The 49,930-nt window shown below is 47.2% G+C and carries 52 protein-coding genes and 2 riboswitches; of the genes, 22 read left to right on the plus strand and 30 right to left on the minus strand.

What is annotated here, in order from left to right:
• Positions 1-648, plus strand: a 648-nt coding sequence (locus FC47_RS08070) for a phosphoenolpyruvate--protein phosphotransferase (protein ID WP_162258420.1), incomplete at its 5' end; no start/stop codon positions are given.
• Between the two features lie 88 nt (positions 649-736).
• Here FC47_RS08070 and FC47_RS08075 read toward each other — a convergent pair.
• Positions 737-1,195 (minus strand): universal stress protein, encoded by a 459-nt coding sequence (locus FC47_RS08075; RefSeq protein ID WP_006500793.1) that lies wholly within the window; start codon positions 1,193-1,195, stop codon positions 737-739.
• Positions 1,196-1,330: 135 nt separating this feature from the next.
• On the opposite strand from FC47_RS08075, the gene FC47_RS08080 reads away from it, so the two are divergent.
• Together FC47_RS08080 and FC47_RS08085 are read left to right on the plus strand one after the other, a co-directional pair.
• Entirely contained in the window at positions 1,331-1,738 is a 408-nt protein-coding gene (locus tag FC47_RS08080) for a hypothetical protein (protein ID WP_052133617.1), read from the plus strand.
• A gap of 3 nt (positions 1,739-1,741) precedes the next feature.
• A complete protein-coding gene (locus FC47_RS08085; RefSeq protein ID WP_006500791.1) occupies positions 1,742-2,209 on the plus strand; it encodes a hypothetical protein in 468 nt (155 codons plus the stop codon).
• 236 nt (positions 2,210-2,445) lie between these two features.
• Here FC47_RS08085 and FC47_RS08090 read toward each other — a convergent pair whose 3' ends face one another.
• Both FC47_RS08090 and FC47_RS08095 read right to left on the minus strand, forming a co-directional pair.
• Entirely contained in the window at positions 2,446-3,303 is an 858-nt protein-coding gene (locus FC47_RS08090) for a hypothetical protein (RefSeq protein ID WP_006500790.1), read from the minus strand.
• A gap of 3 nt (positions 3,304-3,306) precedes the next feature.
• Positions 3,307-3,723, minus strand: a complete 417-nt coding sequence (locus tag FC47_RS08095) for a helix-turn-helix domain-containing protein (protein ID WP_033934985.1) — start codon at positions 3,721-3,723, stop codon at positions 3,307-3,309.
• A gap of 139 nt (positions 3,724-3,862) precedes the next feature.
• On the opposite strand from FC47_RS08095, the gene FC47_RS08100 reads away from it, so the two are divergent.
• Positions 3,863-4,822: an alpha/beta hydrolase gene (locus FC47_RS08100; protein ID WP_081036760.1), complete on the plus strand. Its 960-nt coding sequence runs from the start codon at positions 3,863-3,865 to the stop codon at positions 4,820-4,822.
• 77 nt (positions 4,823-4,899) lie between these two features.
• On the opposite strand, the gene hxlB is transcribed toward FC47_RS08100, so the two are convergent.
• The 6 genes from hxlB to FC47_RS08130 are packed head-to-tail and all read right to left on the minus strand — an operon-like array spanning position 4,900 to position 9,402.
• Positions 4,900-5,442: a 6-phospho-3-hexuloisomerase gene (hxlB, locus tag FC47_RS08105; protein WP_056968582.1), complete on the minus strand. Its 543-nt coding sequence runs from the start codon at positions 5,440-5,442 to the stop codon at positions 4,900-4,902.
• A 1-nt stretch (position 5,443) separates the two neighbouring features.
• Positions 5,444-6,067 carry an orotidine 5'-phosphate decarboxylase / HUMPS family protein gene (locus FC47_RS08110; RefSeq protein WP_056968583.1) on the minus strand — a complete coding sequence of 208 codons (624 nt, stop codon included), beginning with the start codon at positions 6,065-6,067 and terminating at the stop codon, positions 5,444-5,446.
• A complete protein-coding gene (locus FC47_RS08115) occupies positions 6,067-7,026 on the minus strand; it encodes a sugar kinase (RefSeq protein ID WP_056968584.1) in 960 nt (319 codons plus the stop codon). The genes FC47_RS08110 and FC47_RS08115 overlap by 1 nt, the downstream gene beginning before the upstream one ends.
• A 27-nt stretch (positions 7,027-7,053) precedes the next feature.
• Positions 7,054-8,343, minus strand: a complete 1,290-nt coding sequence (locus FC47_RS08120; RefSeq protein ID WP_006500783.1) for a transporter permease — start codon at positions 8,341-8,343, stop codon at positions 7,054-7,056.
• Positions 8,344-8,371: 28 nt separating this feature from the next.
• Positions 8,372-9,118, minus strand: a complete 747-nt coding sequence (locus tag FC47_RS08125; RefSeq protein ID WP_056968585.1) for a sugar phosphate isomerase/epimerase family protein — start codon at positions 9,116-9,118, stop codon at positions 8,372-8,374.
• Positions 9,119-9,144: 26 nt separating this feature from the next.
• Positions 9,145-9,402, minus strand: a complete 258-nt coding sequence (locus FC47_RS08130; protein WP_006500781.1) for a hypothetical protein — start codon at positions 9,400-9,402, stop codon at positions 9,145-9,147.
• 281 nt (positions 9,403-9,683) lie between these two features.
• Between FC47_RS08130 and FC47_RS08135 the strand changes: the two genes are divergently transcribed.
• Complete coding sequence (locus FC47_RS08135) at positions 9,684-10,679, plus strand: LacI family DNA-binding transcriptional regulator (protein ID WP_006500780.1); 996 nt, start codon at positions 9,684-9,686, stop codon at positions 10,677-10,679.
• A gap of 170 nt (positions 10,680-10,849) precedes the next feature.
• Here FC47_RS08135 and FC47_RS08140 read toward each other — a convergent pair whose 3' ends face one another.
• From FC47_RS08140 to FC47_RS08155, 4 genes are read right to left on the minus strand one after another with little or no spacing between them, the layout of a single operon-like run.
• Positions 10,850-11,209: a magnetosome magnetite crystal formation protein family gene (locus FC47_RS08140; RefSeq protein WP_006500779.1), complete on the minus strand. Its 360-nt coding sequence runs from the start codon at positions 11,207-11,209 to the stop codon at positions 10,850-10,852.
• 44 nt (positions 11,210-11,253) lie between these two features.
• Positions 11,254-11,907, minus strand: a complete 654-nt coding sequence (locus FC47_RS08145) for an energy-coupling factor transporter transmembrane component T family protein (protein WP_056968586.1) — start codon at positions 11,905-11,907, stop codon at positions 11,254-11,256.
• The gene (locus tag FC47_RS08150; protein WP_056968587.1) at positions 11,908-13,293 is read right to left on the minus strand and encodes an ABC transporter ATP-binding protein; all 1,386 of its coding nucleotides are present in this window, start codon (positions 13,291-13,293) and stop codon (positions 11,908-11,910) included.
• Positions 13,293-13,871 carry an ECF transporter S component gene (locus tag FC47_RS08155; RefSeq protein WP_006293525.1) on the minus strand — a complete coding sequence of 193 codons (579 nt, stop codon included), beginning with the start codon at positions 13,869-13,871 and terminating at the stop codon, positions 13,293-13,295. Before FC47_RS08155 ends, FC47_RS08150 begins: the two co-directional genes overlap by 1 nt.
• An 89-nt stretch (positions 13,872-13,960) precedes the next feature.
• Positions 13,961-14,050, minus strand: a riboswitch (TPP riboswitch).
• Positions 14,051-14,305: 255 nt separating this feature from the next.
• On the opposite strand from FC47_RS08155, the gene hemH reads away from it, so the two are divergent.
• Positions 14,306-15,322, plus strand: a complete 1,017-nt coding sequence (gene hemH, locus FC47_RS08160) for a ferrochelatase (protein ID WP_056968588.1) — start codon at positions 14,306-14,308, stop codon at positions 15,320-15,322.
• Between the two features lie 48 nt (positions 15,323-15,370).
• Here hemH and FC47_RS08165 read toward each other — a convergent pair whose 3' ends face one another.
• Complete coding sequence (locus FC47_RS08165; RefSeq protein WP_006500774.1) at positions 15,371-16,330, minus strand: nucleoside hydrolase; 960 nt, start codon at positions 16,328-16,330, stop codon at positions 15,371-15,373.
• 180 nt (positions 16,331-16,510) lie between these two features.
• Between FC47_RS08165 and FC47_RS08170 the strand changes: the two genes are divergently transcribed.
• Complete coding sequence (locus tag FC47_RS08170) at positions 16,511-17,518, plus strand: NAD(P)/FAD-dependent oxidoreductase (protein ID WP_006500773.1); 1,008 nt, start codon at positions 16,511-16,513, stop codon at positions 17,516-17,518.
• A gap of 41 nt (positions 17,519-17,559) precedes the next feature.
• On the opposite strand, the gene FC47_RS08175 is transcribed toward FC47_RS08170, so the two are convergent.
• The 4 genes from FC47_RS08175 to FC47_RS08190 form a co-directional block, all read right to left on the minus strand.
• A complete protein-coding gene (locus tag FC47_RS08175; protein ID WP_006500772.1) occupies positions 17,560-17,886 on the minus strand; it encodes a heavy metal-binding domain-containing protein in 327 nt (108 codons plus the stop codon).
• 15 nt (positions 17,887-17,901) lie between these two features.
• On the minus strand, positions 17,902-18,570 hold the full coding sequence (locus tag FC47_RS08180) for an NAD(P)H-dependent oxidoreductase (RefSeq protein ID WP_006500771.1): 669 nt from the start codon (positions 18,568-18,570) through the stop codon (positions 17,902-17,904).
• A gap of 142 nt (positions 18,571-18,712) precedes the next feature.
• Positions 18,713-20,845, minus strand: a complete 2,133-nt coding sequence (locus tag FC47_RS08185; protein ID WP_039946140.1) for an LTA synthase family protein — start codon at positions 20,843-20,845, stop codon at positions 18,713-18,715.
• 129 nt (positions 20,846-20,974) lie between these two features.
• Positions 20,975-21,235: a hypothetical protein gene (locus tag FC47_RS08190; RefSeq protein WP_033934994.1), complete on the minus strand. Its 261-nt coding sequence runs from the start codon at positions 21,233-21,235 to the stop codon at positions 20,975-20,977.
• Positions 21,236-21,364: 129 nt separating this feature from the next.
• Here FC47_RS08190 and FC47_RS08195 point away from each other — a divergent pair, with 129 nt between their 5' ends.
• Complete coding sequence (locus tag FC47_RS08195) at positions 21,365-22,021, plus strand: histidine phosphatase family protein (RefSeq protein ID WP_056968589.1); 657 nt, start codon at positions 21,365-21,367, stop codon at positions 22,019-22,021.
• Between the two features lie 75 nt (positions 22,022-22,096).
• Here FC47_RS08195 and FC47_RS08200 read toward each other — a convergent pair whose 3' ends face one another.
• From FC47_RS08200 to FC47_RS08210, 3 genes are all read right to left on the minus strand, one after another.
• A complete protein-coding gene (locus FC47_RS08200; RefSeq protein ID WP_056968590.1) occupies positions 22,097-23,542 on the minus strand; it encodes a C69 family dipeptidase in 1,446 nt (481 codons plus the stop codon).
• Between the two features lie 85 nt (positions 23,543-23,627).
• The gene (locus tag FC47_RS08205) at positions 23,628-24,983 is read right to left on the minus strand and encodes a nucleobase:cation symporter-2 family protein (RefSeq protein WP_056968591.1); all 1,356 of its coding nucleotides are present in this window, start codon (positions 24,981-24,983) and stop codon (positions 23,628-23,630) included.
• A gap of 61 nt (positions 24,984-25,044) precedes the next feature.
• Positions 25,045-25,142, minus strand: a riboswitch (purine riboswitch).
• A gap of 71 nt (positions 25,143-25,213) precedes the next feature.
• The gene (locus FC47_RS08210; protein ID WP_034541178.1) at positions 25,214-26,134 is read right to left on the minus strand and encodes a magnesium transporter CorA family protein; all 921 of its coding nucleotides are present in this window, start codon (positions 26,132-26,134) and stop codon (positions 25,214-25,216) included.
• 124 nt (positions 26,135-26,258) lie between these two features.
• Here FC47_RS08210 and FC47_RS08215 point away from each other — a divergent pair, with 124 nt between their 5' ends.
• From FC47_RS08215 to fucP, 6 genes are all read left to right on the plus strand, one after another.
• On the plus strand, positions 26,259-27,161 hold the full coding sequence (locus tag FC47_RS08215; RefSeq protein WP_174435165.1) for an RluA family pseudouridine synthase: 903 nt from the start codon (positions 26,259-26,261) through the stop codon (positions 27,159-27,161).
• 30 nt (positions 27,162-27,191) lie between these two features.
• Positions 27,192-27,971: a TerC family protein gene (locus FC47_RS08220; protein WP_033934998.1), complete on the plus strand. Its 780-nt coding sequence runs from the start codon at positions 27,192-27,194 to the stop codon at positions 27,969-27,971.
• Positions 27,972-27,975: 4 nt separating this feature from the next.
• Positions 27,976-28,293, plus strand: coding sequence for a thioredoxin (gene trxA / locus FC47_RS08225; RefSeq protein ID WP_006500762.1), 318 nt, complete (start codon positions 27,976-27,978; stop codon positions 28,291-28,293).
• 244 nt (positions 28,294-28,537) lie between these two features.
• Positions 28,538-29,458, plus strand: coding sequence for a ribokinase (gene rbsK, locus FC47_RS08230; RefSeq protein WP_034541182.1), 921 nt, complete (start codon positions 28,538-28,540; stop codon positions 29,456-29,458).
• Between the two features lie 51 nt (positions 29,459-29,509).
• Positions 29,510-29,905 (plus strand): D-ribose pyranase, encoded by a 396-nt coding sequence (gene rbsD / locus FC47_RS08235; RefSeq protein WP_006500760.1) that lies wholly within the window; start codon positions 29,510-29,512, stop codon positions 29,903-29,905.
• Between the two features lie 145 nt (positions 29,906-30,050).
• Positions 30,051-31,277, plus strand: a complete 1,227-nt coding sequence (gene fucP / locus FC47_RS08240; RefSeq protein WP_235804009.1) for an L-fucose:H+ symporter permease — start codon at positions 30,051-30,053, stop codon at positions 31,275-31,277.
• A gap of 106 nt (positions 31,278-31,383) precedes the next feature.
• Here the strand turns inward: fucP and FC47_RS08245 are convergent, their stop codons facing one another.
• The gene (locus tag FC47_RS08245; RefSeq protein ID WP_048345741.1) at positions 31,384-32,613 is read right to left on the minus strand and encodes an ammonium transporter; all 1,230 of its coding nucleotides are present in this window, start codon (positions 32,611-32,613) and stop codon (positions 31,384-31,386) included.
• Between the two features lie 268 nt (positions 32,614-32,881).
• Here FC47_RS08245 and FC47_RS08250 point away from each other — a divergent pair, with 268 nt between their 5' ends.
• Positions 32,882-34,210: an MATE family efflux transporter gene (locus tag FC47_RS08250; protein ID WP_048345742.1), complete on the plus strand. Its 1,329-nt coding sequence runs from the start codon at positions 32,882-32,884 to the stop codon at positions 34,208-34,210.
• Between the two features lie 60 nt (positions 34,211-34,270).
• On the opposite strand, the gene FC47_RS08255 is transcribed toward FC47_RS08250, so the two are convergent.
• Positions 34,271-34,657, minus strand: coding sequence for a winged helix-turn-helix transcriptional regulator (locus tag FC47_RS08255; protein ID WP_006500756.1), 387 nt, complete (start codon positions 34,655-34,657; stop codon positions 34,271-34,273).
• Between the two features lie 109 nt (positions 34,658-34,766).
• On the opposite strand from FC47_RS08255, the gene FC47_RS08260 reads away from it, so the two are divergent.
• The gene (locus FC47_RS08260; RefSeq protein ID WP_048345743.1) at positions 34,767-35,636 is read left to right on the plus strand and encodes an aldo/keto reductase; all 870 of its coding nucleotides are present in this window, start codon (positions 34,767-34,769) and stop codon (positions 35,634-35,636) included.
• A 60-nt stretch (positions 35,637-35,696) separates the two neighbouring features.
• Here FC47_RS08260 and FC47_RS08265 read toward each other — a convergent pair whose 3' ends face one another.
• The 3 genes from FC47_RS08265 to trpX are packed head-to-tail and all read right to left on the minus strand — an operon-like array spanning position 35,697 to position 38,342.
• Positions 35,697-36,461 carry an ABC transporter ATP-binding protein gene (locus tag FC47_RS08265; protein WP_048345744.1) on the minus strand — a complete coding sequence of 255 codons (765 nt, stop codon included), beginning with the start codon at positions 36,459-36,461 and terminating at the stop codon, positions 35,697-35,699.
• Positions 36,454-37,353, minus strand: coding sequence for an ABC transporter permease (locus tag FC47_RS08270; protein WP_048345745.1), 900 nt, complete (start codon positions 37,351-37,353; stop codon positions 36,454-36,456). Before FC47_RS08270 ends, FC47_RS08265 begins: the two co-directional genes overlap by 8 nt.
• Complete coding sequence (trpX, locus tag FC47_RS08275; protein WP_056968592.1) at positions 37,350-38,342, minus strand: tryptophan ABC transporter substrate-binding protein; 993 nt, start codon at positions 38,340-38,342, stop codon at positions 37,350-37,352. The genes FC47_RS08270 and trpX overlap by 4 nt, the downstream gene beginning before the upstream one ends.
• 350 nt (positions 38,343-38,692) lie before the next feature.
• Between trpX and FC47_RS08280 the strand changes: the two genes are divergently transcribed.
• Together FC47_RS08280 and sufU are read left to right on the plus strand one after the other, a co-directional pair.
• Entirely contained in the window at positions 38,693-39,922 is a 1,230-nt protein-coding gene (locus FC47_RS08280) for an aminotransferase class V-fold PLP-dependent enzyme (RefSeq protein ID WP_048345746.1), read from the plus strand.
• On the plus strand, positions 39,903-40,340 hold the full coding sequence (gene sufU, locus FC47_RS08285) for a Fe-S cluster assembly sulfur transfer protein SufU (RefSeq protein ID WP_056968593.1): 438 nt from the start codon (positions 39,903-39,905) through the stop codon (positions 40,338-40,340). Before FC47_RS08280 ends, sufU begins: the two co-directional genes overlap by 20 nt.
• A gap of 94 nt (positions 40,341-40,434) precedes the next feature.
• Here sufU and FC47_RS11045 read toward each other — a convergent pair whose 3' ends face one another.
• Together FC47_RS11045 and FC47_RS08295 are read right to left on the minus strand one after the other, a co-directional pair.
• A complete protein-coding gene (locus tag FC47_RS11045) occupies positions 40,435-41,523 on the minus strand; it encodes a C40 family peptidase (RefSeq protein WP_056968594.1) in 1,089 nt (362 codons plus the stop codon).
• Positions 41,524-41,717: 194 nt separating this feature from the next.
• Entirely contained in the window at positions 41,718-42,227 is a 510-nt protein-coding gene (locus FC47_RS08295; protein WP_006500748.1) for a flavodoxin family protein, read from the minus strand.
• Between the two features lie 168 nt (positions 42,228-42,395).
• On the opposite strand from FC47_RS08295, the gene FC47_RS08300 reads away from it, so the two are divergent.
• Together FC47_RS08300 and FC47_RS08305 are read left to right on the plus strand one after the other, a co-directional pair.
• On the plus strand, positions 42,396-43,943 hold the full coding sequence (locus tag FC47_RS08300; RefSeq protein ID WP_056968595.1) for an ABC-F family ATP-binding cassette domain-containing protein: 1,548 nt from the start codon (positions 42,396-42,398) through the stop codon (positions 43,941-43,943).
• Between the two features lie 197 nt (positions 43,944-44,140).
• The gene (locus FC47_RS08305; protein ID WP_056968596.1) at positions 44,141-45,085 is read left to right on the plus strand and encodes an L-lactate dehydrogenase; all 945 of its coding nucleotides are present in this window, start codon (positions 44,141-44,143) and stop codon (positions 45,083-45,085) included.
• Positions 45,086-45,160: 75 nt separating this feature from the next.
• Here the strand turns inward: FC47_RS08305 and FC47_RS08310 are convergent, their stop codons facing one another.
• The gene (locus FC47_RS08310; protein ID WP_056968597.1) at positions 45,161-46,492 is read right to left on the minus strand and encodes a DUF2325 domain-containing protein; all 1,332 of its coding nucleotides are present in this window, start codon (positions 46,490-46,492) and stop codon (positions 45,161-45,163) included.
• A 234-nt stretch (positions 46,493-46,726) separates the two neighbouring features.
• Between FC47_RS08310 and FC47_RS08315 the strand changes: the two genes are divergently transcribed.
• On the plus strand, positions 46,727-47,812 hold the full coding sequence (locus FC47_RS08315; RefSeq protein ID WP_056968598.1) for a DHHA1 domain-containing protein: 1,086 nt from the start codon (positions 46,727-46,729) through the stop codon (positions 47,810-47,812).
• Between the two features lie 32 nt (positions 47,813-47,844).
• Here the strand turns inward: FC47_RS08315 and FC47_RS08320 are convergent, their stop codons facing one another.
• Positions 47,845-48,837, minus strand: a complete 993-nt coding sequence (locus FC47_RS08320) for a LacI family DNA-binding transcriptional regulator (RefSeq protein ID WP_056968599.1) — start codon at positions 48,835-48,837, stop codon at positions 47,845-47,847.
• Between the two features lie 410 nt (positions 48,838-49,247).
• Between FC47_RS08320 and FC47_RS08325 the strand changes: the two genes are divergently transcribed.
• Positions 49,248-49,930: L-ribulose-5-phosphate 3-epimerase (locus FC47_RS08325; protein WP_056968600.1), on the plus strand; the 683-nt coding region annotated here is incomplete at its 3' end.

Raw genomic sequence — 49,930 nt, forward strand, 5'->3', positions numbered from 1 at the left:
GCAATTCGAATCTGCCTGCACCGGCCTGACATCTTCAAGACGCAGCTGCGCGCCTTGATTCGGGCCTCTGAATTTGGTCCCGTTGAGATCATGTTCCCAATGATCGCGACTCTGGCTGAGCTGCGTCAGGCTAAGGCAATCTACCAGGAATGCAAGGATGAGCTGCAAAAGGATCACCCGGGTCTAGGCGACAACGTCAAGATCGGAATGATGATCGAAGTGCCATTGGCTGCATTGTATGCCGATCAATTGGCTAAGGAGGTCGACTTCTTCAGTATCGGGACCAATGACCTGATTCAGTACTGCTTTGCGGCCGACCGGGGCAATGACGCGGTTTCCTACCTGTATCAGCCGCTCAACCCAGCCTTTTTGCGGCTGATCAAGCACGTGATTGACGCCGCTCATGCCAACAACACCAAGGCGGCCATGTGTGGCGAAATGGCTGGTGATCAGCTGGCTATGCCATTATTGCTGGGCATGGGACTGGACGAGTATTCCATGAGTGCCAGCTCGATTCTGCGGACGCGGAGCATGATGAAGGATCTGGACACCAAGGAATGCGCCAAGTGGGCCAGCGATGCCATCAACCTGTGCTACACGGCTGATGAAGTGGAAAAGATGGTTAAGACACGGCTGGGCTTAGACTAAGCGCCTGTTTTCCGCTAAAATGCAAAAAAGAAGGACATGCATCCAATTCCAAATGGGGCATGTCCTTTTATGATTTATTGAATAATTGCTATTTTTGCGTCCGAGCAACCATGACGTCGGGTTTGGCAACACGAATTACATAGCCGGTTACTGAGCCTAAGACGATGCGTTCAAAAGCTGATAAGCCCGTTGAGCCGATTACGATCAAATCGTTGTTGTGGTCTTTGGGAAAGTCGCGGCCGATAACCTGCTTAGGATTGCCAAACCGCACGTGAATGTCGACTTTGGCAACGCCAGCATCGATTGCCCTTTGCTTAAGGTCTTCCAGGCGTTCTTGAGTCGTCTTAACCAAGTCATAGGTTTGGTCGGGTGAAAGCGAGCTGGCAGGCGCGTAACCATCGGAAAGCTGCGTAACCTGAACGACATTTAAAATATCCAGGTGAGCATCGCAAGCCTTAGCCATCGCAATGCCTTTTTCCAAAACCTGAGCCGTGACCTTTGAGCCATCGACTGGTACTAAAATGTTGTGATATTGTCCATCTGCCATTGTTGATCCCTCCTGATTTCTATAAATTTAGTATACAATATTTTTGGCCAGCAATCGGCAGAGTAATTGAGGTTTACAGCGCTTTCTAGTAGAATGGTGATGTTGCCAAGCAAATTATGAGGAGATTTTTTTAAAATGAAGAAAGTGTCGAACAACGTCATCAAAGTGATTGCCATTTCCACGGTTACGATGCTGATTGCACTGACTTTGGAACTGCTGATGTATCATCAACACGGCACGTCACTGGTCAGCAGCACGGTTTTATGGCGTGCCGGACTGATCGTTGCGCTTTCAGTAGTCGTTGATTTTTTGGCGGCACTGGACTGGCGTTTTGATGGTTATGTAACGGTATTGGTAATGCTGTATTATGCTGCCGCAGATTGGGGAGCTTTTGAGGTGGTGCGGCCTAAAGCTTCCGTCTACGGGATGTTCGTACAGGTGCTGGCAATCCTGGGGATCATTCTTTGTATTGCCGGAATCTGGTATGGCATAAAACAGCGTCACTATTACTCAATCCAGGAAATCAACAAAATGGGGCGATAAGCGATGGAATTAACGGTTAATGATTATCTGACCCAGCTGGATAAGGCAAAAACGCAGACGGATACTGCCGATGCAGCTCAGATTCAACAAGCTGCGACTTTGACAAAAGGGCTGCAGTTCGTAATCGATCAGCTGGATGCCGGCTATCTGGCTCGTTATGTGTGGCAAGTCGCTATGCCAAGCGGTGATTCGCTTGAAGTAGCTCTGGAAACCAACTTGATCAATATTCCAATGCAGGAGGCCATGCGTCTTGACCCTAAGCTATTAGAAGGTGCCGATGCCAAACCAGTTAATCTGTATCTGGTGGCTACAGGAACCGATTTGAATGCTTCAGGCTTACGAATTGATGAGTTGGCTGCTGCTGACGAGCTAAACGGCTCAACCACGGCCCTGACTGAAAAAATGCAGGCCTGGGTGACGAAGCAGCTGGCACAGACTAATGAGAATCGCGCGGCCAAGGCGGCTGAATAGTTTGCATGAAAGCTTTAAGTGTGCTATTCTAGCCATTGCGATGAGTCGAGAGGTCAGGCAGCCGACCCTTGTTTGGCTGCCCCGCGCGAGCGGAAATGACATTTCGAGCGGGGCCCGTTAACTTGCCGGATTGCAAGGGGCCTGGCAATGGCGAAAGTGGACGTTCGTCACTAGCCTGAGATAATATCAATACGCAGAAAGACCACCGGAGGATTTTTCCTTCGGTGGTCTTTTGTTTACTGAGCCAAATAGATCTGTTCGTCAATCAAGTCAAATGAGTGGAGCTGTTCATTAACTTTTTTCAGCTCGTCATCCTGGGTTAGATGAGCATTTTGCCAGAATTTAGCTGAATCAGTAGCACCGTTTTTCTCACCAATGACCAATAATTTGACTTCTGGATAGTCTTTACGCAGCAGCTGCAAGACTTCCCAATCAATTTCCAGCTTGTCGGGCGACCATGACATGATGACATAATCGACTTGACTGCCATACTTTTTAATTGCGGCCAAGGCATCCAGAGGCTCAATCGTGGTGACGGGATGCTTGCCGGTCTCGTTTTCCTTGGTCCAATCGGTACTGTCGGTGGCAAAGATCGTCTGTGCTGGCCGCAGATTCCGCAAGCCGCTGGAAATATAGCCATTACCAGCCATGATCTCAAGCGTTGGCCGTCCATGCAGGTATTCTGAAAGGGCCTTGATGTAAGGCGCGTTGACGTAGGACCACATACCATAGGTCGCTTCCAGATAGTCGCGATAATTACGCAGAAGCCGGTCCAGTTTTGGCAAGGCATCCACGTAGCGATTCCAGAGCCGGTCGCCTTCTGGGTTGCCTTGTGGGTACTGCTCGTTGACTTTTTTAAAGATGATGTCTTGAATATTGTCGGGCAGCAGCAGTTTAGGTAATGGCTGCGGTAAAAGACCATTTTTGATCAGCCGATCGCTTTCCAAGACGTTATTGATCAGAAATTTAATCTGCGGAAAATCGTCGAATAGATCACGATAGGTCATCAATTGCTCGATATATGGCTGCTTTTTAACGACTTGATGGGCTTTTTTAACTTGTTTTTTGAGTTTCTTTAACTGCTTGGGGTTCATCGTTTACTCCTTAAAATCAAGATTCAGTTCTTCCTGCTTGCCATAAAAGGTGTCAGTTTCACTGCGCTGGCTGCGTCCCTTTAAGTAGCCATTGATTAATTGAAAAATTTCATAGCGATCCTGGCTGGTTAGGACGGTACCTTCAAACAGCAAGTCTTGATTTGAGAAGAAAAGTTTTGCCAAGTCGTGACCATCACGTTCGGTTCGGCCGCATAGATAATCCATGCTGACGTCAAAAAATTCGGCTACTTTACGAACCTCAACGAATGAGGGATTGCGGATGCCACGTTCCCAGTTGCCGATCTGAGTTGGCGTGTTGGGTCTTTCGCCAGGTCCCAGATGCTCGTTCAACGCTTGGGCAAGTTCATTTAGGGTGAGGTTTTGGCCTTTTCTTAAAGCACGCAGACGTTCTGGAAACATATGCTCACTTCCTTAATTAGTTTGTTACGATTATTTTATCATTATTTGAGCAACAGAGCGTGTAAAAAGAATTTCGACAATCAAAATAAAATCTGCTAAACTGGTAGTCATTGTGAATTTGAGAAAAAGAGGGATAATTTTGCATAATCAATCTAGGAAGCATCGGTGGTTGCGCTGGCTGATCGGTGTGGCGGCAACGCTTTTGATCATGATTTTTGCTGCTGGCGGCTACTTTTTTCACGTGGCAATGGTACCGGGGCACAAAGACTTTATCAATAACAATACGAAAATCGTTAAGAGCGATCCCTTGTATCAGCAGAAAAAGTGGTATCAAGACGTTCATAAAACGCGCTGGACGATCAAATCCGCAACCGGCAACTATCGGCTGGATGCCTGGTACGTCCCAGCCGCAAAAAAGACTAATAAGAGCGTCTTGATCGCGCATGGCTTTATGGGCAATAAGGATCAGATGGGAGCCTATGGAGCGCTGTTTCATCAGTTGGGCTATAACGTTCTGGTTCCCGATGCCCGCGCGCAGGGACAAAGCGAGGGTAAATATATTGGCTACGGCTGGCCGGAACGCTATGACGAGCGCAAATGGATCAACAAGCTGATCAAGCATAATGGTCAAGACAGCCAGATCGTGATGTTTGGCGTCAGTATGGGTGGAGCAACGACCATGATGACCAGCGGCATTCAGCTTCCGCGCCAGGTTAAGGCTTTTGTTGAAGACTGCGGCTATTCCAGTCTGGCTGCTGAGATCGATTATGAAGCGCAGAATCTCTATCATCTGCCATGGCTGGTCCGTAAGCCGCTGGAAGGATCATTGAGCATCATCAACCGCATTGCCAATGGTTTTTATCTGCATGATGCCAGCTCAACGGCAATGCTGAAGCAAAATCATCGCCCAATGCTGTTTATTCATGGAGCTGATGATGATTTCGTGCCAACGCGGATGGTATATCAAAACTATCAAGCAACTCGTGGTCCCAAGCAGCTTTGGGTCGTTAAAGGCGCAGCCCATGCCAAGTCGTTTGCTACGAATCCTAAAGCCTATCAAAAACACGTCCAGAAATTCTTGGACCAATACGTAAAATAGGAAAACCCCAATGATCATCAACGATCATTGGGGTTTTTGGGAGTTTGAGGATAGGGAGTTGGTTGCAAGTTGAACGATTATTCCATGTTGCTGTGTTCTTTGGCTGCCTGATCATTAGAGGTATGGTCGCGGCGGCTTAGTTTCAGGCACAAAACATCTAAAACGATATGGACGGTCTGGTCAAAAAGAGTGCTTAAGAGTTGGATGGATTTAACCCCATCGCCAGCTTTGGTAGCACCTGGAACGACGATGACGCCATCGCCAAGTTCACTTAGTTTTGAGTTGGCGTTGCTGGTAACGGCGATGATTTCAGCACCGTTTTGCTTGGCTTTTTCTGCCAGTTCAACGATGCTCTTGGTATTGCCAGAGCCTGATACGGCAACTAAGACATCTCCAGCCTGCACAGAAGGAGTGATGGTTTCACCGATGACATAGGGCGTATAGCCGATGTGCATCAGCCGCATGGCAAAGGCACGCGCCATTAAACCAGACCGGCCAGCACCCAGGACAAAGATGCGCTTTTCTTTGGTCAGCAAAGGTGCAACGGCATCCAGCTGAGTTTCGTCAACTAAATCTAAAACGGTATCGATTTCTTGTTTGACTTGTGCAATTAAGCTCATGTTATTTAACCTCTTTCATAAATTCCTTAGCAGCGGCCACCGGATCAGCAGCCTTGACGATCTTAGAGCCAACGATTACGGTTTCCGCGATTCCCTGTGCCTTGAGTTTTCGTGCCTGATTCAGGTCAATGCCGCCAGCCACGTTGATGCGCTTGATCTGCGGATATTTTTGATGGAAGCTGGCAACCGAGTCAGCGGCATTAAAGGTACCGGTATCATCTTTGGCATGATGCAGGCCATAGATTGCATTTTCAAATTGATCAATGGCTGCCAGTTTTTGATCATTGACTTCCATTAGGTCGATAAACATTTGCCGACCGTACCGTTCGGCAACCTTATAAGTAGTTTCCAGCGTTCCTTGCGAAGCCGCGCCCATAACGGTTAGAATGTCGGCTCCGGTTTCAAAGCCCTTTTCAAACTCGTACTGTCCTTCATCAATCGTTTTGGCGTCCAACAGCAGCTCGGCATGCTGCAGTCCTAATGCTTCTTTATTCAATGCGTAAAAGCCGTAATCCTTGATCAATGATGTTCCCATTTCAATGATGTCAACGATTGGATCAAGCTGACGCGCTAAATCCTTAGCCTGTTCTAAGGTAACGCGGTCAATTGCTGCCTGCAGTTTCATTAGTCTTCGACAACTCCTTCCTTGACATAAAATTCTTTCAGACCATCAGGAGTTGGGTAGCCATCGTTGTCGCCGGGCGTTTGAATCTGGAGTGCGCCAACGGCATTGCCCCGCATTACTGCAGAGCGGAGCGATTTGCCTTCAAGCAGGGCAGTAATGACGCCCAGGGCGAAACCATCGCCCGCGCCGACCGTGTCGACGATATGGTCAACGTGGAAGCCTTTGACCGTGTACTTGTCGCCATTGCTGGTTTTTACGAACGCGCCTTCTGCACCGATCTTAACGATCACCGTATTGGTTCGTTCTCCCTTGAGGTAGAAGTCGGCAATTGCTTCTGGATCATCAGAGCCCATCAAGATCTTGCCTTCCTCGACGCCAGGCAGCACGATATCAGCGTAGCCGGCCAGTTCATTGATCGTCTTGACCATATAGTCGTGACTCTTCCAAAGCGGCCGCAGATTAGGATCAAAGGTAGTAAGAATATTGTTTTCATTCAGTCGTTTAAACAGCGCGCGGAACGTTTCTTCTGCGGTGTCAGAGATGCCGGGGAAAATTCCTGACATGTGGGCGATTTTGACGTCGCTTAAGTCAACTTTTTCAATGACTTCCTTGCTGAGATGGCAGGCTGCGGAGTTCTTCCGGTAGTTGAAGGTTTTAGGGTCGCCCTTGGTAACGAGCTCTTTTAGCTGATGACCGGTCCAGTAGTCGGGGTCAGAAGAAACGTAGCGGGTACCGACCTGATGACTGGCAATCGTCTTTTTGGTGTATTCGCCAAATGGATCCTCGCCGACACGCGAGATGTATTCAACCGAATGGCCAAGACGCTTGACGCCAATTGCTACGTTAAGCTCAGCACCGCCAAGGATTTTGTGCCATTCTAAGGCATCAGCCATTGAAACATCGGGTTCTTTGGAACAAAAAGTGACGATTGGTTCACCGATAGTAATTACTTCACTCATGATTCATATACCTCTTTTTAAATTAGTTTAGCCGAAGAAATGGAATACCAGCAGCTCATTAATGATACTTACAATCCACATAACGGGTACGCCATTCTTCAAGAATTTCTTAGAATCAACCTTCATGTAGTCCAGGCCCCAGACGTTCCATGACTGAGTAATATCAGTTGAAACGGCTAATAACGTTGGCACGTACATTAAAGGCAGCAGCAATGCATCCGAGAACAGACCGATTCCTGAAAGAACGGCTGCGGTTGCGGCGCCGGCACCCCAGACATGGAGCGGACCACGGAACAATGCCAAAGGTGCCAGGATTCCCATTGCCAGACACAGAATTAAGGTGTTGTGCGGCAGAATGGCAGCAAAGATTGGACGGAAACGAACGGCATTCATTGAAGCGGCACCGCTAAACATGGTCAGTGCCATCAAGAACATAATCAATCCGGCAATATCGCTGATAGCAGTTTTGATCGTGTCATTCATAAATTGAATCGAGTGCTTGTAATCTTTAAACTGTCCCGTCAGCAGCATTGCAATTAAAGTACCAAGCGTTAGGGCCGGAACCGCATCCCATTTGAAAAGCATGTTCATGACAACTGGGATGATCGGCACAAGATATGAAATCACCGGTACCGACTTGACTTCATCAGCGTTGTCAGCCGCGCCGATAATTGCCAGATTTTCATCTGCTTTGGCAGGGTCAATCTGTTTGCGATGAACGAATAAAAAGATCAATACAGCAACCATCTGAACGATCATGGCAGCAATGCCGAATTCAAGGTATTTGCCACCGTAGACCGCCTTTGGGAAGAATGCTTTCATTTGGTTGTACAAGACAACGTTCAGATACATCGGAGCACCGATCGACAAAACGAATACCGAGAGGGCCAGATCACGGGGTAAACCGACCGACAGCAGGATTGGCAACAGGATAACGCCGATTGCGATTACCGAGCCAACCCCATAGGCACTGACAAAAATCAGGCATGTGACCAAGGCAACCAACACCGCGGCCAAAAGCGGCTTTTTCTTACCGACTTTATTGGTAGCGGCTGAGATGGCTGGTGCGATGCCACTGTCAACCAAGACGCGTCCGAACCAAGAACCAAAAACAATGTAGATGATCGTTGGGCCGTAGTTTAGGGCTGGCTCAGCGAAGATTTTTTTAATGGCAACATTGAATGGCACTAATCCAATCACGGCCCATAAAATAGCCATGATGAAAAAACCAATCATCAAATTGCCGCCTTTAAGAATATAGACAATAAAACCAATAAATGTGATCAAAAGCAAGATCGCAATGATAGTAGAAGACATAATTGCTCACCCTAGACTTTCTGATGAATTAAATATTTTCTTGAAACAGTTTGATTTGTGCGGCAACGTCTTGGTCGGAAGCCATTGGGAATTCCAAAGCAAATTGAACGTCATGTGGCAGATAGCTGCAGATGATCTTCCAATTGAACATTCCCTTATCCAAATCATCGGTGGTGATCATATGACCTTCGCTGTCCAGCATGGAGTTTTTAAGATGGATGTAGTCGCAATAAGGTGCAAGCTGCTTGGCGGCCAAAACGGCATCGAAGCCGGTAAAGGCCCAGTTGCCAAGATCGTAAACGTAGCCGATGCTGTTGAGGCCAGCGTTTCTTGCTGCAGTCAGGAATTTAATGATTGCATCAGGAGTTCCTGAGACTGGTGTTTGGTCATTTTCAACATTCATTTTGATTTCAGCCAATGGCAGTTTGCTTAAATCTTTTGCCAGGTCGCCATGGTAGCTTGAGAAGTTGCCAGTGTTGAACTTGATTTTGGCGATGCCCATCTGCTTGCCTTCCGCAAAGTATTGTGGCAGCTTAGGATTGATCGTGCCATCAGCTTCAAAGATCACATCCGGCACACTATAGTTGACGATCAAATCATTTTCGCGGGCGGCTTTGGCAACGGCGGCTAATTCAACATCAAAGTCTTTGAAGTATTCGCGATGAACTTCGATGCCATCTGCACCCAAAGCGGCAACCCGCTTAACCAGGTCAACTTGACTGACACCTTTCTTAACATCATTTTCAAAAATCCAAGTGTTTAAGATTAAAGTCATTTTTTTCGTCCCCTTTTTAAAATGTCTCAGTACTTGTTTAATGATTTGACTCGATTCAGCAATTCTTCAAAAGTCAGATCTTGAAATTTTTTCTCATCAACCCGCTTGAAATTGGTTCTTTCAATGGCGTTAAAATCGTCAACCAGATAATAGGCGGTTAGATAGCTCAGTAGAAACTTCTTAGCGGCAATGGCCAGGTCTTTGTCTGCGATTGCTTCCGTTTGGGCGGTTTGGGCAAACTTCAAGGCAAAGGCTTCTGGATCGATTAGTGTTCTTTCGTTCAAGATCGCACCTCCAAAAATGATTTCGCTTTCAACGTTTTATAGTGTAACCTGTTAACCTAAAATATTCAATACTATTTTTAGTTTGCAAATTCCTTTTGTTTCATGTGGTTAACCTGTTACCTGTTGATATTAAAGGGTTTATAAAGGTTAACCCGTTACCTTAAATTTATCAAAAAAATTTAAGGGCTTACAAAAAGAGAGATGAATTAGGGCTAAATTGTCATCAACAGTCGCCATTGTTATAATTAAGTGTTTAGAGGATTAGCGAAAGAGTGAATTTTATGTCGATAAAAGATGCAAGTAAAAAACGCCCTACGATTAGAGATGTTGCTAAAGTTGCTGATGTTTCAGTGGCAACGGTTTCGCGATTTTTAAATGGCAAAACGCAAAAAATGTCAGACCAGACTGCTGAGCGAATTCGGGTTGCCATTAAAAAAATGAATTACGTTCCCAACTCAGCAGCACGAGAGATGGCGCGCAATAGCAGTCGAATTATTGCGGTTCTGGCGGCTAATATTGCAGATTATTTTTCAGTTGAAATCTATCGTGGCATATCAAGTCGGGTTGAAGAGGCAGGATACATATCGGTCCTTTTAAATTCCGGCTCAAGTCTGACTCATGAACGTCAGCTGCTGCATTCAATCAACCAGCATGGCTTTGATGGCTTGGTTTTTCAGCCATTAACCAGCGATACGGAGCAGGTCGCTGGTGAGCTAACGCGTGATTTTCCAGTCGTAGTTGTGGATCGTGACTTACCACGCTCAACATGGCCCAAAGTAGTAACTGACAACTATGAGGCTGCGCGCAGTACGACGGAATATTTCGCTGATCAAGGCTTTCAAAGGGTTGTAGTTTTGACTTCGACGATTGAGTTGGCTTCAACGCGAATCCAGCGTTTTCAAGGAATCAGTCAAGCAGCGTCGACCATTGAGACGATTGAAATTGATGAGAACAACTTTCAGCCGGATGCAGTCTATGGTGCACTCAAAAAAGCCTTGAGTCGACCAGGTAAATGTCTTTTGTTTGCCCTCAAAGAACGCTGGTTGCTGGAATTTTTGCCGCGATTGATGAAAGAGCATGTCATTGACGAAGCAAGAACTGCGGTAACTGGCTTTGCCGATACTGCGTTGATTGGCAGTATCTGTCCCTATGCTAAGGTAGTTTCGCAAAATCCTTTTTTGATGGGGCAGCGTGCCGGCGAGATTTTGCTGCAGATGCTGAAGGGTAAAAAGAACATTCCAGAAGAATCAGTCATTAAAGCTCAATTCAAGCACTAAATAAACGTAATCAAAAAAACAGCACTATGCTAAGCACGACAAAGCTTGGCATAGCGCTGTTTTTGCTTAATTAGTATGCTAATAATCTGTTTTTACACAATCTGATTTTTAATATGCCAAAATAAAAAATCCCTGCCTCAGTGCTGAGACAAGGATTACTGACTTGTAAACTAGAATTCCTGGTGATGATCTTGTGGCTTGCGTCCCAACAAAACCGCGATTCCCATCGCAACGTTGTAGATCAAAAGTACTAAGGCCAGCAGCAATGCAAAAGCTGCCAGAATGCTGAACAAGCCGCCTAAATGAGCCAGATTCTGCATGTTGGCTGCTCCAATGATTACAAAAATCGCAATCATGTACAGCAAGGGGAAAATCTGGCTCCAGAAGGCCTTAACAGCGTTTTTACGCACCTCGTTGAAGCCTTGGTATTTTGCGATAATCCAGACGATCAATGGGAAGATGACCGGTAAAAAGAAAATGCTGAAGTAGGCTAGCGCGCTAACGATTCGCTGACCGAATTTGTTATCCATGAATTGGAATCCTCCAAATATTTTCTTTAATTATATCGAATCTGCTATGGTAGGGCAAATGTGATAATCTGTATTAAAATAATACTTATTATCAATATTGACCAATCACGAGCCGTTAATGCAATCTGATGAACGCTGGTCCGCGCGCGATCCTCAACGTAGCCGTGTGATTCCATAGCCTGCGCCAGTTGGTCCGACCAGGTGATGGCATGCAGGATTGCCTTGAAATAAAGCATTGGTGACCACCAAGACAGATTGATGCCCCGCATTTGACCAGCCGCGCGAATCGTTTTAACCGCCATTTTAATCCGTGGAATCAGATTGACGGCTGCCAGCGTTCCATAAGCAAACTTGCTGGGCAGATGCAGATTTTGTTCCAAAGAGCGGGTGAGCTCCAGTGGACTGGTGGTCTGCGTAATAGCCGCGCCGGTAAAAACGTAGACATAGATTCGTGAAAATAGCACCCAGGCATAAAAATAGTCATGGCCGGGACTGAACCAGGCAATCGTGATAAATACCGCGATTGCTGGAAATAACGGCATTAAAAACAGCCAGCCAAACAAGCGGGGCCGAATGCGCTTAGTCAAAAGATAGATTATGGCAACGGCAACCAAGACCAGATTGATCGTTAAATGGCGCGTAAACGAGACTTCTAAGGCAATGATCAGCACCAACAACAGTTTAAAACTTGGATTCATTTAAAATTCCTCCCGATAGCTGAGCTGACAGTCTGCCAGTTTTACGTGCCGATCAATCAGCTTTTCCAGGCCCTCCAACTGATGGCTGATAATGATCATTGTTTGCGGGTAGACTTTTTGGCTGGCCTTGATCAGATCAACGACATTGTGCAGCGAATGAAGGTCAAGGCCGCTAAAAGGCTCATCCAACAGCAGAACCGGCTGCCCCATCATCAGCATTAAAAGCAGCTGCAGCTTTTTTTGCTGACCGCCAGAAAGCGAGTAGACTACGCGATCCTGCAATTTATTCAAATCAAGCAGCTTAAGTGCCGCGGCTAGGTGATCCTCGTCAAAGTAGGGATTACGGCCCTTTTTAAGACTCAGCGCCAACTCCTCTTTAACCGTTACGCTAAGAAACTGGTCGACGGCATGCTGGAAGACGTAGCCGACCTGTTGAGCATAACGGCGCGGTTTGATTTTTTGGCTGTCCTGGTCATTATAGACGATTGTTCCCTGGTAGGCCGCCAAGTGTGTAATAGCCTTAAACAATGAGGATTTCCCGGTTCCCGTGGCGCCAGTCAGCAGCGTCGTTTGATTTTTGAAAAATGAAAAGTCATTTGCCATGATCAGCTTTTGATCTCCATGTTCAATCACTACTTTTTTGAGCGTTAGAATCGGCTGGTCGCTGGCAGTCGGTAGTTTGACATGGTGTACCGTGGCGGCCAGCTGATCGGCAGACTGAAGCAGTGCATCACTGGCAGCGGCATCAAGCAATTGGGCCCGCTGATTTTCAAAGTGAATGATCTGTTTTGCCAAACCGCGATAGCCATGCAGATCATGATCAGCAACGATAATCGTTTTGTGATACTTTTGCTGCAGTAAGGTCAGCTGCTGAATCAGCAAAGTCCGATTATGGTTGTCGATGCTGGCAAATGGTTCGTCCAACAGCAGAATATCAGTATCCATCGCGACTAAAACGGCCAAGGCGGCCCGCTGCTGCTCACCGCCTGACATCGTGGCCAGCTGACGATCGCGCAGGTGCTCAATGCCGCAGAATTTTAAGGCATGCTCAATGCGGGCAGGCATCTTGTTGGCAGGCAGCTGCAGGTTTTCCAAGGCAAATTCCAATTCATGCTGCGGCGTATCAAGCGCGAACTGCATCCCGGGATCCTGAAACATCATCGCAACGGTTAAACCATTCGGCAGCTCGATGTTTCCCTGCAGAATCCGGCCGCCGTATTTAGGCAGCAGACCGGCTAAAAGGCGCATCAGCGTGGACTTGCCACTGCCGGAAGCACCATAAAAGAGCGTCCACGAATCAACCGGAATTTTCAGCGCAACGTCTTTTAACGTCGGGTGCTTTGGCGTATATGCAAAAGTCAGATTGTCAATTGCCAAATGATTCATTAGTCGTTAAATTCCTCGCGTTTCATGACATGCGAGCGTTCCAGAAGCCGTTCGATCAGCATTACCAAAACGCCGCAGAAGAAGAACATTGAAAGCAGCCGGCCGCTAAAGTAGTAAACGTTTTTGAAGCCAAACTTGTTATAGCCATTGCGGAACCAATCCCAGGCAAACGTTACGATTGTCGTGGTAATGGTTGTTGAAACGGCCCCTAGCCAGTCGTAGTGCTTGTAGCCGGTAAACGTAAAACCCAGTTCGCTGGCAACCCCTTGGACGGCACCAGAAATCAGATTGGCCGCGCCCCATTGATCACCAATCAAGGCTTCACCAGCGGCGCCTAAAAACTCGCCAAGAAAAGGCGCACCAGGTTTTTTCAGCATAAATCCTGCCATCGGACCGGCCATGCACCAAAGTCCCATGGTTAGATCGTTACCCATCATTGGCAGTTTGAGCGGTGTAAAGACAATGGTCAGCGCGTTGTACATAAAGGCAGCTGCCCAGTAGATCACCCCAAAGATAATGCCGACCAGTGCCAGCAGGATGATGTCGCGCAGATGAAACTTGTTATTTTTTTTGGCCATGAAAGACCCTCCTAATGATTGAAATTTTCAATCACCTGTCCAAAAGAAAACCCACTATGGAAAAGATCCACAGTGGGGCTGATTACAACAGATTATTTACCGTATCTCCCTTCGCTGGAATTATCCAGAGCAGGTTCAATGGGTATTATCTCAGCCGTATGGCACCCCAGACATGAATGATTGATCGTTTTCATCTTACAAAATAACTTGGCATAGTGCAAGCCAGCAGAAATTTTATCGAAGTTTAATTTGAAATAAAAAAGAATTTAAGCGGAGAAATTGATTTGAATCAAGCTGGGTTTAAATTCATTGAGATTCACTGATAATCATTTGATCAGCCTGGACACAATATATGGCGTTTGAATATAAAATGGCTACTAGATGTCGTGGTAGAATGGTCCTATTGAATTTCAATAAGAGTAAGAGGCAAAACTATGAAGAAAAATCAAAAAGGCATCCTGCTGGTTAATCTTGGAACGCCAAGTGATCCCAGCGTTCTAGCGGTTACCAGATTTCTACGGCGGTTCTTAAGCGATCGGCGGGTCATTCATATGCCGCCATTGATCTGGCAGCCAATTCTAAACATGATGGTGCTGCCCAAACATGCTCCTAAGTCGGCCGTTAATTATGAGCAGCTGTGGTCATCAGAGATTGGCTCGCCGTTGCTGCATTATACCCAGCGCCAAGCCCAGCTGCTGCAAAAGCGACTGCCGGATTATACGGTTCGCTATGCCATGAGCTACAGTCAGCCGCTGATTGGTGCGGCCTTAAAAGAATTTGAGTTTCAAGGAATCACCGATTTAACGATCATTCCAATGTATCCGCAGTATTCAACTACAACCACGGCTTCGGTTCAAGATGACGTCGCTCGGTTTTACCAGGATCGCAAAACGGTTCCAGAAATTAGATTCGTCAGTGACTACAGCAGTTTTTGGCCGTATGTCAAAGCATTATCGAATAAACTGCAAAAAGCGGTTGCTAAAATGAATCCAGATGCAATCGTCTTTTCATATCATGGCATTCCGCTCAGTTATCAAAAGGCCGGTGATCCTTACGCCCAGCGCTGCCGGCAAACGACCATGGCGGTAATTGAGCGTTTGTGGCTGCAGATTCCCTGTTTTCAAGCCTATCAGTCGCGCTTTGGACCGGCAAAGTGGCTGACGCCGGCCACCAAAGATCTTTTGACCGCGCTGCCTAAGCAAGGCTATCGCAAGGTACTGGTCATCGCGCCTAGTTTTACCGCTGACTGTCTGGAGACGATTCAGGAATTGGGCGAGGAGAACCGAGATGCCTTTTTAGCCGCTGGCGGAAGTGAATATCAATTGCTGCCAGCTTTAAATGATGATGCCGAGTGGGTTGAGGCCTTAGCGCAATTAACGCTTCTAAACGCTGTTATGCCAGCTCAGAACGCAGCCATGGATCTGCCATCAGCTGATCTGCAGACTGAATAGAATCAAAAAACCTCATCGGCAAGCACCGATGAGGTTTTTGATTAGTAATTAGTGTTCTTTCAAGACGCTGTTCAAACGTTCCATGAATACCTTCAAGTAACGTTCTTTGTCAACGTTAACGGCAACCTTAACGTTTGGATTAGGATCGTTCAAGCGTGAGTTGTCGCCAATCGTCCGGCCGTAGTTGTGTTCTTCGTAGTTAACCTTCATAAACAGGCTGATCGTTTGAACAAAGGTAGGGTCGATGGAGACACCGACTGCCAGTGGGTCATGCAGGGCACAGCCGTTCTTGTCGATGTCCAGGTTGTAGTAGGCATCGATGTAGAAGTCGGTAATGTCAGCGTAGGCCTTACCAGCTTTCGTACCCAGGTCGCGCCATTGCTGCGTTTCCTTCTTAGTCAAAAGCGTGCGCAGCGTAACGTCCAGGCCAACCATCGTCAATGGCAGGTCGCTTTGCAGAACCGTGTTGGCAGCCTTGGCGTCTTGGTTGATGTTGGCTTCAGCAACGTCGGTAACGTTACCTTCAACCGTCAATGCACCACCCATGAACGTAACGTTGCCGATCAGGTGAGCAATTTCAGGATCCTTTTCCAGGGCAGCGGCCAGGTTGGTCATTGGGCCAGTAGGAATGATGATCAGATCCTTGCCATACTTGTGGGCTGCTTCGATGTAGAAGTCGACACCGGATTCGGCTTCTACGGCACGCTTAGGGGTTGGTAGCTCAACATCGCCGATCCCGTTGTTACCGTGAATGTCTTTAGAAACCTGCATAACTTCAAAGCTGTCGGTCGTGCTGGAGTGTGGCAGACCTTTGTAGACAGGCACATCGGTTTGGCCGAGCAGTTCCAAAAGCTTCAGACTGTTTTCAGCACAAACGTCCAGCAGGTTGTTGCCGTATGAAGCCACGATCCCGATCAGATCAACTTCTGGATCAGCAACCGCGTAAGCCAGAGCCAAAGCGTCGTCAACACCAGTGTCCAAGTCTAAAATCATTTTCTTTTTAGCCATTGATTGATTTCCTCCGAATGAATATTGTTAGATAACGTTTACAATTACATAATAACCAAAAACCAATCAAAACTCAAACATTGTTTTGACAACAATTAAACCGTTTTATCAAAATTAAGGCGCCAAGCCGTGGTACAATGGCTTTTGTCGTAGAAAAGATTTTTTTAAAACGAGGTAAAGATGATGGAACAGACATATGACGTAACGATTGTTGGTGGCGGTCCCGCCGGAATGTTTGCTGCTTTTTACGCTGGTCTGCATGAATTAAAGGCGCAGCTGATTGAAAGCCTGCCTCAGCTGGGAGGACAGGTTGCCGCGCTCTATCCGGAAAAACAAATCTGGGACGTAGCTGGTGAAGCTGGCGTGCAGGGGCGCGAGTTGATTGCTGATCTAAAAAAACAGATGGCTATTGCGCCGGTCGATCAATTTTTAGGCGAGCAGGTTACCAACGTCGTCAAGCTGGCTGACGGGACCTTTAAGATTGAATCAGCACAGCGAACGTCCTATTCCAAAGCCGTAGTGATTGCATTGGGCAACGGCGCCTTTTCACCACGCAGACTGGCATTGGATGGCGCAGACCAGCTGGAGGGACGACAGGTGCGCTATTTTGTCAGTGATCAGTCTGATTTTGTCGATCAGCGCGTGGCAGTGCTGGGCGGCGGTGATTCGGCGATTGATATGGCACTGATGCTGGAGCCGATCGCCAAAGAGGTTCACTTGATTCATCGCCGGGATGCCTTTCGTGCTTTGGAGCATACCGTCTCCCAGCTGAAAAAATCTCAGGTTCAGGTGGAAACGCCATACCTGCCTAAGGAACTGCAGGTGAACGAAGATGATTCGATTGATTTGACGCTTAAAAAGATGCGCTCAGATGAAGAAAAACATCTGGCAGTAGACAAAATCTTGGTTAATTATGGCTTTACCTCCAACAACGCCGCGCTTAATGAGTGGGAACTGCCATTGGCAAGCGAGCGGGGACTGATCAAGGTTGACTCCAAAATGGAAACCAGCGTCCCTGGCGTCTATGCAATTGGTGATGGCGTTACCTACCCAGGCAAGGCCGCGCTGATTGCAGTTGGCTTTGGCGAGGCGCCGATTGCGATTACGGCTTTGGCCAAGGCGCTTTACCCTCAAAAACGAATGGCCACGCACAGCTCATCGATGCACATCGATTCGCGGCATAAGTAAAAATAAAAGATCCAGGCGATATGTTCAGCCTGGATCTTTTTTTATTCAGTAAATTTTACGGCCGTGCCATAAGCAACCACTGACTGCATGTCGGTTCCGATTGAGCCGGAGTCAAAGCGCATCATGACCACGGCATCAGCACCTTTGGCCTCGGCATCCTCGCGCAGTCTGGCAATTGCGACCTCACGCGATTCATGCAGCATTTTGGTATAGGCTTTGATCTCGCCGCCAACCACGTTTTTCAGTCCAGCGCCGATATTGGAAAAAACGTTTTTGGATTGGGTGGTAACGCCAAAGACCTCGCCTAAAACTTCATAGTTATGGCCCGGAATCTTTTCAGTCGTCGTAACCAGCATTTCTTTAGCCATGTTCTTGCTCCTTATCTATTTGATCGTGCGGTAGATGTCAGAAATAGCCTGCCGTGATTTGGGCTTGATTGGCTCATCGCGATAGCCGAAACTTACCATCACGGCCAATCCCCAGTGCTGACGGTCTAAAACGCCTTTTTCAGCCAGATAGGATTCGACTTTTTCGCGATTAAAGCCTTCGATTGGACAGGAATCAATCTTTAGCGCAGCTGCCGCCATCATCATATTAGCCATGGCAATGTAGCACTGCTTGGCTGCCCAGTCGAAACGGGTGCGCTCGTCGTTGATGTCCATGTCGGTTTCTTGAAAATGCTTAAAGGCCTGTGATGATTTGGAATTGGGATCGTATTCGTGGCGCTTGACGTCTTGGACCATGTATTTTACGTAGTCGCTGTCGTAGGTGATGTCTTTTCTGGCAAAAATCAAGAGCAGCTTGTCAGCGCCATTGATGCTGTTGACGGCTCCCCAGGCGATTGGCTTAAGGTCTTGACGCATCTGCGGATTATCAAGCTCAACGAACTGCCACGGCTCATAGCCAAACGAACTGGGCGACAGGCGGCCGACTTCTAGAATCGTGCGCCAGTCATCATCGTCGACTTTGCGGTCAGGATCAAACTTTTTGGTAGCATAGCGGCGGTTGGCAACTTCAATCAGTTTTTCTTGAATCTCTTCATGTTCTCGCATAATGCAGCTCACGCCTTTCTAAATCAATTTTCTTTAATTTTATCACGAATTTTAGGACCAATTAAGCAGGGCACTGAGCGAAATAGTAAAAGCCCCAGAACTGACTTAACAGCCCTGGGACTTAAATTAGATTAACGAAACATTAATTGCCATTGCCATCAGGATTGGTGATCTTGATTCGGTTGGAACTCGTAGCAGAATGTCCCTGTTCTGGGGCGTTGGTGCTATAGCTGTCGGTAGTGGTCTTGTCGTTGTTCTTGGAGAAAATGCTGGTTGATTGAATGCCCTTGGACTTTTCAATCTTCTTTTCCTTCTTTAATCCGTTAGCATAGTTGTAGTCTTTTGGATTGACGGTCTTAAAGCCTTTTGGATGATAGAAGCGCAGCAGATTCTTTTCGTTAAGCGAATCTGACAGGGCCAGTTCTTCAGAAACCTTCTTTTGATCGGCCCGCAGCTGTTTTTTCTCCTGCTTGGTCAGTTTGGCCAGCTTGCCAGTCGAGTTGAGGTAGATCTTGCCGCTGATACTGGTGTACTTCGGTGTCACAAAGTCTTGGTTGCGCAGGGCAACGACTTGATCATGCTGTGAGCTGAACAGATCAGTTCCAAACTGGATATAGCGTTTGGTGCTGATTCCCAACAGATGCAGCAGCGTTGGCAAGACGTCGATCTCGCCGCCATAAGTACTGTAGATGCCGCCGTGACCACCAGATCCTGGAATAACGAACATCAGTGGCACCCGCTGCATCTGAACGTTGTCAAAATCGGTCCAGTCGTCAGCATTCTTGCCTAAGACGCTGGCCAGGTTCTTGTTTTCCGAATTGGAGATCCCATAATGGTCACCATAGATCATGATGATTGATTTCTTGGCCAGCCCCGTCTTATCAAGATAGCTAAAGAACTCCTGCAGCGACTGATCAAGATAGTGCGCGGTAACGAAGTAGTTGTCGACCGTTGATGATCCAGTATTCGTCGTCGTGAAATTGGAGTCTTTATCCTCATCGTCAAGATCAAATGGGAAGTGGTTGGTAACCGTTAAGTACTTGACATAGAACGGCTGCTGCAGGTGCTGCAGATACTTGATCGAATCAGCAAACAGCAGCTTGTCCTTTAAGCCATAGCCGGTTGCCTTGTCGCCGGACGTGTCGAAATAGCTGGCGTCAAAGAAGTATTGATAGCCGAGGTTCTTGTAGACGTTGTTGCGGTTCCAGAAGCTGGCGACATTGCCATGGAAAACAGCTGAGGTATAGCCAGCCCGCTGCTTCAAAATAGCGGGAGCAGCCTGGAAGGTATTGTCATTGCCCAGCGTTGCAAACAGTGAACCCTGCGAAAGTCCATACGTGCTGGTTTCCAACATGTTTTCCGCGTCTGAGGTCTTGCCTTGGCCAACCTGATTAAAGAAGTTGGAGAAGGCATAGGTGTCTTGACCATGATACAGCGAATTTAAAAATGGCGTAACTTCTTGACCATTGATTTTTTTATCGATCAGGAACTGTTGGAAGCTTTCCAGGTGAATAACGATTACGTTGCGGCCCTTGGCAATCCCAAACAGCTTTTTGTTCGGCGCGGCATAATGCTCCTTGGTAAACTTCTCAACGGTCTTGAGCTGTGATTTAGTGGCACTCTTACGCATTTGACTGACGTGTTCTGATTTAACCAGGTCATAACCGGTAAAGGCATCCAGCCCCAGGTACTTAACGATGTAGACGCGGTCAAACGTCCGCCCTAAAAGCTGTGGCCGATCCATTTCTGCCACCATCAGATTCAATCCACACACGACCAATGAAACTGAGGTGAAGGCAAATGCCAGCCGGTGCGAGAAAGCGCGGGGATCAAACTTAATCTTTCTAAAGAGCATCAAGAGCAGGATGACGACAATATCGAGCCAATAAAAAACGTCATGCAGATTGGTCAATGCCAAAGAACTGCCGCTAAGCCCCTGGTTGACTTTTGAATAGCCGGTCATGGTGGCAATCGTCATAAAGTCAGTAAACTCACGGTAGTAGATAACGTTTAAATATAATAGCAGCGTATTGGCAATGTCGATTCCCATTAAAACGGGATAGAAAAAGCGCGATCGCTTAAAGTAAAATGCCAGACCAAACAATAGCAGGGTGGTTCCCAGTGGATTGATCAGGACGATTAGATATTGAACCAAGCCTTGAGCGCCTAATTTAAAGTCAGTGAAGTAGGCAATCAAGGTTTTAATCCAAAAAAGGAACACCAAGAGTGCAAAAAAGCCAATCCTGGTGTTCACGAGTTTGCTTAATCGTTTCATGTCGAAAAATATCCTCGCAGTTATATGATTCTTAACGTACTCATAAAAGAGCTTAACGTCAATCATTCTAGCACAAATTCAGCCTGTGCAAGTGTATTGTGGCAAAACGTTGAGGAAACTTAATCAGATTTATGCTTTGACTGGAGCTGGATCGAGCAGCCAGTCATAATGGAACAGTTTTTTTAGCTGGCGGTTGACAGGGATCCAGATTTGCGCGTGCCAGATGTCTTTTAATGATGCCAAAAAGATCTGGTCATGCTGATGCTTAGCAGTTAACGGCAGCCGCAGAATCTGGCCGGTTTCTGTTTTGACGGTAACAGTCTTGCCATTCATCCCAACGATCTGGGCAGCGACGATATCTTGTTCAGAATGTGGATTACGTAGTTTCATGAAGCATCCCTTCTTTCGATGCTTTTAATATTACGGGAAATGTTTGAAGAATCTATGATGGGCGCCTTATGTTATCCTTAAGTTCAAGAAAGCGTTACAATCGTCTTAGATTTAAAGGGGGTACCGAAATTGAAAAAATTGAACGTCTATCTGGTACGGCATGGTCAGACGTACTACAACATCTATAACAAGCTGCAGGGCTGGAGCAATTCGCCGTTGACGCAAAAAGGGATGCAGGATGCGCGCAATGCCGGAGAAAAGCTGGCCAAGATTCATTTTGATGCAGCTTTTTGCAGCGACACCACCCGCGCCGAAGCAACGATCCAGACGATCCTGGATATGAATCAGGCTGACTCGGTCAAGCAGCCAATAACGGCACCATTCTTTAGAGAAGAGTTCTATGGCTATTTTGAAGGTGCCAATATGGATGAGGCCTGGTATCTGGCAGGAGCGCCGCATGGTCTGCCAACTTTTAAGGCAATCGTCGAAAAATATAGCATCGGTCAGGCCAAAGACTGGCTAAAGGATGCCGATCCATTCCATCATGCCGAAAACAATGCTGAATACTGGGCCCGCGTTGATCAGGGAATTGACCTGATTCGGCACTCAGAGGTACCAGATGACGCCAATATTCTCTGGGTCAGTCATGGCAATACGCTGCTTAGCCTGATGGAGCGCTTTGGCCAGGGCAAGTACGATCTGACGGTGCGTCCGGAGAATGGCAGTCTGACTAAGCTGATTCTGACTGATGATGACGTTGAGGTTGAATACTATAACCACAAATAACTGCAGACAAATGAAAAAATCGCATGTAATCAGACTTAATGCTGACGGCACGCGATTTTTTGCTTTAGTAGCTCTTTATAGATTATCGCCAAGCTCAAACTGATACTTGGAGTCAAGCAGCGATTGTTTGATCAGACTGCTGAGCAGCGCGTGGGTTCGTTTGGTAACCTCGGCGGCTGTTTGCAGATTGGCTTTGGTAAGGAAGTTGTTCAGCTCATCATCTTCTTCAAGTTCAGCCGCCTGCTGGTCAATCTGGTCAATTCGCTGCAGGCCAAAACTTTGACAGCCATCGCGATATTCGTTGACCTCATTGATAAATTTGTGATAGCGCGGTTCAACGACAACGGCCAGCGTTTTATACATCCAATAGGCACTGTTGGTATCGACCTCGGCGCCAGCTTTTTGGTAGTTGGCTGGCGTGTCGGAAATGTTGGTATAAAACGGTACGTATGGACTGTAGCAGTAGAAGCCGAAATTGATCCATTGAATGGCAGCGAATTCTTTTGGTACGTGATTGCGAATCTGCAGAATACAGGAGCTTTGATTACGATCAAGTGAGATTGAGCGGAATTTGCGCTGTTCTTCTTTGGTTCCCGAGGCAAAAGTTCCCATCGGATCATATGGCGTGCCGTTGTAATGGGAAGAAAGAAAAGCTTCCACGTCTTCAATCGCGATCTTCTTTTCTGGCCGCCGCAGAAATGGCATGTTTTGACTGGTTGGATCCTGTTCAATGGATGGATTGAACAGCTTTTGTCCATACCAGGTTCGAGGCGTGTTATAGTAGCTGTCAGCCTCGCTTTGCGTCCCGAAGATGTTGCGATAGTTAAAGGTCGTTGGGTCAGGATTCAGATGATTTTTTTCAACGAATGACTTTAAAGATGATGCAAACATGAAATTGTTGGGATCGTTAAAGTCGATTTCCTCAATTACCATGATGTTGGGACAGATGGCATAACAGTCATCTGGAATGCGTTGAGCGGCCCATTGATGACCAGCACCGGTTTCAAAGTACCAGACCTCATCTTGATCGGCAAAGGCAATTCCGTTGCACTCGCCGGTTCCATATTGTTCGATCAGCTTACCAAGCCGGGCCACGCCTTCTCTGGCAGTTTTGATAAATGGCAGTACCAGATACAGCATGGAATCCTCGTCGATGCCGTTTTTAACCAACGGATCGTGGCCTAGGCAGCGAGCGTTGGTACCTTCAGTTTCAGTAGCACTCATTGCCACGTTGTATTCATTGATGCCCTGTTCGTCCCAGCGCCCTTTGATCTCATTTTCCTGAGCGTTTGGTGTAGCAGTAAAGCGACAGCCATGACCATGGAGCGGGATTCTAACGCCTGAGTATTCAGAAATGAACTCCTCATCATAGTCGCAAGCCGGAAAGACTTTGAAAGTTTTTTGGTTAATGCCGCTTTCGCCGTCTTCATCGCGGGCAATTATGATTGAGCCGTCAATCGTTGCTTTTTTGCCAACCAGCATTGCCGTGCATGAAGAATGAAATGAACCAAAATGTTCCATATGAAACAAAACCCCTTTCAAGTTAGATCTGGCTTTATTTTACAACTAAAAAGGCACCAGTGAAGCGATCACCGATGCCTTAATTTTAATTTTCATTCATAATTGGATCAGCAGTTCTTGGGTTGTTCTTAATTTTGCTTTGAACCGGCTTTTTGAAATCCTGCCAGTTAAAGATCAGATTTAAGATTACGGCTGCCAGACTGCCAACGACCACCCCGTTGCCCAGAATGATCTGTGCTTCGGTTGCCAGATGCTGGAAAATCTGTGGATAAACAGTTACGCCAAGCCCCAGTCCAATTGACATCGAGGCAACCAGTAGATTGCTGTTCTTGTTCAGATCCGCTTTTTGCAGAATCTGAATTCCCTGTACGCCGACCATGCCAAACATTACGATCATGGCCCCACCGAGAACCGGCGTAGGAATTACGGTTGCCAGTGCGCCGGCTTTAGGCAGCAGTCCCAGTACCAAAAGCAGGAAAGCAGCATAGTAGACCGGTTTGCGGGTTTTAACGCCGGACATGCGTAGAACGCCGACATTTTGCGAGAACGTTGAGTAGGGGAAGGTATTGAAGATCCCGCCTAAAATGGCAGCAATCCCTTCAGCACGATAGCCGCGTTTCATGTCGTCTTCAGTAATCTTCTGACCAGTAACGTCGCTTAGGGCAAAGTAGACCCCAGTCGATTCGATCATCGTCGTTAAAGAAACCAGCATCATGGTAACGATCGCGCTGCCGTTATACTTAGGAACCCCAAAGTAGAAGATCTGCGGCAGATGGAACCAGGAAGCTTGGGCAACCGGTGTTAATGAGACCATGCCAAATGCGCCGGCAATAAAGGAAGCAATCAAAATCCCCAGCAGAATTGCGATTGACTTAACAAAACCCTTGGCAAATGCATTGATTGCCAAAATGATGACAATCGTTAAAAAGCCGATTGCTAAGTTGGCTGGCGCACCGAATGACTTGGCAGCTGCTGAGCCACCGCCGAGATTTTGAAAACCGACTGGAACCAGCGTAAAACCGATAATGGTAATCAAGGATCCAGTTACGACTGGTGGAAACAGTTTTTTCATCTTAGCAAACAGGCCGGCAATCAAAAAGACAAAGATTCCGGCACAGATGATGGCACCATACATGTAGGCAATGCCCAGTTTGCCGCCAATCGATTCCAAAGGGGCAACTGATTGTACCGCACAACCCAGAACGACCGGCAGACCGATCCCAGTCAGCGGCGTCTTGCGCAGCTGCAGCAGTGTGGCGATCCCGCACATGAAGATGTCGATTGAAACCAGATAGGTCATCTGTGCTGCATTGAAATGCAGAAAGTTTCCAATCAAAAGCGGGACCAAGACATCGCCTGAGTACATGGCCAGCAGATGTTGAAAGCCAAGTACCAGATTTTTCCCAAAGTCGTTTAATTTTCCCTGTGATGCACTATTCAAGATCTTTCCTCCTGAGTCAGCCCATACAGACAAGCAAAAAGTCGCCATGGCAGGCAACCATGACGACTTTTTGGCTGCTTATAGTCCTGAATTTACGGTTCAGGGTAGAGACTCTCGCCCGTATTGCGAGAATATATAGGCTTAACTTTAATTTAACAGGATTTATCTTAACATAATCCGAACCTTTTGACAATCAAAAGGTTAATCAATCATAAAATTACGAACTTATTTCAATGCCACCAGTGTCGATTGAATAAAAACCAGATTGAGAGCAGAATCATAATTAAAGTAATCGCGATCGTAATCTGCCAGGCCCATTCGCTTTGGGCAAACGGCAGCGACCTGACGTTTTCGCCATAAAAGCCGGAAACGATTGGCGGAATTGCCAAGACGATTGAATAGATGGTCAGAAATTTCATGGTCTGGTTCAGATTACTGTCCAGGACCTTGCTATAGGCGTCAGAAACGCGAGCCGAGACGTCAGATGTCATCTGGGCCATTTCTAAACCTTGCTGGGCTTCGATAATAATATCGTCCAGATCATTAAGCTGGCGATGCGACATCCGGCTGCCAAAGCGTCGTTTGAATTCTTCAAGCAGGGAAACGTTGCCTTTTAGTGAAGTCAGAATATAGACCAGTCCCGTTTCGATTTCCATAAATTCGGTAATTGCCTTGCGTTCCGTATGGTTCTGCAGATTGCGCTGAATCTGCTGGCGCTGTTGATCGGCACGCCGAATTGGTCCAAAATAGCTGGTTGAGAGTTTGTAAAGCGTTGGCAGGATGAAATCAAAGCGATCATTAACCGGACCGCGTTTTTTCATGGTTTTAAGCTGCTTGGCCAGGATTCCGTTAACAAAATTGGTCTGAGCATTGGTAAAGGTTAAAACGTTGTTGGCCGTCAGCATAATGCCGATTGGCGCGGTTTGGGGTGCCGAGACCTCATGCGTGGGCACATAGACGTCAAAGATCAGCAAAGTGACACCAGCATCCCGATCAACCTCAACCCGGGCTTTTTCATAAGGGTCGATGGCGTAATCCAAAAGCTCTTTGGTAACCTCGTACTTGTTGATCAAATCTTCGCGTTCATGAGGCAGGGGCTCAAACACGCTGATCCAATAGCTTTGTTCATTGATTAGTTCGGCACTCAACATGATTTTATCCTCCGCGAAAATTGGTCTTTAAGTATAATTCAACTATTTAATGCGCTAAAATTCAACCCAGGTAACCATAAGAACTGAAAAAAGTATCAAATAATCATCAATTAAGGGGACTATGATGGAAAAAAACTGGAAAATCATCGAGACGCTGTCAAAAGATCAGCCGTCCCAAACGCTGCGTGATCTGCTGCAAAAGCAATGGTTGCTGCCGCGGCGCTTTGTATATTATCTTAGAACGCGTCATAACGTCTTGGTCAATGGTCAATATTATCCCGTTAATCATCAAGTGCAGCCGGCAGATATAATTGAGCTGAATTTTAATGGCGATGAGTTTCGGACGCCGCAAACGCACTATCAACCAACCCCACATCCCAGGCTGAACGTACTGTTTGAAAATCGCGACGTCTTGGTAGTCAACAAACCAGCAGGCCAAAAAATGCATCCCAATCAGCCGCTTGAAATTGGGACTCTGCTCAACGATGCGGCTGGTTATTTAAAGACTTCATCAGCTGATGCCTTTATGGTTCATCGCCTGGATCAAGCAACCAGCGGCGCCGTGGCAATCGCTAAGAATCCAATTGTCGTGCCGATTTTGGATCGTCGTATCAGTCAAGGGCAGATGCATCGCCAATATCTTGCGCTGGTGGCCGGGAACATCACGCCGGATGCCGGAAAATTTGATTGGCCAATTGGCAGAGATCTGCTTGATCAGCGTAAGCGACGAGTCAACGGCTTTGCCAGTCAGCCAGCATTGACCTACTACCAGGTTGCCTGGCGCGGTAAAAACGCCACGCTGGTCAGACTGCAATTGGCAACCGGTCGGACTCACCAGTTAAGAGTTCACCTGGCTTACAGCGGCCATCCAATCATCGGAGATCCGCTGTATGGTACGATTGATGCTTCGCGAATGATGCTGCATGGCATTAAGCAGCAGCTGGTTTTACCATTTACTGAAAAAATTCAAACAATTCAGGCACCAATAGATGACGAATTCAAACAAATTTTGTTAAAATACAAATAAAGAGACAACAAATAGATAAGGAGGAGTTCATTGTCACTTTTAACTAAGCTTTACGGACCGTTCTTTGACTTGCACAACTGGGAAGCTGTGATAACTTCAAGTCAGGATTGGCTGATCATCCTTTCACTGGTATTGATCGAATGTCTGTTATCCGTGGACAACGCGGTGGTCTTAGCAGCTCAGACACGGGTTTTGCCGACGCTTAAAGAACAAGAGGAATCTCTGTTTTACGGGATTTGGGGATCTTATATCTTCCGCTTCTTGATTATTGGACTTGGCGTCTACCTGATCCATTTCTGGGAAATTAAGGTCATCGGAGCTGCCTACCTGGTATATCTGGTTTACCGCTTCTTCCGCTATAAGTTTCAGGGCAACCCGAAACGGCGCAGCAAGCAGGCTAGTCCTAAGGCTAACCGTAAAGGCCTGACTGGTCGGAAGCGGTTCTGGTGGGTCGTTGCTCAAATCGAGTTCATGGACATCATATTTTCCGTTGATTCTGTGTTGGCTTCACTTGCAATTTCAAGCAACCCAGTGATCGTTTTGATCGGTGGCTTGATTGGTATCATCTGTATGCGGGGAATTGCCGAAGTGATTATGCGCTTGATGAACAAGATTCCAGAATTGGAGCCAATGGCGTATATCTTGATTCTGTTTGTTGCCATTAAGCTGTTCTTATCGATTCCTGCAATTGATATTGAGATTCCTTCAAGTGCTTTTGGGATTTTTGTCCTGGCCGTTTTCGTCATTACGATTATCGTGCACTTGGTACGGCGAAAAAAGCATGCGCAGACAACCGATAAAAAGGAGTAGTCTGATGGCACAAGAAGCAACCATTGAAAACTTTGACGAAATGATTCAAGGCCCGCTGACGGTAGTCGATTTCTGGGCGCCATGGTGTGGACCATGCAAAATGATGGAACCGATCATGGCAGAGCTGGAAAAGGAATTTGCCGGGCAGATCAAATTCGTCAAGTTTAACGTTGATCATCAACAAGCAATCGCGGAACGCTATAAAGTGATGAGTGTTCCTAGTCTGGTGCTTTTTCGCGATGGCGTGGCCAAGGAAAAAGTAACGGGTATCTATCCAAAAGATCGGCTGGCACATTATTTCGCGCGTAAAACAGCTGAATAAGACCAGCGATTATAAAAAAGATCTGATTCGTTTGAGCGAGTCGGATCTTTTTTTTACTAAAAAATTAATTTAGGAAATCGTTTGCCATGGCGCTATTTTCATCGCTTACATTAGTAAAACTTTTGAATTAAATTTTTAAAGAGGGGTTGCAAACGATTTCAAATCATGTTAAATTAACAACGTTGAAATTTTCGTAAAACGATTTACAAAAACGTTTTACAGTAGAGACCATAGGAGGAAGCAAATGGCTAAGAAAATTGCGGTTTTAGGTAGCATCAACGTTGATACGACCTACCACGTACAGCGTTTCCCAATGCCTGGTGAGACGATCTCGGCAGGTTCCAAGAGTTCCGCTCCTGGCGGTAAGGGTGCCAACCAAGCAGTTGCCGCTGCTCGGTCTGGTGCCAAGACCTGGTTTATCGGGATGGTTGGGGCTGACAACGAGGGTAAGTTCATGCGTGAAGCTCTTCAAGAAGACCATATCGATACCAAGCTGATTGGAATTGATGAGCTGCATGGTACGGGAACGGCCTTGATTACGCTTGATGCCGAGGGCCAAAACGACATCATGGTTTATGGTGGTGCCAACCAAGCAATGACGACTGAGGTTTTGAAAAATGCCGATGCCGTCTTTGAAGAGATCGACTTTTTGATCAGTCAGTTTGAAACGCCACAGGCAGTCACTGCTGAAGCTTTCAAACAAGCTAAGGAACATGGCGTAACGACGATCTTGAACCCAGCACCGGCTCATGAAATCTTGCCAGAGCTGCTGCAATACACGGACGTCGTGATCCCTAACGACAGCGAAAGCTTTGTTTTGACGGGAATCAAGATTACTGATGAAGATTCCATGCTTAAGTCCGCGGAATGGTTTAAACAGCAGGGCGCCAAAAACCTGCTGATCACGTTGGGCTCAAAAGGGGTCTTCTACTGCACGCCACACGGTCACGGAATGGTGCCAGCATTCAAGGTCAAGGCCGTTGATACGACGGCAGCCGGTGATACGTTCATCGGTGCGCTGGCCTCCCAGCTGGACAACGACTTGAGCAATGTTGCCGATGCTCTGGTCTACGCGCAGCGTGCTTCCAGTCTGACCGTTCAAAAGATGGGCGCCATGCCATCGATTCCAACGGGTGAAGAAGTCAAAGCCGCACTTGCCGAATAATCGCGGCTGAACGTTCGCAGCAATAAAAATAGGAATTAGGAGATTTTGATCATGAAGAAAACTGGAATTATCAACTCTGAAGTGTCTGCCGTCGTTGCCAACATGGGCCACATGGACTGGCTGTCGATTGGCGATGCCGGCATGCCGGTGCCAATGGGAACCAAGAAGATCGATCTGGCGCTCGACAAGCAGCTGCCAAGCTTTATGGACGTCTTGAACAACGTCTTAAAGGAAATGAAGGTTCAAAAGATCTACCTTGCCGATGAGATCAAGGACCAAAATCCAGAACAGCTGGAAAACATCAAAAAGGCGCTGCCTGATGTTGAGATCGAATTCATGCCTCACAGTGATTTGAAGAAGAACCTGGCCAAGACGCACGCCTTCATCCGTACGGGTGAGATGACGCCTTACTCCAACATTATTCTTGAATCCGGCGTTACGTTCTAGTGAGGTATGAGCCATGCAAAACAGTAAGAATTCTGACAAGGGCCAAAGCTGGCTGCAGCTGCCAGACGGCTACCTTGATAAGACGCCAATGTTTCAGTTCCTGCTGGTCTGCCTGATCTTCCCGCTCTGAGGGGCAGCAGCCAGTCTGAACGATATTCTGATCACGCAGTTCAAGACGGTCTTTACGCTGAACGACACGGCCACGGCTTTCGTTCAGTCAGCCTTCTACGGCGGCTACTTCCTGATGGCCATCCCGGCATCGCGGATCGTTAAGAAGGCCAGCTACAAGGTGGCCATTCTGGTCGGTCTGATGTTCTACATCATCGGCTGCTCGCTGTTCTTCCCGGCATCCCGAATTGCCACCTACAGCGTGTTTTTGGTAGCCATCTTCGCGATTGCCGTTGGTCTGAGCTTCTTGGAAACGTCTTGTGACACCTACGCTTCCATGATGGGCCCACGCAACACGGCCAACCAGCGTTTGAACTTCGCGCAAACGCTGACGCCGCTGGGTGACATCTTAGGGATCGTCTTAGGCAAGTACCTGATCTTTGGTGAAGGCGGCAACCTGGCTGACAAGGTCGCTCACATGAGCAAGGCCGAGGCCCACGCCTACAACCTGCACATGCTTCAACTGACGCTGCGTCCATACAAATTCATCCTTGCAATTTTAATCGTGATCTTCATCGTCCTGCTGCTGACCAAGATGCCACGCGCCAAGGCCACGGCAGGAACGGGCGCAGAAGGCAAGGAAGCACAGCCATCTTTGGGCGAGACGATTCACTACCTGACGCACAACAAACGCTTTATGATGGGTGTCGGTGCACAGTTCGTCTACGCCGGCATGCAGACGACAGTTTGGTCATTTACCATCCGGCTGGCACTGAAAGTTATGCACGGCATTTCCGACTCTGAAGCCTCAACGTTTATGATCTACAGCTACGTTGCCTGGTTTGTCGGCAAGCTGGTTGCCAACTGGTTCATGAACCGCTACTCGATTACCAAGGTGCTGACCTGGTTCTCTGCTCTTGGGATGGTCTGCCTGGTAATTGCCTTTACGGTTCCAAACGCGACGGCCGTTTACGCAGCCATTGCGACGAGCTTCTTCTTCGGTCCTGAATGGCCAACGATCTACGCTCACACGCTGGACCAGATTCACGAAAAGAAGTACACCGAAACTGGTGGTGCCTTCATCGTTATGTCCCTGATCGGTGGTGCCATCGTGCCAGCCATTCAAGGACGGGTATCTGACCTTTCCGGCTCCATGCAGTTCTCCTTCATCGTGCCAGCCATCTGCTTTGCGATCATCACGATCTACTTCTGGAACGAACATCGCTACGAAAAGGCACACCCTGAAGAAGTTCAAGAACACTAGAATTGAATTTTCAGTTAATGCATAACGTAAAAGGACAACCTCGCTAACACGAGATTGTCCTTTTTATATTGCTGAGTGCAGCAGATTTAATTATTCAGATAAGTGGTTAGAGCTGAGGATTCGCCAATGAGCCGATCAGTTCATGGTGTTCGCTGATATCCAAGCCGCGTCCTTCTTCGCGAGCAGAAACCCGAATCGTCATAAAGCGACCCAAGACCTTAACGATAGCCCAGACCATAGCAGCAGTAGTGATAATCGTAACCAGGGTTGCCAGTGTTTGAATGCCAAACTGAGTGAAGCCGCCGCCCATCAGCAGACCATCGTGAGTAACAGCAGGGTTGATCGTGTGAGTAGCAAAAAGGCCAGTTGCGATGCTTCCCCAGATACCGCTAACTCCGTGACAGCCAAAGGCATCCAGCGTGTCATCGACTTTTAGCCGCGGCTTGATCTTGGTGATGAACCAGCCGCTGATCAAGCTCGAACCGATTCCGATAATCAAGGCTCCGGTCAAGGTAACGTAGCCACAGGCTGGTGTGATGCCAACGAGCCCACACAATACGCCGGTACAGGTACCAACCAAAGTCGTGTGTCCTTCAGTATAGATTTCCAGTAATTGCCAAGTAACCATGGCCGCGGCGGCAGCAACTGTCGTAGTTAAGAAAGCCTGCATGGCAATGCTGTTGACGGCCAGTGCAGAACCCGCGTTGAAACCATCCCAGCCAATCCAAAGCAGGGTCGTACCCAACAGAACCCAGGACCGATCAGCAGGACCATCCGAATCTTTGGTGTGCAGACGCGGCCCAATCATAGCAGAAAGTACCAGGGCCGTGACGCCAGCATTGATATGAACGACAGTCCCACCAGCAAAGTCAAGCGTGCCCAGCTTGGACAGCAGACCGCCGCCCCAGACCAGGTGTACCAATGGGTAGTAGATCAGAATCGACCAGCAGATGATAAAGAAGGTTAAAAACTTAAAGCGCACCCGGCCAACGATCGCGCCCACAAACAAAGCTGGTGTGATCAATGCAAACATCATTTCAAAGATTGAGAAGATGCCGACCGGAATCTTGCCAGTCGTCAGCTGCTTTAGGTTGGTGCCGTGCATCATCAATTGGTGCAGGTTGCCGACAATGGCGCCGTTACCGCTGAATGAAAGTGACCAGCCAACTGCTACCCAAAGCAGAACGGATAGACCACAGACGAAAAAGACCGACATAAACGTGTTGACGATGTTGCGCCGACTTACCAAGCCGCCATAGAAAAACGCCAGTCCTGGTGTCATTAAGAACACCAGAATACTGGCAATCATTACGAATAAAGTGTTTGCTGTACTCATTATTGCCATCTCCAATTCTCAAAACTCTAATCATTTTCTTAATGGCAACTAATTTAGACCAATTCTTTTTCAAAAACAATAGACTGAGTTTGATTCCGAAAAATTAAACAAATTTATTAGACCAGACAAAATTGAAAAATGATGAAAACGTTTCATTCTTATGATTTGAAACTAAAATATGGAATAGACCAATAATTGAATGATTGTTGATCAAGAGGTGATCGTCTAAAATAATCAAGATTGTTTAATTAATGAAGGGAGTAGAAAAATGGATCAGCTTTTCGAGCGTTCTTCCATTAAAAAGGCTTATTTTACGCTGGCAATGCCAGTGGTTTTAAGTTCAGCCATTATTATTATCTATAACCTGGTGGACACGTTCTTTGTTTCTAAGACCCAAAATCCTGATCTGGTAGCGGGCGTATCGCAAGGTGCGCCAGTTTTCAGTCTGCTGATTGCAATTGGCGATATCTTTGGCTTGGGGGGCAGCTCATTGATTTCGCGGCTGTTTGGTGAAAAGCGCGATCATGAGGCACGCCTTGCTTCAGGTTATTGTTTTTACGTATCGATTATTGTAGGAATCTTGATGACGATCATCATGGTTGCTTTTCAGACGCCGATTCTTCATCTATTGGGGGCGACCACGGCAACCTGGCAGTACGCGCGTGAATACTACCTGGTGATTGCGTTTGGCGCGCCGTTTATTGTTTTTGGCCTGACACCAACCAATATTTTAAGAACTGAGGGATTAGCCGTTCAGTCTATGACGGCCAGCATGGTGGGAACGATTTTTAACATCATTTTGAATCCGATCTTTATCTTCCCTTGTGGATTAGGGGCTGCGGGTTCGGCACTGGCCACTGTCGTCAGCAATATCATTGGCGATGTCTTGATGATTTATTATTTGAATACCAAAAGCCAAAAACTGACGACCTCGATTCATGAAACCAAGTTAAGTCCAGCACTGCAAAAAGAAATCTACTCAATTGGGATTCCGGCCTCGATTACCAATATCATGGTTATGTTCTCCATGGCACTGACGAATCGCTATCTGATTGCGTATGGCTCAACCAGCGTGGCGGCGATGGGAATTGCCAACAAGATCAATACCATTATCTTTATGGTGATGGTCGGCTTTGCGTTTGGGGCCCAGCCGCTGATTGGCTATACTTACGGTGCCAAAAATCAAAAGCGGTTTAATGAAGCCGTACGTTTTGATATTTTGGTCGTCGTTGTTTTTGGGGTCGTGGCAACGCTTTTGATGATGTTGGCAGCTCCTCTGATCATTTGTTTGTTTATGCAGGATCAGACCGTGATCAGTGAAGGTACGATCATGATTCGCTGGCTGGCCAGTTCAACGACGCTGGGCGGCTGTATTTTGGTATTTACGACGATGTTTCAGTCAATGGGCAAGGCAGTCCCAGCATTTTGGCTGTCAGTATCACGGCAAGGCTTGATTTTTTTAGTCTGCATCGTAATTCTGCATCATCTGTTTGGTTATTGGGGAATTGTTTCAGCTCAGGCCGCGTCTGATGTTTTGACGTTGATGCTGGCTGTTTTGATGTGGCAAAAGAATCGACCGCATTTCAAAAAACAGTAAAAATTAATACCTTATTAGTGTGAAACAGCCGCTGCTTAATATTGAGCAGCGGCTGTTGGATTAGTCTGAGCAAAATTCAATATCTAATTTTAAATCCTGCAGGCGCTTTTCACCCCATTGGCACATGGCATCGATAATTGGCATCAAGCTTTCGCCAGTATTCGTAAGCTGGTAAAAGACTGCTTTGCGATGGCTGATCAGCTGTTCATGACGTGAGATCAACCCATCCTTGATCATCTCTTTTAGCTGTTGCGTCATCATCTTGTGCGTAGCGTGTTCAGAAAGCCGCTGCAGCTCATTAAAACGCATTGCGCCATTATGATAAAGACTGCAGATGATCAACAGCTTGTATTTGCCGGAAAACATGGCCAAAGTGTATTCTTTGGCGCAGTCAAAATCCTTTTGGCGCAATTTTTCGAGGGTGTATTCTCTAATTGTATCAGTCATTTGAGGTCTCCTGTCTAAGGTCACAAAAAGGTGCGTTATTGTGTATTGCCTAGTTCTGATTTTATAATATACTTACAAATTTTTAGATACAAAAGAAAGAAGGATCATAATGGACAATCATTTCACAAGCGTTACTTCAATGCGGCGCTTAAACAATGGCGTTGAAATCCCATGTGTCGGTTATGGTACGTTTAGAACGCCGGAATCAGTAGCCAAACAGTCAGTTATGGATGCAATTGAATTGGGCTATCGGCACATTGATACGGCCGCGGTCTATGAAAATGAAATTGGCGTAGGTCAAGGGATCGCTGCTTCAGGCGTTGCACGGGAAGAGCTTTTCGTTACCAGCAAGCTTTGGAATACCGAGCGTGGCTATGAAAAAACGAAAGCCGCCTTTCAAGCCACCTTGGATCGGTTAAAACTTGATTATCTGGATCTTTATTTGATTCATTGGCCAGCCAATGAAAAACAGTTTGGTCAGGATGCCGAAAAGCTGAATGCTGAAACCTGGCGAGCGATGGAAGATCTTTACAATGAAGGCCGAATTCGGGCAATTGGTGTTTCGAATTTTTTGCCACATCACATTAAGGCTTTGATGAAAACGGCTAAAATCAAGCCAATGGTCGACCAGATTGAGGTTCATCCTGGCTGGCCGCAGACAGAAGCAGTTCAGTGGCTGCAGGAACAGGATATTCTGGTTGAAGGCTGGGGTCCATTAGGCGGTCAGGGAGCTAAAGTCTTAGTTAACGATACGATGAAAGAAATTGCCAAAGCTCATGGTAAGTCAACGGCTCAGATTGCATTGCGCTGGGAATTACAGCAAGGCGTTTTGCCACTGCCAAAGTCGGTTCATCGTGAACGCTCGGCACAAAATATGGAAATCTTTGACTTTGCGCTTTCAGAGTCTGAAATGCAGATGATTCAGGCGTTGCCAAATCTTGGTGGGCAATGTGCCAAACCTGATGAGGTGGATTTTTAATGATGCTGACTAAAAAGACATTCCGCACCATTACGGAATGTCTTTTTGAACGTCGTTGTTTTACATTTCAAAGTAGGCATACAGATCGTCAACTGTTAATTTGGCTTTTTCAGCTGCGTTATAATCGGCTTTGATCTGGCCATCTTTTAAAACGATCAATCGGTTGCCGTATTTGAGAGCATCTTCCATATGATGAGTAATCATCAATGCCGTCAGATGATCTTCAGTGATGCGCTGATTGGTAGCGTGCAGCAGGTTGCGTGCCGTGTGTGGATCCAAGGCGGCAGTATGCTCATCAAGCAGCAGAATGTCTGGTCGCTTGAGCGTAGCCATCAAAAAGCTTAATGCCTGCCTTTGCCCGCCGGAAAGTGCTCCGGTTGGCGTAGTCATACGATTTTCCAAGCCATTGTTCATTTGCGCGGCCAGCTTGGTAAATTCTGACATTCGCTGCTTCAAACGACGTGGCATCAGGTGACGTTTTTCGCCACGCTTGGAAGCCAGCAGCATATTTTCAGCAACCGTCATCCGGGGTGCCGTCCCTAGTTTAGGATCTTGAAAAACACGAGCTAAAAAAGTGGTGCGCTGTTCTTCGGTTGTTTTGGTAATATCAGCACCGGCATGAAAAATCTGCCCGGCGTCGGCTTTAAGATTGCCGCCGATAACATTGAAAAGGGTTGATTTACCAGCACCGTTCGTCCCAACGATGGTAATGAAGTCGCCGTCGTTGATGGTTAGATTGATGCCCTTTAAAATCGTGGTTTCGTTGGCAGTTCCTGGATTGACGATTGTTTTGACGTTTTTTAGCTCAAGCATTGGTTCAGTCATTGGTTTGGACCCCCTTAAAGAACGGCTTGCGAATGTGGAATAGCTTGTCCAGTTGCGGCAGCATCATGCATAATGCCAAGACGATTGAAGAGATCAGGTTGAGGTCGTTGGCGCTGAATCCCAGCTGAAGGACTGCCAGCAGAATCAAACGGTAGATGATGCTTCCCAAGATTACGGCAACTAGTCGCTGCGACAGTGTCAGCTCGCCAAAGGCAACTTCGCCAATAATGATTGAAGCCAGGGCGATTACGATGGTTCCAATCCCCATGTTGACATCGGCATAGCCATTGCTTTGAGCAACCAGCGCGCCGCAAAGTCCAACCAGTCCATTAGAAATCATAAGACCAACGTTGATCGTGGCGTCGGTATGGATCCCCAGTGATTTAGCCATTACGGGATTGTCGCCGGTTGCGATAAATGACTGGCCATAGTCGGTATCCAAGAAAAAGATCAGCAGGAGCGTGATAATGACAATTACGATCATGCCCAAGACAACGCTGTCAAAATACTGTGGCAGCGAGGTCATAAACGATCCAGAAAAAAGCGTCTTTTGGCCCAGCAGTGAGATGTTCGACTTACCCATAATGCGCAAGTTAACAGAGTAGGTGGCCGTCATCGTCAGAATCCCAGCCAGCAGGAATGGAATCTTTCCTTTAGTATACAGCAGCCCGGTTACCAGCCCAGCCAGCATACCGGCGCCAAATGCCAAAAGGGTTGCGACCAATGGTGAAAAGCCATGCGTAATTGCAGTAACGGCTACGGCAGCCCCTAATGGAAACGTGCCTTCAACCGTCATATCGGCGAGATTCAAGATACGGAAGGTCAGGTAAAGACCCAACCCAAGCAGTGCCCATAACAGACCCTGGCCAATTGCGGATACGATCAGATTCATTTGATTACCTCCCCATATTTTTCGGCTTCACGCTGGAAACTGGCTGGAACGTGCAAGCCCAACTTGCGTGCCTGCTTTAGGTTCAAGACCGGTTCGCCATGACGAATGTACTTGATGGCAGTCGTGGATGGCTTCTTCTTGCCCTTTAGGATGTCGGCTGTCAGCTTACCGCCTGCAACGCCCAGCTTGTATTGATTGATGCTGTAGGTAGCGACCCCGCCTTGCTTAACCATCGTGTCGACGGCGGGGAAAACGGGCTTGTTGACGGCATTGGCATTTTTGACCAGTGTCTGCATCGCGCCGGCAATCGTGTTGTCTGTTGGTACGATTACAGCGTCAACCTCACTCAGCATTTGTTGTGAGACTTGATTTAAGTCATTGCTGTTGGAAATCGAGTAAGCCTTCAGATTTAAATGCATCTGCTTGGCATATTTCATGAATTCCTTATATTCAGTGACGGCGGAACTGTCGCTGGAAGTGTAGATGATCCCTAACGTCTTGGCGTGCGGCATAAATTGGTGGACCAGCTGCAGTTGTTCCTTAACCGGTGCCTGATCGGAAATCCCGGTGATATTGCCGCCAGGACGCTTGTTGTTCTTAACGAGACCGGCTCCTTGGGGATTGGTTACGGCACCTAAGACGATTGGAATCTTTTTGGTTGAGTTGGCCAGTGCTTGGGAAGCTGGCGTGGTAATCCCAAAAAGGACGGTTGAGTTTTCATTGACCAGTTTGTTGGCCATGGTTTTTAAGTTGCTTTGATCACCATTGGCATTTTGATAGTCGATCGTAATATTTTTGCCATTGTGATAGCCTTCTTCTGCCAGACCATGGACAAAGCCTTTGTAGATCTGATCCAATGCGGGATGATGCATCAAGGTTAAGACCCCGACTTTGGGCTTGGCCTGTTTGACGATGCCGCCATTTTCCTTGAAGTAGGCGACCCCAAGAAAGGCAAGTAAAATGGCGATTACGGTATACATTCTTTTCATGGCTTTTTGCCACCTTTCCGAAACCTTTTGAATAATTGCTGCTTGATAAAATAAAAAGAGGAAGCCAGTCTGCAGGCCTCCTCTTGGGAAATTAAAAAGCCCGCATGTGGTTCCATGCAGGCTTGCATTATGAAATAAGCCGGCACAGAATGGATCTGACTTCCCAGACCGCATTCCGTGCGATCTGAGCTACCGGCTTTGCCAACGAATATTAAGTTGGATGCGGTTGTAACTCATTTGCTTATCTCCTTTCGCGTGTTTGATTGTTTTAAAGTATAATCAGTGTCACGATCCTTTGTCAACTAAAAGTTAGATTTTTATGAGTTTTTTCTTAGAAGAAGGCGAGCCAAGTGGATATTGAAAGCATTAAACAAGATTTTCCCATTCTGAAGCAGCGAGTTAACGATGAGCCATTGACCTATCTGGACAGCGCGGCGACGGCTCAGATGCCGACACCGGTTTTAAAGGCGATTGAGCACTACTACCAGCATGATCATGCCAACGTTCATCGGGGCACGCATACGCTGGCGCAGCGGGCAACTGCAGCCTATGAGACGGCTCGGCAAAAAACCGCCGCCTTTATCAATGCCAAGCAAGCTGAAGAAATCGTCTTTACGCGTTCAACAACGGAAAGCATTAATTGGATCGCGCAGGGACTGAGTGAGCTGATTAAGCCAAATGACGCGATCGTAGTGACGATAATGGAGCATCACAGCAATCTGGTTCCCTGGCAGCAGCTGGCTAAGCGAACCGGGGCTGAGCTGAGGCTGATCGGCTTAAATGATCGTCAAGAGCTGGATCTTAACGATGCTGCGCGCAAAATCGATTCACGGACCAAAGTAGTAGCCATAGCCCATGTTTCAAACGTTTTGGGCGTAGTAAATCCTATTTTAAAAATCGGTGCCATGGCGCATCAAGTCGGGGCCTGCCTGGTCGTTGACGGAGCCCAGGCCGCGCCGCATCTGCCGGTTGACGTACAAGCACTGGACGCGGATTTTTATGCTTTTTCTGGTCATAAGCTGATGGCGCCAACCGGAATCGGCATCTTATATGGAAAAATGGTTTGGCTGAATCGACTCTGCCCCAGTCAGTTTGGCGGCGAGATGATTGATCAGGTTGCTCAGCAGACGGCTACTTTTAAACCGGTTCCCTGGCGCTTTGAGGCTGGTACGCCCAACATCAGCGGTGCGATTGCCTTAGGCGCGGCGATTGATTATTTAAGCCAGTTTGGCATGCGAGCGATTGCGGAACATGAACAAGAACTGGCTGCTTACGCGATTCCTAAACTGTTGGCAATTGATGGCTTGACGCTTTATGGCCCACAAGATCGGCATACTGGCGTCTTGGCGTTTAATCTAGCTGGCATTCACCCTCATGACGCGGCGACGGCTCTTGATCTGGAAGGGGTAGCCATTCGTGCCGGTCATCACTGTGCGCAGCCTTTGATGGATTATCTGGGGGTCAATGCGACTCTGCGGGCCAGTTTTTACCTGTATAATGATCAAAAAGACGTTGACCGCTTGATTGATGCGATTAAGGCTACAAAGGAGTTTTTTGAAAATGGGTTTGAGCAAGCTTAATTATTTATATCGCACGTTGGTTTTAGCACATGCCAGCCACCCGCATCACCAAGGAAAACTACCGGACGCAACCGCGCAGACCACGCTGCATAATCCAACCTGCGGCGATACCATTAATCTGGCAGTCAGGATCGATGACGACAAAATCAGCGACCTTAAGTTTACCGGCAGCGGGTGTACGATCTCGCAAGCCTCAGCCAGTATGATGGGCGATGTTTTGATTGGCAAATCGGTGTCAGACGCCCAACAGCTGATTCAGGCTTTTTCGAATCTGGTTATCGGTCAAAAAATCAGTGCCCAGGCGCAAGAACAGCTCCAGGATGCCGCAATTCTGGGCAGCGTGGCACAGTTTCCGGCTCGAATCAAATGTGCGGCACTGGCCTGGCACGCGGCCCAAGCAATTCTAAAAGAAAACTAAAAGACGCCCGTTCGCAGACGATGCGATCGAGCGCCTTTTGCTTAAGAGCTTGTCTTAAGCGTTAAGTTGATAAGAATGTTGATAAGTTTTAAAACTACTGCATAACGATGTAGTAGTTAGGACGGTAATATTGAATATTGCCTTCTTGCACGTTTTGACCAGGAGTTGGCGCTTGAATGTAGTTGCCGTTTCCTTCTGCGATTGCAACGTGGTATGGTGCTGAATCGGTTCCCCAGAAGTAGAGGGCTCCCGCGGGTGCGTTTTCAACATCATAGTAGTGAGTTCCTAACGTTGCCTGTTGGGTCGTCGTGCGATAGCTGCTGGACAGACCATAGGAGTACTGAACCAGTCCGGAACAGTCAAAACCGCTTGGCGTATTGCCGCCCCAGACGTAAGGAACGCCAATCATTGACTGCGCGGTTGCCAGTCCCTGACCAGCTGCCACGTGGCTGGTTGATGCCGTTGAAGTGGTGCTTGCGCTGGCACTGGCGGCATCCGTTAAGCCATAGGTAATCGTGTAGTTGGCCATTGCGGCATTGGCAGCAGCTGAGTTGGACTCATAGGTGGCTGAAGATGCCGTGTTGGCTGCTGATTCGGTCGTTGCGGCTGCCGTCATTGCAGTAGTTGTTGCGGCAGTCGTTGCTTCAGTTGAGTCGGTCGCAGCAGCATTCTCATTAGCTGACGAAGCCGATTGAACGGATTCTGAATCAGCAGACTGAGCTGATACTGTGCTGGTCGTTTGGGTGTCAGTTGAAGCATCACTCGAAGCCGTCGTTGAGGCAACGGCTTGACTGGCAGTATCTAAAGCACTGGAAACAATTGCCGCTGAACTTGAGCTGGTGCTTGAATCAGCAAAAACGCTGGCGCTGACGGAACCAGCCGTGGAACTGGCCGTCGTAGTCTTAGTCGTCTGACGCTGGCTGTTCTTTTGTCGATTGATGGTCGTTTCTGGAATCGTAATCCGCTGACCAGGGAAGATCAGATCCGGATTGGAAAGTGAGTTTGCCGAAACGATTGAAGAAACCGTGGTCTTGTATTGCTGTGCATAGGCCCAGATCGTGTCGCCCGAAGCTACGGTAACCGTAGTATCAGCATGGGCAGTCGTCTGCGCGGCGGTCATGGCTCCGGCAGCACCCACGGCAGCAATTAAGGCCTTAGCTGCTTTTTTCTTGATAGTAATCACTCCATGTTTTTGTTTTTTGCTCAGTTGTGCGAAATTCCGCACGGTTTTTAATTTAACAAGACAAAATGATGGGACAGTGAAGACTATTTGAAAAAAATATGAAGTCATTTTGAACCTGGCAGAGACAAAAGACCGTTATCAATTGACTTAACGGCTGGAATGACTGACAGAACTGCCGCAAGCCTACTTGCGATTTAGTTAAGACTTTTGCCCAACTCGTAGGCCAGGTCGGGATAAAATCTTAGATGATGTGGTGTGGTTTCCTTGCCAGCTAAGACCTGTCCAGCAAACTTCCAGCCCAGGTGATCAAAAATCGCCTTGAATTCAGACTTTAGCGGGTCAAAATCATTATGCGGCGCGCTGGCAACCAAAATGGCCTGTTTGTCATCATGCAGCTGCTCATCACGCTCGCCCATATGATCAATGACGGCCTTCATCTGTGAGGACATGCCATAATAAAACATTGGCGTGGCAAAAACGATCAGATCAGCGGCTACCATTTGATCAAGTAGTCGTTCAGTTACGGCATCACCCGGCAATAAGTGATTGTCGGCATCCATTTTAACGGGAGCCAAGGGATGATGGCCGGCGTCAAAAATCGTAACGTGGTTGGCTGCTGCCTGGGCTCCTTTGATCAATTGATGTGCTAAGATCGTTGAAACGGCAGGATCGTGGGGACTGCCTAAGATTGTCAAAATTTCCATGAAATGCCTTCTTTTTAGATTCTTTAACAATACAACAACTCTATCTTAGCACTGATAAATATTTTCAATGTCTCAGAAGCCTACCGCTGCCAATTGAACGGCAAGCAAGGTCTGTGCTAACATGAAAAGCACGTTGTTTATTTTTGAAATTAGATGAGGAGAGAGAAAATGGCGGTTTTGGATGTTAGAAACCTGACGATGAGCTTTGCCGACAAGAAGCTTTATGAAGATGCCAGCTTTCAATTGGAAAAACATGAGCATATGGGGATCGTTGGTCAAAATGGGGCCGGCAAGTCAACTTTGATTAAAATCCTGATTGGCAAGGAGCTGCCGGTCGCGGGCGATATCAAGTGGCAAAAAAACACCAAGATCGGCTATTTGGATCAATATGTTGATATTCCGCAGGGGATGACGCTGATTCAGTTTCTGCATACGGCTTTCCAGGAACTTTATGACATCAATGAACAGATGAATGAGCTTTATGCAAGATATGCCACGGAAATGGATGATCGCCTTTTGGAACGAGCTGGCCGGTTGCAGGAACGTTTGGACGCGGCTGACTTTTACGAGGTCGAAACCAAAATTGAGCGCGTTATGAATGGGCTGGGGCTAAATGACATTGGTAAGGACCATGTCGTTTCCGAAATGAGTGGCGGCCAGCGCTCAAAAATTATTTTGGCCAAAATGCTGCTGGAAAATCCAGACGTGATCCTGCTTGACGAACCAACCAACTATCTGGACACCGCGCACATTGAATGGCTGATTGAATATCTGAATGATTTTGACGGCGCGGCCATGATTATTTCACATGACTACGATTTTTTGGAACGCGTGACCAACACGATCTGTGACGTGGCATTTGGCAAGATCACCAAGTATCGCGGCAGCTTTAAGCAGGCAATGCGGCAAAAGGCTGAGCGCAAGGAGACCCAGGAGCGCGAATACGAAAAGCAGCAGGAAGTCATTGAAAAGGCAGAGCGGTTTATTCGTAAAAACAAGGCGGGTTCCAAATCAACCATGGCCAAATCCCGTGAAAAGATGCTGGCTCGGATGAAGCGGATTAATCCGCCAACTGATAATCTAAAGGCGACGTTTCACTTTCCTTATGAAAATACCGGTTCTGCCAATGCCTTAAAGGTCAATCAGCTGTCAGTCGGTTATGGTCATCCGCTGCTTGCGCCCGTGACGTTTTCGATGACGATGGGTGAAAAGCTGCTGTTTACCGGTTTTAACGGGGTCGGTAAGTCAACTTTGATCAAGTCGATTCTGGGCAAGATCCCAGCACTGCAAGGGACGGCTACTTTTTCGCCTTCAGCACGGATTAACTACTTTGATCAGGATCTGGTGTGGGATGAGCCTAATCTGACGCCACTGGAAACGATTCAAAATCTTTTTCCAACCATGCAGCCAAAACCGATTCGACAAAAGCTGGCCAAAGCAGGGATCAATGCCGCTAATACGCAAAAGCCGCTGTCGTTGTTGTCTGGTGGTGAGCAGACCAAGGTTAAGCTGGCCATTTTGGAACTGACGCCATCAAACTTTTTAATCATGGACGAGCCAACCAATCACTTGGATGATGAAACCAAGGAAGGACTCAAAAAAGCCCTGCAAGAATATCCCGGGAACCTGATCCTGGTCAGCCACGAGCAAAGTTTTTATCAAGGCTGGCTGGATAAGGTCTTAAACGTCGAGAAACTGAGCTTGCGCAAATCATAGTCAAATAAGCAGTCAGCTATAATTAAGCCGGCTGCTTATTTTTATTAAATAAATTAATTGAAAGCTGGCTGTCTGAAAGGATTAATCTTATTTTAATTTAGTTTTTTTAAAATGAGTTGACTTTGAATCTAAAAATGTTAAATTCTTAGTCATAAATTAAAAAGATTAAAAAAAGATTAGAAAGGTCGTGCGTAATTATGACGCGAAAAGTTGGTGTTATTGGTTCAGGGAATGTTGGTTCAACGCTGGCTAACAATATGCTGGTAGCAGGGACGGCGGATACGCTGGTATTGATTGATACCAACGAACTAAAGCTGAATTCGGATGCAACCGATTTTGAAGACGCGGCGGCCAATCTGCCAACTCATACCACAGTGGTGCGCAACGACTATGAAGCCCTGGCCGATGCGGATGTCGTCGTGATCGCGGTCGGCAGTATCGGCGTGCAGAATGACGATGCCAAGCATGATCGATTTGTTGAATTGAAGGTTACCAGCAAGGCTGCTAAAGAAGTCGGTACTAAACTAAAAGAAGTTGGGTTCCATGGTGTGTTGGTCTCAATCAGTAATCCTTGTGACGTGATTGCCGCACTGTTCCAAAAGTACACTGGTCTGCCAAAGACTCAGGTAATCGGTACGGGGACGCTGCTTGATACTTCGCGCATGAAAAAAGTCGTTGGTCAAAAGTTTGACGTTGATCCGCGCTCGGTATCTGGCTACAACCTGGGTGAACACGGCAACTCGCAATTCTCTGCTTGGTCACAGGTACGGGTCATGGGTCATCCTGTAACCGAATTGGCTAAGGATCGTGACGATGTTGATCTGGATCAATTGGCTGAAGACGTGCGGGCAGGCGGCTATGTCGTCTTCCATGGCAAGAAGCACACCAACTTTGGGATTGCGGCAGCGGCTCTGCGTCTGGTTACGGCCGTTTTGAATGACGCGCACGCTGAATTGCCAGTCTCCAACTTCCGCGAAGAATACGGCACCTATGTCGGCTACCCTGCCATCATTGGTCGTCAGGGACTGGTTCGGCAGCTGCAGCTTGATCTGACTGATGAAGAAAAAGACAAGCTGGCTGCTTCGGCTAAATATATCAAGGATCGCTTTGATGACGTATCTGCCAAGCTAGACAACGAATAAAAACTACAGAAAATGAAAAAGGATGCGTCAAGAGCTGGCACATCCTTTTTGGTTTTGCAAATAAGCAGCTGCTGATTAATCGGCGCTGACGTATTTTGCCATGTCCTGACCGCTGCTTTCATAGGCGTTGTTGCCATTGAGGGCTCGGAAAATGGCGCGTTCAACGGCAGTATTGCTAGTGGTGCTGGCAATTGCAAATGGTCGATCGTTGCGCTTGGCATGGTGCGTGGTCAGTTGACTGATGCGATGATGAATGCGGTCGATGCAGACGACAATCAGATCGGCATCCTTAACGGCCCGTTTGATCTTGCTGCTGGAGACGTTTTCTTCCATTGAAGCATCCAGACTGTAGAAGACGCCATGATGCTTGGCGACGACGGCTTTAAGATCCTGCACGCGGTCACGGGCCCCGGTTACCACTAAGACCCGTTTTTGATTTAAGTCGTAGTCAAGCTTGTCGCTGTATTCGTGGCGTGTCTTTTTAATTTTTTTGGGCTGCTGCAGCTTGCGTGGCGATTTGGTCGTATCAAACTCGTGCTCACTGTGGATCCAGCGAATCTCGCCAGCCTTGGCATCGCGCATTCCGTTACCGTGATCATAGTAGGCAAAGTCGATGATCATGCCAGGCTTGAGATTGCGGCTGGCATATTTGTAAGGATCAATCACGATGGTATTGGCGTGTGACTCGTCCAGAATCGAATTGCCCTTGAGCGTCTTTTTGATCTGCAGGACGTCTGAGCCGGCAACTGGTTCCAAAGTGGCATATTCAATAACTTTGGTTGGTGTCGTGCTGATTGCCAGATGGTCATTGGTAACACGATTGATGACGGGCAGTTTGCCATGGATCAAGCGCTGACGGTCCAACTGTACGACATCGCCATCATTGATTGGAAATGGCAGTTTGTGCAGAATGCTTTCTGAATAGAAGCGGTGATTGATCTCCGCGCCGCTTAACAGACGGTGGACGGGATAGCAGTTGTCGCGTGCCAGCAGTTCGACTTCCGAAAGCTCAGGTGCAGCTGCCGGTTCAGTCGACGCTTCGTTTTTAGCAGTGACGGGGATGTCTCTTAAATAAGCCTGGTTGGCAGCTGCTTTAGCCGTTGACCGTTCAGGCTGCTTATTGCTTTGCGGTTTTGCAGGCGTTTCATGCGGCTTGGGCGTTGGTGCCGCGGTCTGATTGATCAGCTGGCCTAGCGAGATCTTTGGGGCAGTGACGTTACGCCGAATCTGATAGCCTGGCTTGGCAGACTGTTTTTCAGTAGACGTCGGCTCTTTAACCGGCTGCAGCTGATTAAGCAGGTCGACGATGATCGTAAGACTGCGTTGGGTCTGCAGCAGACTTTCCGGGTCGCTGGCAGTATGGTTCAAAAGTTCGATTAGTTCATGACGATAATCATAGACCATCACAAGTACCTCTTTTCTAAAAGTTGACTGATTCCATCTTAGCAAAGCCAAGCGGACATGTCAGTTGCCAAGCATGGGCGGGTTTAAATTTATGGCTTTAAGCAGCGAATATTAAAACTAGCTGCAGTTGGCTAAATTCACTGACGAAAACAAAAAGCAGGTCGGTTTTGCTGGCGAAACGCTTATTTAGCTGTTGAATCGGTTATAATAAAATCAAAATCACAAAGGAAGTTAGTTATGGCTAAGCGCAATATTAAAATTTTTTCGCATAACGATCTGGATGGCTTTGGGGCCCCAGTATTGGTCAAGACGGTCCAAGACGTTATGTTTCCCGATGCTGAGTTTGACCTGACCAGTATCGGTGCCGGTAGAATCGACAGTGAGCTGGACTACTGGTTCAAAAGTCCCGAAGCAGCCACGGCAACGGATGTCTGGATTATGGATATGACGCCAGACAGCGAGCATACGATGCAGGAGCTCAATCAGCAGTTTGCCAATCACTGGCTGGTTTTTGACCACCATGAGACTGAAGCGGCATTGCGACAAAAGTTTGCGGCCAATACGGTTAAGCCCGCTGATGCAAAAATCAGTCCCAGCGCGACCAGCCTGGTATGGGATTGGCTTAAGACGCTGCCTGGCTTTGTTAAGCTGAATCAAGATCGGCAGCAGCAGTTGGCGGAACTGGTGGAGCTGATTCGTGCCTATGATACGTGGGATTGGCAAAATGATCCCGATATGAGCGAAAAAGAGCGTCAGGCCGCTGATGACTTCAATCAGTTGTTCTGGTTTTATCCGCTTGATCATTCCGAAGCCTTTGTGCAAAGCGTTTTTGACAAAGGCTGGACGGCGTATCGTCAAGACAATGACCTGCTGATTCAAACCTTAAACGAACGGCGGGCTAAGTACTTAAAGTCGCACTTAAAAGACGTGGTCGAGGCAACGGCAGATGGGCACCGCTTTGGAATCGTCTATGCCAGCGACTATAAATCAGAGATCGCGCATGAGCTATTGGTACAGCAGCCGGACCTGGATGCTGCGCTGGTAATCAGTCCTAAGAGCGTTTCTTTGCGCAGTAATGGCAAAGTCGACGTGGCAAAGTTTGCGGAAACCTATTATCAAGGCGGCGGTCATGCCGATGCAGCCGGCGGACGATTGGACATTAACCCAATTCGCTTAGGTGAACAGGCGGTTGCTGATGAGCTTGAACAGATGACAAGCGTCAAAAAAGAAGAAAAAGCAGAGACTGAAAGCACGTTGGCAGATAATCTCGACCCGGACATGGCAGCCAAACTAGCAGCCTTGTTTGGCAAAAAAGAAGACTAAAAAATCGGGTTCGTCAATTGGCGAATCCGATTTTATTTTGGTTGTTCTGCTACGCTGCCACGCTCAACCAGCTTGAACGGTACCAGTTCGGAAGGAGCATTGCCGAGCAGGTCTAAGACGCTGTTAATGCCGATTTGATAAAAGTCCTGGGTAACGCTGGTCAGTTGTGGATCTGTAACCTCGCAAAGAAAGGTACCATCAATGCTGACGATGGAAAGATCTTGCGGTATCTTGAGTCCCATCTGTGCGGCCTGACGCATGATGCCCATTGCAACCAGATCACTGGCAGCAACGACCGCGCTCAGTTTGAGATCAGCCCAGTGCTGCATGATGGTCTGGCCAGCCTCATAGCTGTAGTCGCCATATTGAATCCAATCCTGTTCAATTGGCAGGTGGTGCTCATACATGGCCTTTTGATAGCCGGCGCGACGCTGGAGACCAGTATGTGAATGATCAATGCCAAAAAGACCAATGCGGCGATGGCCTTTTTTAATTAAGTATTCAACGCTTTGAGCAGCCAATTCAGTATTATCAGAACTGATAAACTGTAGCGGTAATTCATAAGAGTAGTTGGAAACCAGCCTAACCGGCAGCTGTGAATCCTGCAGCATTTTAAGACTTTGCGGATCAATCTGGCTGCCAATCAGCAGAATACCGGCGCGCGGACCGGCCGTGGCATCTTTAATCGCTTGATGGAGCAATTGAGGACTGTGATTGCCGGCGTAAAGGATAATAATATGACGATTATGAGCCAGGGCTGTCTGCTGCATGCCATCCAAGATCCCAGTTGAAAAATTAGTTGGCGGATTGCTGACGATTACGGCAATCTTGTCACTGGAGCGCGTCGCCAGTTCTGCGGCCGCGCTGTTTTTCTGATAGCCCAGTTTGGCAGCTGCATCCCAGACGCGTTGGGCAGTCTGAGGAGTATAGGTATTGGCTTTTTTGGCCATTACTCGTGAAACCGTCGCGATTGAAACCCCGGCTTGACGAGCAACGTCTTTGATAGTGGGTTTATTGGCGACCATTTTAATCAGCCTTCTTTCATAGCGCAATTTATATATACATTATATCATGCAAGTGTTTTCTGTAAACGCTTACTTTAATAGTCAGCCTTTGGTAAGCAGATCTATTGCAAAAAGATGGTATTGGTACATTGTTTGATCAAAATTAACAAATAATCAGTAAAATTAACAAAAATCGTTATTGATTAATCATTTATGTGTTCCATACTTTAAATTAAGTGGAATCTCAATCAATTCAGAGAAAGCGGCTAGTTGGTAGTCGCTTTTTTATGTTAAAACGTCCGACTTAAAAAGTTTTGAGATCGTATAATTAACTAAAAAACAACAAAAATAACATAAAACTAGATTGAATAAGTGAATCGCTTTCATTAATATGAAAATGTAACATAATTCCTCGAGGGAGGGACATTTTTATGACAATTAATGCTTTGGGAATTTATGAAAAAGCGCTGCCTCAAGATCTGTCTTGGGAAGAAAAGTTTAATCTGACCCACGAACTAGGTTTTAACTTTTTAGAATTCTCAATTGATGAGAGTGATGAGCGGTTGGCGCGGCTGGATTGGACGGCTCAGCAGCGAGAAGACTTTCGCAATGCAATGTGGCGGACGCACAGTCGAATCAACACATTGATGCTTTCTGGTCATCGCCGCTATCCGTTGGGTTCAAAGGATCCGGCAGTTCGCAAACAGTCGCTTGAGATGATGCAAAAAGCGATCGATCTGGCCGTAGATCTTGGAATTCATAATATTCAAATGGCCGGTTATGATGTTTTTTATGAAAATAAAACAATGCTTTCACGTGAACTATATATTGAAAATCTTGCTCAATGCGTTCATATGGCTGCCGAAAAGATGGTTATGCTTTCGATTGAAACGATGGATGATCCCTTTATTAACTCTTTGACCAAAATCGAGCATTGTAAAACACAGGTGCACAGTCCCTGGCTGCAGGCTTATCCAGACCTTGGCAATCTAAGTGCCTGGCCTGAAAATGATGTTCCTTCGCAGCTGGAGAACTGCATCGATAATATCGCGGCAGTTCATTTAAAGGATACGCGTGCTGTTACGCCAACTTTTAAAGGGCAGTTTAAAAACGT

It is taken from the genome of Limosilactobacillus mucosae DSM 13345, from assembly GCF_001436025.1.
Classification (GTDB): domain Bacteria; phylum Bacillota; class Bacilli; order Lactobacillales; family Lactobacillaceae; genus Limosilactobacillus; species Limosilactobacillus mucosae.

Coding starts and splice junctions, on each gene's coding strand:
- FC47_RS08165 (WP_006500774.1), bottom strand. CDS start 16,330: ATGGCTAAAAAGAAAATGATTTTAGACTTGGACACTGGTGTTGACGAC.
- FC47_RS08300 (WP_056968595.1), top strand. CDS start 42,396: ATGGCGGTTTTGGATGTTAGAAACCTGACGATGAGCTTTGCCGACAAG.
- FC47_RS08140 (WP_006500779.1), bottom strand. CDS start 11,209: ATGGATAACAAATTCGGTCAGCGAATCGTTAGCGCGCTAGCCTACTTC.
- FC47_RS08200 (WP_056968590.1), bottom strand. CDS start 23,542: ATGGAACATTTTGGTTCATTTCATTCTTCATGCACGGCAATGCTGGTT.
- FC47_RS08175 (WP_006500772.1), bottom strand. CDS start 17,886: ATGGCTAAAGAAATGCTGGTTACGACGACTGAAAAGATTCCGGGCCAT.
- hxlB (WP_056968582.1), bottom strand. CDS start 5,442: ATGAGCTTAATTGCACAAGTCAAACAAGAAATCGATACCGTTTTAGAT.
- FC47_RS08270 (WP_048345745.1), bottom strand. CDS start 37,353: ATGAATCTGATCGTATCCGCAATTGGCCAGGGTCTGTTATGGGCACTG.
- FC47_RS08110 (WP_056968583.1), bottom strand. CDS start 6,067: ATGAAACTGCAGGCAGCAATTGACCGCGTTACCTTAGAACAGGCTAAG.
- FC47_RS08260 (WP_048345743.1), top strand. CDS start 34,767: ATGGACAATCATTTCACAAGCGTTACTTCAATGCGGCGCTTAAACAAT.
- FC47_RS08295 (WP_006500748.1), bottom strand. CDS start 42,227: ATGGAAATTTTGACAATCTTAGGCAGTCCCCACGATCCTGCCGTTTCA.
- FC47_RS08095 (WP_033934985.1), bottom strand. CDS start 3,723: ATGTTTCCAGAACGTCTGCGTGCTTTAAGAAAAGGCCAAAACCTCACC.
- FC47_RS08245 (WP_048345741.1), bottom strand. CDS start 32,613: ATGAGTACAGCAAACACTTTATTCGTAATGATTGCCAGTATTCTGGTG.
- FC47_RS08190 (WP_033934994.1), bottom strand. CDS start 21,235: ATGAAACTACGTAATCCACATTCTGAACAAGATATCGTCGCTGCCCAG.
- hemH (WP_056968588.1), top strand. CDS start 14,306: ATGAAGAAAAATCAAAAAGGCATCCTGCTGGTTAATCTTGGAACGCCA.
- trpX (WP_056968592.1), bottom strand. CDS start 38,342: ATGAAAAGAATGTATACCGTAATCGCCATTTTACTTGCCTTTCTTGGG.
- FC47_RS08255 (WP_006500756.1), bottom strand. CDS start 34,657: ATGACTGATACAATTAGAGAATACACCCTCGAAAAATTGCGCCAAAAG.
- FC47_RS08170 (WP_006500773.1), top strand. CDS start 16,511: ATGATGGAACAGACATATGACGTAACGATTGTTGGTGGCGGTCCCGCC.
- FC47_RS08210 (WP_034541178.1), bottom strand. CDS start 26,134: ATGTTGAGTGCCGAACTAATCAATGAACAAAGCTATTGGATCAGCGTG.
- sufU (WP_056968593.1), top strand. CDS start 39,903: ATGGGTTTGAGCAAGCTTAATTATTTATATCGCACGTTGGTTTTAGCA.
- FC47_RS08315 (WP_056968598.1), top strand. CDS start 46,727: ATGGCTAAGCGCAATATTAAAATTTTTTCGCATAACGATCTGGATGGC.
- FC47_RS08120 (WP_006500783.1), bottom strand. CDS start 8,343: ATGTCTTCTACTATCATTGCGATCTTGCTTTTGATCACATTTATTGGT.
- FC47_RS08075 (WP_006500793.1), bottom strand. CDS start 1,195: ATGGCAGATGGACAATATCACAACATTTTAGTACCAGTCGATGGCTCA.
- FC47_RS08155 (WP_006293525.1), bottom strand. CDS start 13,871: ATGGCCAAAAAAAATAACAAGTTTCATCTGCGCGACATCATCCTGCTG.
- FC47_RS08215 (WP_174435165.1), top strand. CDS start 26,259: ATGGAAAAAAACTGGAAAATCATCGAGACGCTGTCAAAAGATCAGCCG.
- FC47_RS08125 (WP_056968585.1), bottom strand. CDS start 9,118: ATGACTTTAATCTTAAACACTTGGATTTTTGAAAATGATGTTAAGAAA.
- FC47_RS08135 (WP_006500780.1), top strand. CDS start 9,684: ATGTCGATAAAAGATGCAAGTAAAAAACGCCCTACGATTAGAGATGTT.
- rbsK (WP_034541182.1), top strand. CDS start 28,538: ATGGCTAAGAAAATTGCGGTTTTAGGTAGCATCAACGTTGATACGACC.
- trxA (WP_006500762.1), top strand. CDS start 27,976: ATGGCACAAGAAGCAACCATTGAAAACTTTGACGAAATGATTCAAGGC.
- FC47_RS08080 (WP_052133617.1), top strand. CDS start 1,331: ATGAAGAAAGTGTCGAACAACGTCATCAAAGTGATTGCCATTTCCACG.
- FC47_RS08090 (WP_006500790.1), bottom strand. CDS start 3,303: ATGAACCCCAAGCAGTTAAAGAAACTCAAAAAACAAGTTAAAAAAGCC.
- FC47_RS08180 (WP_006500771.1), bottom strand. CDS start 18,570: ATGCGAGAACATGAAGAGATTCAAGAAAAACTGATTGAAGTTGCCAAC.
- FC47_RS08320 (WP_056968599.1), bottom strand. CDS start 48,837: ATGGTCGCCAATAAACCCACTATCAAAGACGTTGCTCGTCAAGCCGGG.
- FC47_RS08305 (WP_056968596.1), top strand. CDS start 44,141: ATGACGCGAAAAGTTGGTGTTATTGGTTCAGGGAATGTTGGTTCAACG.
- rbsD (WP_006500760.1), top strand. CDS start 29,510: ATGAAGAAAACTGGAATTATCAACTCTGAAGTGTCTGCCGTCGTTGCC.
- FC47_RS08115 (WP_056968584.1), bottom strand. CDS start 7,026: ATGAGTGAAGTAATTACTATCGGTGAACCAATCGTCACTTTTTGTTCC.
- FC47_RS08250 (WP_048345742.1), top strand. CDS start 32,882: ATGGATCAGCTTTTCGAGCGTTCTTCCATTAAAAAGGCTTATTTTACG.
- FC47_RS08085 (WP_006500791.1), top strand. CDS start 1,742: ATGGAATTAACGGTTAATGATTATCTGACCCAGCTGGATAAGGCAAAA.
- FC47_RS08265 (WP_048345744.1), bottom strand. CDS start 36,461: ATGACTGAACCAATGCTTGAGCTAAAAAACGTCAAAACAATCGTCAAT.
- FC47_RS08185 (WP_039946140.1), bottom strand. CDS start 20,845: ATGAAACGATTAAGCAAACTCGTGAACACCAGGATTGGCTTTTTTGCA.
- FC47_RS08150 (WP_056968587.1), bottom strand. CDS start 13,293: ATGAATCATTTGGCAATTGACAATCTGACTTTTGCATATACGCCAAAG.
- FC47_RS08145 (WP_056968586.1), bottom strand. CDS start 11,907: ATGAATCCAAGTTTTAAACTGTTGTTGGTGCTGATCATTGCCTTAGAA.